This is a genomic window from Streptomyces sp. NBC_00691, from assembly GCF_036226665.1.
Lineage (GTDB): Bacteria > Actinomycetota > Actinomycetes > Streptomycetales > Streptomycetaceae > Streptomyces.
Window position 1 is genome coordinate 3,614,483 of sequence record NZ_CP109007.1, and the last position, 57,671, is coordinate 3,672,153.

A 57,671-nucleotide genomic window follows, 5' to 3' on the forward strand; every position below is an offset into this window, starting at 1 on the left:
CTGCATGGCACCGCCCTCCACCGTGGCGGGATCGGCCCACATCCGGATCGGAACTTTCGCCCCCGGTACCTCTACGTACGACATACTCCCTCGATTCCCCCGAAAAGTCTGATAACGCAAAAACCGGCGCCAAAGCCCGTACAGGTGACAGCGGACCGGCATCAACAGCTGCGTGTGCGATAGACATTGTGTCCATCGGCCGGGTTCGCGCGGCAAACAGTTTTCGGGAAAGACCTCGGGAGAAGGGAGCCTGGGAGCGTGCAGCGAAAGAGGTACACCCCCGGCCGCACCGGGTCCACGGCTCGTACCGCCGTCGTCCTCACACTCGGCCTCGGCCTCGGAATCGGCCTCACGGGCTGCTCGTCCGGCACCCCGGCCGACGACATCGCCGTCGACGCCAAGGCCGGCCCCGCCGCGCCCGTCGCACCCCCGGGCCGCTACCGCACGCTCTTCGAGCCCTGCGGCGCCGTCCCCCAGGCGACGCTCAAGGACCTGCTCCCGGGCGCCGCCGCCCTCGCCGACGCCGAGCGCGACAAGGCGTACCGCGGCGTCGCCTCCGTGACGTACGACACCGACCGGCGGGTGGGCTGCACCTGGAAGGCCGACACCCCGGACATCTCGCACCGGCTGATGCTCGACATCGAGCGGGTGGTCTCGTACGACACCGCCGTCAGCGACGACGACAGGGCGCAGGAGGTGTACGTCCGCAAGCAGCTCGCGGCGGGCATCCCGCTGCCCCCGACCGCCCCGCCGACCACCACCCCGCCCACGACGACGCCCTCGGCCCCGGCGTCACCGGGCAGCCCCACGGCGAGCGGCCCGCCCCCGGGCACGCCCCAGAGCCCGACCCGGGCGGCGACCGGGACGGCGGGTGCGGCGACCAAGCCCGGCGACGCCGCCGACGCCCCCTCGGGCAAGACCCCCACCGGGGCCACCGCGCCCTCCTCCGGAGCCACGCCCTCGGGCCCCTCCCCGACCGGGCTCGAACCCCGCGTCCTCGAAGGCCTCGGGAACGTCGCGTACCTCGACGACGCCCTGACCACGGTCGGCGCGAACGGCCATCAGCGGGCCGTCAGCGTGGTGTTCCGCACATCCAACGTCATCGTGACCGTCTCCTACCGGGAGCAGACGACCGGTTCCGCCGAGGCCCCCGACAGCATGGAGCTGCAGGAAAAGGCCCGGAACCTGGCCCGGCTGCTCGCCGAACGGCTGGAGGAGTAGCGGTTCGCATCCGCTCCGTGAGCGGACGGACACCACGTAACGTGTCGGCGTACCGGCCGGACCGTACGACAAGCGACTGAAGGAACCATGCAGCGAACTGCCCCGCGACTCACCCGCATACTCGCCTGCGCCGCCGTCCCGGTGATGCTCGTTGTCGCAGGCTGCTCCTCGGACTCCGGCGGCAGTGGCTCCGGGGCGTCGGGTTCGAAGGACAAGGGGGCCTCGTCTGCCTCCGCGACTCCCTCGCCGAAGCAGACGACGAAGACGGTCGAGCCGGCGAAGTTCGCGAAGCTGCCGGAGGCCTGCAAGGCGATCTCCGCGAGGACGACGGGCGCGCTCGTTCCCAAGGCGAAGACCAAGAACGGCACTCCGGCGGTCTCCAGCGACCTCGGCAGCCGGACCGGCTGCTCGTGGAACGGTCTGGACGACAAGGGCGTGAAGGGCTCGCAGTACCGCTGGCTCGACGTGTCCTTCTACCGGTACGAGTCGGACCCCGCCCTCGGCAGCGGCCAGGAGCGCGCGCAGGAGAACCTGGCGAAGGAGCTCGCCAAGATCGAGCAGACCCCGGGCGCGACGAAGCTCACCACCACCCCGGCCACGGGTATCGGTGACGAGGCCAAGTCCGTCGCCTACCGGCTGCGCAAGACGAACGAGGACTTCGTCTACGACTCCATCGTGGCGCGTACGGGCAACGTGCTGGTGCTGCTCTCGTACAACGGCGCCGGGTACGCGGGCGCGGACACCCCGTCGGACAAGACGGTCATGACCGGTGCGGTGGCGGCGGCCAAGGAAGCCGTCGCCGCGGTCGCCGCCGCCAACAAGTAGCGGCGAGTGAAGGTCGACACGTAGCGGCGAGTGAAGGCCGACAAGTAGTCGTAAACCGGCGCAGAGCGGCGCGTCGATACGGAGCCCGTCCCTCCCCCGGGGGCCGGGCTTCGTGCACATGTGCCAGTCTGTGCGCGCGAGATGTCGATTGACGGGGAGGGGATCGCGGGTGGCCGCGATGCAGCTGACACGCACACACCGGATACTCATCGGCCTCGTCATCGCCGGTGCGCTGATCATCGCGGGGATCGGTTTCGCGGGTTCGTACGCCGCCGTGCGCGAACTCGCCGTGCAGAAGGGCTTCGGCACCTTCTCGTACTTCTTCCCGATCGGCATCGACGCGGGCATCTGTGTGCTGCTCGCCCTGGACCTGCTCCTGACGTGGCTTCGGATCCCGTTCCCGCTGCTGCGGCAGACCGCGTGGGTGCTGACGGCGGCGACGATCGCGTTCAACGGCGCGGCCGCCTGGCCCGACCCGCTGGGCGTCGGGATGCACGCCGTGATCCCGATCCTGTTCGTCGTGGCCGTCGAGGCCGCGCGGCACGCGGTGGGCCGGATCGCGGACATCACCGCGGACAAGCACATGGAGGGCGTCCGGCTGACCCGCTGGCTGCTGTCCCCGGTGCCGACGTTCCGGCTGTGGCGCCGCATGAAGCTCTGGGAACTCCGCTCGTACGAGCAGGTGATCAAGCTGGAGCAGGAGCGGCTGATCTACCAGGCGCGTCTCCAGGCCCGTTTCGGCCGGAGCTGGCGCCGCAAGGCGCCGGTGGAGGCGCTGATGCCGCTGCGTCTGGCGCGGTACGGGGTGCCGCTCGCGGAGACGGCGGCCGCGGGTCTCGCGGCGGCCGGCATCGAGCCGGCCGTGCTGCCCGCCCAGCCGCAGGGCACCTCGCCTCTGCTGCCCCAGCAGCCCCAGCCGCCTCAGCAGCTCCAGCCGGCCGCCCCGCAGTCCCAGCCGGTGCAGCTCGCGCCCGCGCCGCAGCCGATTCCCGACGCACCCGAGGATGCCGAGGGCAGCCCCTGGTTCGCGGGCCAGGCACGGCCGGACGGCTACCAGGGCTCGTACAACCCCCAGATCGTCGACGGACTGGAGCCGATCCCGGTGCCGGTGCCGCTCGGGCCGGAGGACGTGCCCCCGCCGGGTCCGGAGGAGTTCGTCGAGTACCCCGAGTACGTGGAGGAGCGCCCGGAGCCGCAACCGCAGGAGGTCGAGGAGTTCCGCGAGGTCGTCTACAAGCAGACCTGGGCGTACGCCGTGGAGAACGACCGCTTCCCGGAGACCCGGGAACTCGAACGGCTGGTGGCCGATCACTACGGCGTCGAGCAGCTCCGCAACCCCGAGCTGCTCCACCGGATGATCCCCGAGGTCCAGCAGCGGATCCAGCAGGACATGCAGGACATGCGCACTCCCTGATCCGTTCGGAACCGCGCACGGGAGTACGTGGAAGGGCCGCCGCCCGGTATCCGGGTGGCGGCCCTTCCACGTGCTGTCAGGTGCTCAGCTCATCCGCGCGCTCACGCGCCGAGGAGCTTCCTCACCCGGTCCGCGCCCACGGCGAGCAGCAGCGTGGGCAGTCGCGGCCCGGTCTCGCGACTGACGAGGAGCTTGTAGAGGAGGGCGAAGAACGCGCGCTGCGCGAGCTTCAGCTCGGGGGTCGGCTTGGCCTCCGCGTCGAGACCGGCCATGACCTTCGGCACGCCGTAGACGAGGGTGGTGAGCCCGTCGAGCGACCAGTGGCTGTCGAGGCCCTCCAGGAGCAGGCGGAGCGACTCGCGGCCCTCGTCGTCCAGGGAGCCGAGGAGCTCGGTGTCGGGCTCCTCGCGGACGATGGTGCGCTGGTCGGCCGGGACCTGGTTGGTGATCCAGTTCTCGGCGCGGTCGAGGCGCGGCCGGACCTCGTCGAGGGACGCGACCGGGTTCTCGGGGTCGAGTTCGGTCAGGATCCGCAGGGTCTGCTCGTCGTGGCCGGCCGTGATGTCCATGACCGAGGCGAGCGTGCGGTACGGGAGCGGGCGCGGGGTGCGCGGAAGCTCACCGGCGGCCGTGCGTGCGGCGCGGGTGTGGGCGGCGGCGTCGGCGGGCAGCACGCTGCCGTCGGCGACCTTGGCCTCCAGCTTGTCCCACTCGTCGTAGAGCCGCTGGATCTCCTGGTCGAAGGCGATCTTGAACGACTGGTTGGGGCGGCGGCGCGCGTACAGCCAGCGCAGCAGCGGCGCTTCCATGATCTTCAGCGCGTCGGCGGCGGTCGGGACGCCACCGCGCGAGGAGGACATCTTGGCCATGCCGCTGATGCCGACGAAGGCGTACATCGGGCCGATCGGCTGGACGCCGTCGAAGATCTCGCGGACGATCTGGCCGCCGACGACGAAGGACGAGCCGGGCGAGGAGTGGTCGACGCCGGAGGGCTCGAAGATGACGCCCTCGTACGCCCAGCGCATCGGCCAGTCGACCTTCCAGACCAGCTTGCCGCGGTTGAACTCGCTCAGCTTCACGGTCTCGGAGAAGCCGCAGTCGGCGCAGGTGTACGCCAGCTCGGTGGTGTCGTCGTCGTACGAGGTGACCGTGGTCAGGTCCTTCTCGCACCGACCGCAGTACGGCTTGTACGGGAAGTAGCCCGAGGAGCCGCCGGAGCCGTCGTCCTCGCTCGCCGCACCGGAGCCCTCCTCGGCCTCCAGCTCGGCCTCGTCGAGGGGCTTCTGCGACTGCTTCTTCGCCGTCTTCTTCGTCCGGTACTGGTCGAGGATGGCGTCGATGTCGCCGCGGTGCCTCATCGCGTGCAGGACCTGCGCGCGGTAGGTGCCCGCGGTGTACTGCTCGGTCTGGCTGATCGGGTCGTACTCGACGCCGAGCTCGGCCAGCGACTCGACCATGGCGGCCTTGAAGTGCTCGGCCCAGTTGGGGTGGGGCGAGCCGACGGGCGCCGGAACCGAGGTCAGCGGCTTGCCGATGTGCTCGGCCCAGGACTCGTCGATGCCCTCGATGCCGTTCGGCACCTTGCGGAAGCGGTCGTAGTCGTCCCAGGAGATCAGGTGCCTGACCTCGTGCCCGCGGCGGCGGATCTCGTCGGCGACCAGGTGCGGGGTCATGACCTCGCGGAGGTTGCCCAGGTGGATCGGGCCGGACGGGGAGAGGCCGGAGGCGACGACGACCGGTTTGCCAGGCGCACGTCGCTCCGACTCGGCGATGACCTCGTCCGCGAAACGGGAGACCCAGTCGGTCTCGGTGCTGCTCTGAGCCACGGTCGGTACGTCCTTCTTCCGGGGGTGTGTTCTGCCTGAGGGCCCTACGTGAGCCATTCTCCCAGACGGAAGAGGGCACCCCGAGGTTGTCCACAGCCGGACATTCCCCGCGTCCCCCGGTTGTCCACAGGCGGGGAAATCACGTTGCGCTCCCGTGGGACACTTGACAAGCGATTTGGACGCACAGAACTCCCCGAACTCAACAGGAACGGAAGCTCATGGCCTCGGTCCCTTCCCTCGCTTCGACCGTGCAGCAGCGCCTCGCGGACGGCCTCTCGGCAGCTCTGCCGGACGCCGGGTCCGCCGACCCGCTGCTGCGACGAAGCGACCGGGCCGACTTCCAGGCCAACGGCATCCTGGCCCTCGCCAAGCGGCTCAAGGGCAACCCGCGTGAGCTGGCCGCCCAGGTCGTCGCCGCGATCCCGGAGAACGACGTCCTGCAGGAGATCGAGGTCTCGGGCCCCGGCTTCCTGAACATCACGGTGACGGACGCGGCGATCGTGCGGACCCTCGCGGCCCGCGCCGCCGACGCCCGGCTCGGCGTCCCGTTCAACGAGTCGGCCGGCACGACGGTCATCGACTACGCCCAGCCGAACGTGGCGAAGGAGATGCACGTCGGGCACCTGCGCTCCGCCGTGATCGGCGCCGCGATGGTCGAGATCCTGGAGTTCACGGGCGAGACCGTGGTCCGCCGTCACCACATCGGCGACTGGGGCACCCAGTTCGGCATGCTCATCCAGTACCTGATCGAGCACCCGCACGAGCTGGACCACCAGGCCGAGGACGGCGCCGAGGTCTCCGGTGAGGAGGCCATGTCGAACCTGAACCGGCTCTACAAGGCCTCGCGCGCGCTCTTCGACTCCGACGAGGAGTTCAAGACGAGGGCCCGCGCCCGCGTCGTCGACCTCCAGGCCGGCGACGAGGAGACTCTCGCCCTGTGGCAGCGGTTCGTCGACGAGTCGAAGATCTACTTCTACTCGGTCTTCGACAAGCTCGACATGGACATCCGGGACGGCGACGTCGTCGGCGAGTCCGGCTACAACGACATGCTGGTGGAGACCTGCCGCATCCTCGAGGAGTCGGGCGTCGCCGTCCGCTCCGAGGGCGCGCTGTGCGTCTTCTTCGACGATGTGAAGGGCCCGGACGGCAACCCGACCCCGCTGATCGTCCAGAAGTCCGACGGCGGCTTCGGGTACGCGGCGACGGACCTGTCCGCGATCCGCGACCGCGTCCAGAACCTGAAGGCGACGAACCTGGTGTACGTGGTGGACGCCCGCCAGTCGCTGCACTTCAAGATGGTCTTCGAGACGGCCCGCCGGGCCGGCTGGCTGAACGAGGACGTGAAGGCCGTCCAGCTGGCCTTCGGCACGGTCCTCGGCAAGGACGGCAAGCCGTTCAAGACCCGTGAGGGCGAGACGGTCAGGCTGGTGGACCTGCTGGACGAGGCGATCGACCGTGCCTCGGCCGTCGTCCGCGAGAAGGCCCTGGACCTCACGGAGGAGGAGATCTCCGAGCGGGGTACCCAGGTGGGCATCGGCGCGGTGAAGTACGCGGACCTGTCGACCTCGGCGGCCCGTGACTACAAGTTCGACCTGGACCAGATGGTCTCGCTGACCGGCGACACCTCGGTGTACCTGCAGTACGCGTACGCACGGATCCAGTCGATCCTCCGCAAGGCGGGCGACGCCAGGCCGGCCGCCCACCCCGAGCTGGCCCTGGCCACCTCGGAGCGCGCGCTCGGTCTGCACCTGGACCAGTTCGGCGAGCTGATCGCCGAGACGGCCGCGGAGTACGCTCCGCACAAGCTGGCCGCGTACCTGTACCAGCTGGCCTCGCACTACACGACGTTCTACTCGGAGTGCCCCGTCCTCAAGGCGGACACCCCGGAGCAGGTGGAGAACCGCCTCTTCCTCTGCGAGCTGACCGCCCGCACCCTGCACCAGGGCATGGCGCTGCTCGGCATCAGGACGCCCGAGCGCCTCTGACCTCCAGAAACGAAGCCCCCGTCGCGGAACACCGTGCCGGGGGCTTCGTCGTCAACGGATGGTGCGCGAGGTCCGGCCCGAGACCTCGTCGATCTCCGTATGGGCCTTCTGGAGCAGCTGGGAGGCGAGATCCATCAGCGCGCGTGCGCCGGCGATCTCCTCGCCCACCCTGAGCTGGTCCGGGTCGGAGGGGTGGCGGTTGGCCGTGCCGTGCGCCCGGAACTCGGTGCCGTCGGAGAGCCGCACCATGGCGGCGGCCCGCGTCCGGTCGCCCTCCTCCTGGAACTCCATCTCCACATGCCATCCGACAAGCGTGTGCATCATGAGGACCACCTCCGCGAGGTACCTGTCGGCTACCTCTCCAGGGTGCGCCGACGTGTGCCGCATCACCACTCGCTCCGTTGTCAGTGGCGCCCCGTACGTTCTCCGCATGGCGATGATCCCGAACCAGCTGCCCCGGCTCGCAGCCGATCCGACCGGTCGTTCCCTCGGCCTCGACCTGCCGCCCGGCGCCCTCACCGGCCCGGCGGACGCCCCGTACATCTGGTCGGGACATGGAGCGGCGGGTCCGGCCGCCTGGAGCGCGCTGCGCCCGGCGGCCCGCACGGCCGGGCTGCTGCCGGTGCTGCTCGGCGGCAGGTGGAGCCTGGACGAGTGGGAGCTGGCTCCGGAGGCGATGAGCGACCCGGCCGACCACGAGGCCGAGGAGGTCCTCGCCGGGTTCTGGGAGGCGAACGCCTCCGACGAGATACCCGGAAGCGCCGGCTGGCCCGGCCTGGCCCCGGCGCAGCCGTGCGACGCGGACCCCGACAGCGCGGCGGCCGCCGTCGCCGAGATGCTGACGGAGCCGGGGTTCTGGCTGGAGGACGCCCGCCCGGCCCTCGTTCCGGCACGGCGGAGTGCGGACATCCCGGCGGTGATGGGCTGGACCGGACCGCTGAACCACGAGAACGACGTGGCCCGGCTGTGTGTGGTGCTGCGGTCCTGGGAGGACCGGTTCGGGGCCCGTGTCGTCGCGCTCACCTTCGACCAGCTGGTGGTCTCGGTCGCGGCCCCGCCCATGACGCCGGAGGAGGCGGAGGCGCTGGCGGCGGAGCACTTCGCGTTCTGCCCGGACACCATCGGCCAGGGCCCCCACGGCGGACTGCGCGAGTACGCCAGGACGGGGCTGCTGGACAGCCCCGTCTGGACGTTCTGGTGGGACTGAGTCCCGGCTACCGGCGCACGTCGGACAGCTTCTGGGCGACCTCGGTGGCCCAGTAGGTGAGGATCATCTGCGCCCCGGCCCGCCGGATGCCCGTCAGGGTCTCGAAGATCGCCCGGTCCCGGTCGATCCAGCCCTTCTCGGCGGCGGCCTCGACCATCGCGTACTCACCACTGATCTGGTAGGCGGCGACGGGCACGTCGACGGCCTCGGCGACCTTGGCGACCACATCGAGGTACGGGCCCGCCGGCTTGACCATCACCATGTCGGCGCCCTCCTCCAGGTCGAGGGCGAGTTCGCGCAGGGACTCGCGGAGGTTGGCGGGGTCCTGCTGGTAGGTCTTGCGGTCGCCCTTGAGGGAGGAGCCGACGGCCTCGCGGAAGGGGCCGTAGAAGGCGGAGGAGTACTTGGCGGTGTACGCGAGGATCGCCACGTCCTCCTTGCCGATGGTGTCCAGGGCGTCCCGGACGACGCCGACCTGGCCGTCCATCATCCCGGAGGGGCCGACGACGTGGACGCCGGCGTCCGCCTGGACCTGCGCCATCTCGGCGTAGCGCTCCAGCGTGGCGTCGTTGTCGACGCGGCCTTCGGCGTCGAGGACGCCGCAGTGGCCGTGGTCGGTGTACTCGTCGAGACAGAGGTCGGACATGATCACGAGTTCGTCGCCGACCTCGGCGCGGACGTCGCGGACGGCGACCTGGAGGATCCCGTCGGGGTCGGTCCCGGCCGTCCCCGCCGCGTCCTTCTTCTCGTCCTCGGGCACGCCGAAGAGCATGATCCCGGAGACCCCGGCCTCCACCGCCTCGGCGGCGGCCTTCCGCAGGGTGTCACGGGTGTGCTGGACGACGCCGGGCATGGCCTGGATCGGCACGGGCTCGGTGATCCCCTCGCGCACGAACGCGGGAAGGATCAGATCGGCGGGATGCAGCCGCGTCTCGGCCACCATCCGCCGCATGGCGGGCGTCGTCCGCAGCCGCCGCGGCCGCGCCCCGGGAAAGGATCCGTACGAGTTCATAGCCCCGAGGCTACGCCCGCCCAAAGAGTGCTTTTACCGACACGATGTTGCCGCGATGTCACAGCCCGGACCCCTGCCTCCGCCGTCCCCGGGCGGGCGACCGTCCCGTGCGGTGCGGAACCACGGCCCCCGACGAAGCGGGGTGCGAGCCCCGGAAGGACCCGCACCCCGAACGACCACTACGTCGTACGACGCCTCCGCGCCCCCGGGCGCCTCTCACTGGGCCGGGTGACCGGATCCCCCGCCTCCAGCGCGGCCTCCCGACGCCGGAGGCCGAAGTCGGCCAGCGCCTCCGCCAGCTTGTGCACCGACGGCTCGGGCGACAGCACGTCGACCCGCAGCCCGTGCTCCTCGGCGGTCTTCGCCGTGGCGGGGCCGATGCAGGCGATGACGGTCACGTTGTGCGGCTTGCCGGCGATGCCGACCAGGTTCCGCACGGTCGACGAGGAGGTGAAGAGCACGGCGTCGAAGCCGCCGCCCTTGATCGCCTCACGCGTGTCCGCCGGCGGCGGCGACGCGCGCACGGTCCGGTAGGCGGTGACGTCGTCGACCTCCCACCCGAGCTCGATCAGGCCCGCGACCAGCGTCTCCGTCGCGATGTCGGCCCGCGGCAGGAAGACGCGGTCGATCGGGTCGAAGACCGGGTCGTACGGCGGCCAGTCCTCCAGGAGTCCGGCGGCGGACTGCTCCCCGCTGGGCACCAGGTCCGGCTTCACACCGAAGTCGACCAGCGCCGCGGCCGTCTGCTCGCCCACCGCCGCGACCTTGATCCCGGCGAAGGCACGGGCGTCGAGCCCGTACTCCTCGAACTTCTCGCGGACGGCCTTCACCGCGTTGACCGACGTGAAGGCGATCCACTCGTAGCGACCGGTCACGAGCCCCTTGACCGCACGCTCCATCTGCTGGGGCGTGCGCGGCGGCTCGACGGCGATGGTCGGCACCTCGTGCGGCACCGCGCCGTACGAACGCAGCTGGTCGGAGAGCGACGCGGACTGCTCCTTGGTGCGCGGCACGAGCACCCGCCAGCCGAAGAGCGGCTTCGACTCGAACCACGACAGCTGGTCCCGCTGCGCCGGGGCGCTGCGCTCGCCGACCACGGCTATGACCGGCCGGTGGCCCTCGGGCGAGGGCAGGACCTTGCCCTGCTTGAAGACCTGGGCGATGGTGCCGAGCGTGGCGTTCCAGGTCCGCTGCCGGGTGGTGGTGCCGGCGACGGTGACGGTGAGCGGGGTGTCCGGCTTACGGCCTGCCGCCACCAGTTCACCGGCGGCCGCGGCCACCGAGTCGAGCGAGGTGGACACGACGACGGTGCCGTCGGAGGCGCCGACCTCGGTCCAGCACCGCTCGTCGGCGGTGCGGGCGTCGACGAATCGCACGTCGGTGCCCTGGGCGTCACGGAGCGGGACACCCGCGTACGCGGGTACGCCGACGGCCGTGGCGACGCCGGGGACGACCTCGAAGGGGATGCCCTCGGCGGCGCAGACGAGCATCTCGGCTCCGGCGTTCCCGTCGAGGCCGGGGTCGCCGGTCACCGCTCGGACGACCCGCCTGCCGCCCCTCGCGGCCTCCATGACAAGATTGGCCGCGTCCCTCAACACGGGGACTCCGGCGGTTGTTGACGCCTCGTCAACAACCGTCAGCTCCGGCGTGCTCACCCCCGCGCGCGCGTGGCCGCGAACGACCTCGAGCACCTCCGGCTCGGCGATCAGGACATCCGCTCCGGCGAGGGCCTCCACGGCCCTGAGGGTCAGGAGTCCGGGGTCACCGGGGCCTGCGCCGAGGAATGTGACGTGTCCATGGCCCGGGAGGGCCGGGGACAGCGGGCTGGTGGTCGGGCTGACGGGGTTCAAAGTGCTCGCTCCCCCATAAGACCGGCCGCACCCTTGGCGAGCATCTCGTCCGCGAGTTCGCGTCCGAGCGCCATGGCCTCGTCGTGCGAGGTGGGTACGGGTCCGGTGGTGGACAGCTGCACCAGCGTCGAGCCGTCGGTGGTGCCGACGACGCCACGCAGGCGCATCTCGGTGACAACCTGCCCGTGACCGGGGTCGTCGGCCAGCAGGTCGGCCAGCGCACCCACAGGTGCGGAGCAGCCGGCCTCCAGGGCGGCGAGCAGGGATCGCTCGGCGGTCACGGCGGCCCGGGTGAGCGGGTCGTCGAGCTCGGCGAGCGCGGTGACGAGTTCGGCGTTCGACGCCGGACACTCGATCGCCAGTGCCCCCTGACCGGGGGCGGGCAGGACGGAGTCGACCGACAGGTGGTCGAGCGACAGCGAGCCGGTGAGCTCCGCCGTCCCGCCGATGCGGTTGAGGCCCGCGGCGGCGAGAACCACCGCGTCCAGTTCCCCGCCGCGTACGTAACCGACCCGGGTGTCGATGTTGCCCCGGATCGGGACACAGGTGAGTTCCAGGCCGTGATTGCGCGCGTACGCGTGGAGCTGGGCCATGCGCCGCGGCGAGCCGGTGCCGACCCGGGCGCCCTTGGGCAGCCGGTCCAGCGTCAGTCCGTCGCGGGCGATCAGCACGTCGCGCGGGTCCTCGCGCTCCGGGATCGCGGCCAGCACCAGGTCCGGGTGCTGCGCGGTCGGCAGGTCCTTCAGGGAGTGGACGGCGAAGTCCACCTCGTCCGCGAGCAGCGCGTCACGCAGGGCGGCGACGAAGACGCCGGTGCCGCCGATCTGCGCGAGGTGCTCCCGGGAGGTGTCCCCGTACGTCGTGATCTCCACGAGCTCGACGGGCCGGCCGGTCAGCCGCCGGACGGCGTCGGCCACGTGCCCGGACTGGGCCATGGCGAGCTTGCTGCGCCTGGTCCCGAGCCTCAGTGCCCTCTCGGTCATACTCGCCCTCGGTTCTTGACGTCGGCGTCATTCAGGTCGGCCCGGCTGACAGAAGCCACCGTCTCCGGGTCGAGGTCGAAGAGTGTCCGCAGCGCGTCCGCGTACCCGGCGCCGCCGGGCTCGCTCGCCAGCTGCTTGACCCGCACGGTCGGCGCGTGCAGGAGCTTGTCGACCACGCGGCGCACGGTCTGGGTGATCTCGGCGCGCTGCTTGTCGTCGAGGCCGGGCAGCCGGCCCTCGAGCCGGGCGACCTCGCCGGCCACCACGTCGGCGGCCATGGTGCGCAGGGCGACGACGGTGGGGGTGATGTGGGCGGCGCGCTGGGCGGCGCCGAAGGCGGCGACCTCGTCGGAGACGATGCCGCGCACCTGGTCGACGTCGGCGGCCATGGGCGCGTCGGCGGAGGCCTCGGCGAGCGACTCGATGTCGACGAGCCGGACACCGGGGATGCGGTGGGCGGCGGCGTCGATGTCGCGGGGCATGGCGAGGTCGAGCAGGGCGAGCGGGGTGCGGCGGCCCTGGACGGCGGCCTCGACGTCGTCCCCGGTGAGGACGAGTCCGGTGGCGCCGGTGCAGGAGACGACGACGTCGGCACGTGTCAGTTCGTCGCCGACGGCAACCATCTCGACCGCGTGCGCGGTCACCCCCGTGCCCCCGGGCTCGTTCAGGATCTGCGCGAGCCGCTCGGCGCGGGCCAGGGTGCGGTTGGCGATGACGATCTCGGAGACGCCGGAACGCGCGAGCGTGGCGGCGGCGAGCGAGGACATCGACCCGGCGCCGATGACGAGCGCCTTCTTGCCCTTGGCCCAGGTGTCGACGTCGCTGCCGTCCGTGCTGTCGACGAGTCGCTCGAGCCCGAAGGTGACGAGCGACTGCCCGGCCCGGTCGATCCCGGTCTCGCTGTGGGCGCGCTTGCCGACCCTCAGGGCCTGCTGGAACAGGTCGTTGAGGAGGCGGCCGGCGGTGTGCAGTTCCTGACCGAGGGCGAGGGCGTCCTTGATCTGGCCGAGGATCTGACCCTCGCCGACGACCATGGAGTCGAGCCCGCAGGCCACCGAGAAGAGGTGGTGGACGGCCCGGTCCTCGTAGTGCACATAGAGGTAGGGGGTGAGCTCGTCCAGGCCGACGCCGCTGTGCTGCGCGAGCAGCGTGGACAGCTCGGCGACCCCGGCGTGGAACTTGTCCACGTCGGCGTAGAGCTCGATGCGGTTGCACGTGGCCAGGACGGTGCCCTCGGCGGCCGGTTCGGCGGCGAGGGTGTCCTGGAGGAGCTTGGCCTGGGTGTCCGCCGCGAGTGCCGCCCGCTCCAGGATGGAGACGGGTGCGCTGCGGTGGCTGAGGCCGACGACGAGGAGACTCATGCCGGCATCACGGCGGGGACGTCCCCGTCGGGTCCCTTGCGGCCGGCGCCCGTGGTCCCACGGGGGGCGGGCGGCGCGACGGCCGCGGCGTTCTCCGCCGCGTCGGCGGCGTCGGCCTCGGCGTTCGACTCCTCGCCGGCCTTGCGCTGCTCGTGGAAGGCGAGGATCTGCAGCTCGATGGAGAGGTCGACCTTGCGTACGTCCACGCCGTCGGGCACGGAGAGCACGGTCGGGGCGAAGTTCAGGATGGAGGTGACTCCGGCGGCCACGAGCCGGTCGCAGACCTGCTGGGCGACGCCGGCCGGGGTCGCGATGACGCCGATGGAGACGCCGTCCTCCTCGATGATCTTCTCGAGGTCGTCGCTGTGCTGGACGGGGATCCCGGCGACCGGCTTGCCGGTCATGGCGGGGTCGGCGTCGATCAGTGCGGCGACGCGGAAGCCGCGGGAGGCGAAACCGCCGTACCCGGCGAGCGCGGCACCGAGGTTACCGATGCCGACGATGACGACCGGCCAGTCCTGGGTGAGCCCCAGCTCACGCGAGATCTGGTAGACGAGGTACTCGACGTCGTAGCCGACCCCGCGGGTGCCGTAGGACCCCAGGTAGCTGAAGTCCTTGCGCAGCTTCGCGGAGTTGACCCCCGCCGCGGCGGCGAGCTCTTCGGAGGAGACCGTGGGTACGGAGCGCTCCGAGAGCGCGGTGAGTGCGCGCAGATACAGCGGAAGCCGGGCGACGGTGGCCTCGGGAATTCCTCGGCTACGGGTCGCCGGTCGGTGAGTTCGGCCAGTTGCCACGGTGCTCCTGCGGGATGAGCGGGGCTGCAGGCGGCCATATGTCCCAAGACCGCCCCGTCGAATGCAGGCTATGTCTTTGTGAACGCGTGCACAAAGATGGTGTCCGTTTTGTCCGGCCAAAGTGACCGGGGTCACGCGGCTGGTTCGTATCGTCACGGAACCGCACGGCGTGTCAGCGCGTTGAGAACCCGAAGGGGGCAAAACCGCACACACTCCTCACGACCCCGCCCCCGAAGCCCAACAAAACGTCCACGATGGTAGCCGCCTTTCGGTCACGCACCCAGTTCGCGGCGGAGCCTCCCGGCGTCCACACGCCAGAAGGTGTGCTGCTCCCCGTCGACCAGGACGACGGGAATCTGCTCCCAATATGCCCGGTGGAGCTCCTCGTCCCGGGTGATGTCCTTCTCCTCCCAGCGCGCGCCCGTCTCCGCGCACACGGCCTCGATCACCGCACGGGCGTCGTCGCAGAGATGACAGCCCGGCTTGCCGATCAGCGTCACGGTGCGCGACCCGGCGTCCGCCTTCTTCTTCGTCCGTCCGAACATGACGGCCATTCTGTCCCTGATTAACAGGGGAGCCCCACAGTGTTCACGCCGCGGCATCGTCACAAGTCGGGAAGTACCGAACAGACTGGCTATGCTCACGGCATGGCCGCTCTGGGATGGCTCACCCCTCGTAGGCGCTCCGCCACCGCGCGCAGCGTTCTCGCAGGCGAGGCCGCTGCCGAGGCAGCGCGCAAGTCCTCGCTCCAGCTGGAAAGGGAGCGGGAGGAGGCGGCCCACGAACCCGCGGAGGCCGAGTCCCCGCCCGAGCCCGAGTTCCCGGTCGTCGGCGACGTGCGGGCGGCCGCGTTCTTCGACCTCGACAACACCGTGATGCAGGGCGCGTCGATCTTCCACTTCGGCCGCGGCCTGTACAAGCGGAAGTTCTTCCAGCGCCGCGAACTCGCCCGCTTCGCCTGGGCACAGGCCTGGTTCCGGATCGCCGGCGTCGAGGACCCCGAGCACATCCAGGAAGCCCGCGACAGCGCCCTGTCCATCGTCAAGGGTCACCGCGTCTCCGAACTGATGTCGATCGGTGAGGAGATCTACGACGAGTACATGGCCGACCGCATCTGGCCCGGCACCCGCGACCTCGCCCAGGCGCACCTGGACGCGGGACAGAAGGTCTGGCTGGTCACGGCCGCCCCGGTCGAGACGGCCACGATCATCGCCCGCAGGCTCGGCCTGACGGGCGCGCTGGGCACGGTCGCCGAGTCCGTCGACGGCGTCTACACGGGCAGGCTGGTCGGCGAGCCCCTGCACGGCCCGGCGAAGGCCGAGGCGGTACGGGCCCTCGCCTCCGCCGAGGGCCTCGACCTGAGCCGCTGCGCCGCCTACAGCGACTCGCACAACGACATCCCGATGCTGTCGCTCGTCGGCCACCCGTACGCGATCAACCCGGACACGAAGCTCCGCAAGCACGCGAAGGCCCGGGACTGGCGACTGCGCGACTACCGCACCGGCCGCAAGGCCGCCAAGGTCGGCATCCCCGCCGCCGCGGGCCTGGGCGCCCTGGCCGGCGGCACGGCGGCCGCGGTCGCCCTCCACCGCCGCCGCCACTGAGCCCAGGGCGGCCACCGGGGCCGAGGCCGTCGCCCTCCGGGCCCGGCCCCGCCCTCCTCCCGCGGTGCGCCGGAACGATCTGCCGATACGTTTCGGCTGCGATCATCTGCGACAACCCCGGACCAAGCGCCCTCACCCGTCCGTGCTCGAACACCACCGCACAGGTCGACCCCCAGGCATTCCGGGCTCCTTACCCCGCAGCGGCCCCGATCACTCACCGGTCCTGCACTTGAGCACAACGCAACGCCCGCACAGTCACACTCGGAAGCAAATCGATCAACAATCGGTCACCAATAGCACTCGGATCCGACTGCAAGCAGTAACAGATCCGTCGTAACCGGTGATTTGAGCAACTGGGTGTAGCGCTGCCTGTACGAAGCGTTATTCTCCTGGGACGCAGAAAGGACCCCTCCCGTCGCCACGACGAGTGAACGGTCCCGCACTGCACGTGATGGAAGCTCTGCCTCTGGGAGTCCCGTGTACCCACACGTCGGGGTTGACACCTCGGGCCTGGCTACGCTGCGCGCAACGGTCCTCGACCGTTTGCGCGGCTTCGTCCCCACCGCGTACGCCGGCCCTGTCCCCGCCTTCGCCTTCGCCGCACCGGCACCCGCCGGCCCTTGCTATGCCCTGGCCGATGGTGGTGCCGCCGTGGGCAGACGCGGAGCCCGGTCCGGAACCTCGACCACCCCCCGCCGCCCCACCGCCGACAGCGACAGCGCCCGCATGATGGACCTGGTCGAGCGGGCCCAGGCGGGCGAGGCCGAGGCCTTCGGCCGGCTGTACGACCAGTACAGCGACACCGTCTACCGCTACATCTACTACCGCGTCGGCGGGAAGGCGACGGCGGAGGACCTCACAAGTGAGACGTTCCTGCGCGCCCTGCGCCGGATCTCCACCTTCACCTGGCAGGGCCGCGACTTCGGCGCCTGGCTCGTCACCATCGCCAGGAACCTGGTCGCCGACCACTTCAAGTCGAGCCGCTTCCGCCTGGAAGTGACCACCGGCGAGATGCTCGACGCCAACGAGGTCGAGCGCAGCCCCGAGGACTCCGTCCTGGAGTCCCTCTCGAACGCCGCACTGCTCGACGCGGTCCGCCGCCTCAATCCCCAGCAGCAGGAGTGCGTCACCCTGCGCTTCCTCCAGGGCCTCTCGGTCGCCGAGACCGCCCGGGTCATGGGGAAGAACGAGGGGGCGATCAAGACCCTCCAGTACCGGGCCGTCCGCACCCTGGCCCGCCTGCTCCCGGACGACGCCCGCTGACCGGTTCGCGCCCCCCACACACGCCCCCGCGGACCGGACCGCGCCCCCACCCCCGCAGTTCCCCCCACACCCCGACGACCCCCGTCCAACTCACAGTCGGTGACGCCTCGATGACGCACTGGTCCGATCATCTTTCGCGCGTAACCCAAGTGCCGCGCCGCTCGTTGTGCGGGATGCAGGCTCCCTGTGGACACGCCATGTCCGCAGCCACTCACTCTTTCGTGTGGATGCGCTCAAGGTGTGCAACCTTCCGGACACCCCGGGGAGTCGACCGTCATGACGAGAGGAGGTGCCGCCAGTGATCGCGAACGTATCGGCGCACCGGCGGGCGAACGCCTTCGCCCAGGCCCTGGAGGACCGGGAGTCCGAGGGCGCGGTGGCCGAACAGCCGGAGACTCCGGCGGAACCGGCTGAACCAGGGCGGCTGTTGGCCGTGGCAAACGGCCTCGGCGAACTGCCGAAGCCACAGCTGGATCCCGAGGTCAAGGTGGTGCAGCGAGCCCAGCTCGTCGCCGCCATGGAAGCGATGCTCATGGAAGGGAGCGCGGCCGGGGCCCCCACGGTGCCCGAGCAGCGCACCGTCGGCGGCAAGGGCGCCCACCGGGCGTCCCCCCTGCGGAAGCTACGGCCCCGCTCCCGCTGGTCCAAGGGCCTCGCCGCCGGAGGCCTCACGGTAGGTGTCGCGGCCGGCGCCTTCGGCGGCGTCGCCGCCGCCAGCTCCGACGCGCTCCCCGGCGACTCGCTCTACGGGCTCAAGCGAGGCATGGAGGACATCAAACTGGGCATGGCGGACGACGACGCGGACCGCGGCGGCATCTACCTCGACCAGGCGTCCACCCGGCTCAGCGAGGCCCGCAGACTCATGGAGCGCGGCCGCGTCGGCGACCTCGACCACGAGTCGCTCACCGAGATCCGCAGGGTCCTGGGCGGAATGAAGCACGACGCCACCGAGGGCCACCGGCTGCTGCGCCAGGCGTACGAACGGGACGGCGAGATCGCCCCGATGGCCCGGCTCAACTCCTTCGCCCAGGCCCACCGGGACACCTGGAACGGCCTCCGCGACCGACTCCCCGTCCAGTTGTCGGACGTGGGCAGCGAGGTCACGCACGTCTTCGACGCCATGGACGAAGAGGTCGAACCCCTCCAGTCGATGCTCCCCCGCACTCCCGAGAGGGGTGCGATCGGCACCGGGAGCCCCAGCGGCCGACCGAGCACCTCGCAGAGCTCCCAGGGCACGGACGCCGAGCGTCCGCCGTCCACCCACGAGGCCCCGCCCTCGGGCAGCCACTCCGCGCAGCCCCGCCCGTCGGGTCCCAGCACGGGCACCAGCCCGAGCGCGGACGGCGGCACCGAATCGCCGGAGGACGACGGTCTCCTCGGCGGCAGCACCGGCGGACTGCTCAAGCCCCCCGCCACCCCGAGCGGTGTCCCGACCGCCCCCACGGACGGCCAGCAGACGCCCGAGATGCCGGACGTCACCATTCCGCCCATCCTGCCGGGCCTGCTACCAGGCCTCGGCATCGACAGCGAGGACGCTCGCTAGCAAGGAGAAGGGGCGCCCCCACGGACGGGGGGCGCCCCTTCTTCCATGCTCCCGGGGTCAGAAGAAGACCGACCGCCGCTGCACCAGCAGCTTGTAGAGCGTGTGCTGGATCTGCTCCCGCACCTGATCCGTCAGGTTGAACATCAGCATCGGGTCCTCCGCCGCCTCCGGCGCGTAGGAATCCGTCGGGATCGGCTCACCGAACTGGATCGTCCACTTCGTCGGCAGCGGCAGCGCCCCGAGCGGCCCCAGCCAGGGGAAGGTCGGGGTGAGCGGGAAGTACGGGAAGCCGAGCACCCGCGCCAGCGTCTTGGCGTTCCCGATCATCGGGTATATCTCCTCGGCCCCGACGATCGAGCAGGGCACGATCGGCACCCCGGCCCGCAGCGCCGTCGACACGAAGCCGCCCCGACCGAAGCGCTGGAGCTTGTACCGCTCCCCGAAGGGCTTCCCGATCCCCTTGAAGCCCTCCGGCATCACGCCGACGATCTCCCCGGAGCGCAGCAGCCGCTCCGCGTCCTCCGCACAGGCCAGGGTGTGCCCGGCCTTGCGGGCCAGCTCGTTGACGACCGGCAGCACGAAGACCAGATCGGCTGCGAGGAGCCGCAGATGCCGCCCTGCCGGATGGTGGTCGTGGACGGCGACCTGCATCATCAGCCCGTCCAGCGGCAGGGTCCCCGAATGGTTGGCGACGATGAGCGCCCCGCCCTCGGCCGGGATGTTCTCGACGCCCTTCACCTCGACCCGGAAGTACTTCTCGTACAACGGGCGGAGCATCGACATCAGGACCTGGTCGGTGAGCTCCTCGTCGTAGCCGAACTCGTCGACCTCGTAGTCGCCGGTGATCCGGCGCCGCAGGAACGCGAGCCCGCCCGCGATCCGCCGATCCCAGCCACCGGCTCCCGCCGAGGCCCCCACGTCGGCACCAGGCGCCTCCCCGGCCTCGCCGGGAGCCGGGCCCTCCAGGACCTCCTCCGGCTCCTGGGGGCCCTGCTGGGGCCCCGGGAGGGCCCGTACGGCCGCCGCCTCGCCGTCGGCACGGCCGCCGTGCCGTCGCCGGGCCCGCGACCGGTCGTCGTCGAACGGAATGACCTTGGCGTCCGCCATCGCTGTCCGGTCTCCTCAGGCGCCGTCGTGAACAGGGTGAACAGGGCGTACATCGTGTGCGGGGGGCCCGGCGGGCACGGGGTCGGCCGGCCGCGCGACCGGTGGGCCCAGCCGCACCGCGATCCGGTCCACCGCCCCGGCCAGCATCTCCGGCGGCAGCAGTCCCGGCCCCCGGCCGCGGGCGAAGTCCGCCAGGGCCTCTGCCGTGGTGAAGCGCGGCGAGAAGCCGAGGACCTCACGCGTCTGCACCGTCGACACGACCCGGCCGTGGGTGAGCAGCCGGATCTGCTCGGGAGCGAAGTCGGTGATCCCGACGGTCCGCAGCGCCGTCCCCACCCAGGTGACGGCCGGCAGCAGCACCGGCACGGTGGGCCGCCCGAGTCTCCGCGCGCACTGGGAGAGCAGCAGCACCCCGTCACCGGCGACGTTGAAGGTGCCGCTGTTCTGGGTGGCCCTGCGGGGCTCGTGCGCCGCCAGGCGCAGCACGTCGATGACGTCGTCCTCGTGGACGAACTGCAGCCGCGGGTCGTAGCCGAGGACGGTCGGCAGCACCGGCAGCGCGAGGTACTCGGCGAGCGGCGAATCGATCCGGGGGCCGAGGATGTTCGCGAACCGCAGCACGCACACGGCCACGTCCGGGCGGCGCCGGGCGAACCCTCGCACGTACCCCTCGACCTCGACGGCGTCCTTCGCGAAGCCCCCGCTGGGCAGCGACTTCGCGGCCGTCGTCTCGGTGAAGACCGCCGGGTCGCGGGGTGCGGAGCCGTAGACGCTGGTACTGGACTTGATCACGAGCCGGTTGATCCGCGGCGACTTCTGGCACGCGCCGAGGAGCTGCAGCGTGCCGATGACGTTGGTCTCCTTGACCGACGTACGCCCTCCGCCGCCGAGCGCCGTACCGGTGACGTCCAGATGGACCACCGTGTCGACGTCGTGCTCGGCGAGAACCTTCGCGATCTCCGGCCGGCGGATGTCCGCCCGTACGAACTCGGCGGCGCCGAGCTGGTGCGCCGGGTCGACCGCGTCCACCGCGATCACCCGGTCCACCTCCGGATCCCGCTGGATCCGCCGCACGAAGCGGCCCCCGAGATGCCGGGCGGCACCGGTGACGAGCACGACCTTGCCCAAGATCAGCGCCTTCCGTCCGTCTTCCGTTGGTCGCCACCGTAGCGCCTGAAGATTTCCGCGCAAATAAACGTGGCCCTCCACCGCGAACGGTGAAGGGCCACGTCTGACGCACTGAACGCTGCGAAGCAGCTGTCGCCTTACTTCTTGTTGCGACGCTGAACGCGCGTGCGCTTGAGCAGCTTGCGGTGCTTCTTCTTGGCCATCCGCTTACGCCGCTTCTTGATAACAGAGCCCACGACTACCCTCGCTCACTTCTCGGAACATCCCCGCCTCCCGGCGGGGATCGGTGCGGGGCGTCTGGGCCCACACGACCTACGTCGGCCTAGCCTACCGTCCCGAGCACCGCGCTTGTAATCCGAGGGACATACGGAGCTTTCCCGGCGTTGTCGCCGCGCTCGCGCTACGCGGTCCCCACCCCCACGAAGGACTCCCGCAGGTACTCGTGAACCGCCTGTTCCGGCACCCGGAAGGACCTGCCCACCCGGATCGCCGGCAGATGACCACTGTGCACCAAGCGGTACACGGTCATCTTGGACACGCGCATCACCGAGGCGACTTCCGCCACGGTCAGAAACTTGACCTCGTTGAGAGGTCGTTCGCCAGCAGCCATGACCCACCTGTACCTTCCGCCGCGACGCCCACCGGCTTCCCCTCCGGTGACTCTTCGTCGCCGAGCGCTCACGCTCCAGACTAGGGGCGGGTGGTACGAGTGGGGAAGAGGAGCTACCACCTGCCGTTTACCGTGACAGACACGCTCGATTGAGTACATAGCGCGTCAGCGGACGATAGGAGGCGGAGCGCACGCCGTCATCAAGCGGAACGGCCACCGACACCTGCCCCTCCGCCTCCCCGACGAACAGCGCCGGATCATCCGTATCGGCGAGACCGATGGCCTCGATACCCAGCTGACCAGCACCGCAGACCCAGCCGTGGTCCCCGACGACCAGCTCCGGCAGCGGCCCGCCGGCCTCGGCCGCACTCTCCAGAGCCGCCCTAACCGGCAGCGGAGAGTGGGAGTGCGCCCCCGGCTCGCGCCCACCCCCCGACGTCCCCGGCTCTCGCACCAGTGCGACCCCCCGTACGTAGTCGAGGACGTAGGTGCGTACGCCGAACCGGGTCGTTATGTCGACACATCGCCCCTGCGCCGGTGTGAGAACAAGGCATCCCGCCGCCGACAAGGCGTCTGCGAGAGCGACGTAGAAACCGAGCAGCCGGTGCGGATGACCCGTCCCGAGGAGCACCGGAACCCGCCGCGCGGCCGCCGCGCCCAACCGCGCCGCGAAGGCGTCGAGCCCCCTCAACGTCCGCTCGGGATCGATGACGTCGGGGCCCGACCGATGCCCCGGATCGTCCGACACCCCGCACTTGTCGGCCATCAGCCGCAGCAGATCGGCCTCACCCCACCCCCAGGCGGGATCGAGCCCCAGCAACACCCGCGGATCCCGCGCCGCGAAGAGCCGATAGCTCCGCAGGCTCGCCTCCCGCGACGTCGCCACCGTTCCCGCCAACCCCGCCGCCAACAGATGCGCCCGCAGCGCCCCGGTACTCAACACCCTCCCGATGCTGCCGGAACACCCCTGCCACGGAGCCCGAACCCCCGGGACACCCCACCGTCGGCGTAACGTCCGCCAGAACGTTCCTGCCGGGCCCTACGCGAGCATCCCCCGCAGCGGAAAAGCCGCCTTCCGGGTCGCGAGCACCGCCTGGTCCAGCCGGTCCGCCGGGTCGTATCCCTCGGACCAGTCCCGGAAGCCCACCGGCCACAGCCCGTCCGTCATCCGCCCGGGCCCCGGCTGCCGCGTCCGCGCGTACACCTCGTCCCGCCAGGAGGACGGGATCACCGACTCCGGATCCACCGGGGCGTGCGCGGCGATCCCCACCAGATGCGTCCACGACCGCGGTACGACGTCGACCACGGCGTACCCGCCACCGCCCAGGGCCAGCCACCGCCCCTCGGCATACTCGTGCGCCAGCTCGTGACAGGCCTCCTGCACAGCCCGCTGCGCGTCGAGCGACACCGCGAGATGGGCCAGCGGATCCTCGAAGTGCGTGTCCGCCCCGTGCTGGGTCACGAGCACCTGCGGCCGGAAGTCCGCGAGCAGCTCCGGCACGACCGCGTGGAACGCCCGCAGCCACCCCGCGTCCCCCGTCCCGGCCGGCAGCGCCACGTTCACGGCCCCACCCTCACCGGGCCCGGCCGCACCGGTCTCCTCCGGCCAGCCCGTCTGCGGGAACAGCGTCCGGGGATGCTCGTGCAGCGACACGGTCAGCACCCGTGGGTCCTCCCAGAACGCCGCCTGCACCCCGTCCCCGTGATGGACGTCCACATCCACGTACGCGACCCGCTCCGCGCCCAGCTCGAGCAGCCGCGCGATCGCCAGGGACGCGTCGTTGTAGATGCAGAACCCCGACGCCGCACCCGGCATCGCGTGATGCAGACCGCCCGCGAAGTTCACCGCGTGCTCGGCCTCCCCACGCCACACCGCCTCCGCCGCGCCCACCGACTGCCCGGCGATCAGCGCCGACGCCTCGTGCATCCCGGCGAACGCCGGATCGTCGACCGTGCCCAGCCCGTACGACTGGTCGGCGTGCCGCGGGTCGGCCGAAGCCGCCCGCACCGCCGCCACATAGTCCTCACGGTGGACCAGACGCAGCGTCGAGTCCCCCGCCGGCTTCGCCGCGACCACGTCCGCGGCCCGGTCGAGCCCGTAGGCCCGCACCAACGACATCGTCAGCGCGAGCCGTACCGGATCCATCGGATGCTCGGACCCGAAGTCGTACTGCGTGACAGCTTCATCCCACATCAACAGTGCGCGGCCGCTCATGCCCGCCACCGTATCGGGCCGGTCGCGGCCCGAACGACGTGGCATACACCACCGTCACCAGGACAAGCACCATCGGCACCAGCATGGCCCCCCGGTAGCTCCACGCGTCACCCAGCGCCCCCACCAACGGCGAGCCGATCAGGAACCCGACGTAGTTGAAGACGTTGAGCCGCGCCACCGCCGCGTCGCTCGCCCCGGGGAACAGCCTCCCGGCCGCCGCGAAGGTCTGCGGCACGATCACGCTCAGCCCGAGCCCCAGCAGCGTGAACCCGGCGATCCCCGCCCAGGCCCCCGGCGACACCGCCACCGCCGCGAACCCCAGAGCCGCCAGCACGGCGCCGGCCCGCACGACCGTCGCGGCCCCGAACCGCCGCACCCCGAAGTCCCCGACGGCCCGCCCGAGCAGCGTCGTCACCATGTACGCGTTGTACGGCACGGTCGCCAGCTCCTCCGAGCTGCCCAGCACGTCCTGGAGGTACTTGGCACTCCAGTTGGAGACGGTCGAGTCCCCGATGTACGCGAAGGTCATCACCAGACAGAGCGGCAGCAGCAGCTTGAAGGCGACACCACTCCCCTTGCCGTCCCCCGCCTCCGCCACGGGCTCGGCCCCGTCGGCCCCGGCGACGTACCACCTGCTCCCCACGAAGGCGAGCGGCAGCAGCACCGCCACCACCGGCAGGTAGGACACGAACAGCGACAGATGCCAGTGCGCCCCCACCCAGGCGAGCGAGGCTCCCGCGATCCCCCCGAGGCTGTACGAGGCGTGGAAACCGAGCATGATGCTCCGGCCGTACGCCCGCTGGAGGCTGACCCCCAGCATGTTCATGGAGGCGTCCAGCGCACCGACCGCGAGCCCGAAGAGCCCCAGGGCCAGGGCCGCGTGCCACAGCTGGTCCCCCACGCCCACGGCAAGCAGCGCCAGGAGCACGAACGGCTGGGCCCACCGCAGCACCACCGCGGGCCCCACCCGCGCGACGACCTTCTCGGTCATCACACTCGCGACACCCGCCAGGATCGGCACCGCGGCCAGGAACGCCGGCAGCAGGGCGTCCGAGATCCCGTACCGGTCCTGGATCGCCGGTATTCGGGTCACGAGCAGGGCGAACGTCACGCCCTGCACGAAAAAGCTGACCGCCAGGGATCCCCGCCCACGCCGCAACCGCGCATCCGTCATGGCGGCACAGCGTACGGCCGGAACCTACCCGGGGGTAGATGGATCACAGTCCCAATATCGCCGGCAGCTCGTCCATGACACCGAAGAAGCCCTTGGCGCCCGCGAGCTTCTCCTCCGGAGTCATCGCGGTGAACCCGTACACGTCCATCCCGGCCGCCACGGCCGCCTGCACCCCGAGCCGGCTGTCCTCCACCACCACGCACCGCTCGGGCGCCACCCCCATCCGGGAGGCGGCGTGGAGGAACAGATCGGGCGCCGGCTTCCCCCGGCCGACGTCCTCGGCGCTGAAGACGAGCTCGTCGGGGAACCAGGCGTCGAGCCCGGTCTTACGGTGCCCCACCCTGATCCGCTCATGACTCCCCGACGACGCCACACAGTACGGAACCCCCGCGACGGCCAGCTGCTTGAGCACCTCCCCGGCCCCGGGCACGGGCTCCAGCTCCGCCTGGAAGGCAGCGAAGACCCGCGCGTGGAACGTCTCGTCGAACCCCTCCGGCAACCGCTGCCCGCTCCGCTCCTCGACGAGATCGTGAATCCGGTGCATGGCGGACCCCATGTAGTCGCGTACGGATTCCTCGTACGTGGTGGGATGCCCGAGCTCCGTCAGATAGCCGGCCAACAGCGTGTTGGAAATGGGCTCGCTGTCCACGAGCACACCGTCGTTGTCGAAGATCACCAGGTCGTAGCGCATACGCCCAGCTTAGAACGCAAAAATGCCTCAACCCCCGGACATGGTCCGGGGGTTGAGGCTAAAAATTGTTCGGCGGCGTCCTACTCTCCCACAGGGTCCCCCCTGCAGTACCATCGGCGCTGAAAGGCTTAGCTTCCGGGTTCGGAATGTAACCGGGCGTTTCCCTAACGCTATGACCACCGAAACTCTATGAAGTTAACCAACCGGATATCGGCACAGTTCGTTACTTCAGAACTAACACAGTGGACGCGAGCAACTGAGGACAAGCCCTCGGCCTATTAGTACCGGTCAGCTCCACCCATTACTGGGCTTCCACATCCGGCCTATCAACCCAGTCGTCTACTGGGAGCCTTACCCTCTCAAGGAGGTGGGAATACTCATCTCGAAGCAGGCTTCCCGCTTAGATGCTTTCAGCGGTTATCCCTCCCGAACGTAGCCAACCAGCCATGCCCTTGGCAGGACAACTGGCACACCAGAGGTTCGTCCGTCCCGGTCCTCTCGTACTAGGGACAGCCCTTCTCAATATTCCTGCGCGCGCAGCGGATAGGGACCGAACTGTCTCACGACGTTCTAAACCCAGCTCGCGTACCGCTTTAATGGGCGAACAGCCCAACCCTTGGGACCGACTCCAGCCCCAGGATGCGACGAGCCGACATCGAGGTGCCAAACCATCCCGTCGATATGGACTCTTGGGGAAGATCAGCCTGTTATCCCCGGGGTACCTTTTATCCGTTGAGCGACGGCGCTTCCACAAGCCACCGCCGGATCACTAGTCCCGACTTTCGTCCCTGCTCGACCCGTCGGTCTCACAGTCAAGCTCCCTTGTGCACTTACACTCAACACCTGATTGCCAACCAGGCTGAGGGAACCTTTGGGCGCCTCCGTTACCCTTTGGGAGGCAACCGCCCCAGTTAAACTACCCATCAGACACTGTCCCTGATCCGGATCACGGACCGAGGTTAGACATCCAGCACGACCAGAGTGGTATTTCAACGGCGACTCCACCATGACTGGCGTCACGGCTTCAAAGTCTCCCACCTATCCTACACAAGCCGAACCGAACACCAATATCAAACTGTAGTAAAGGTCCCGGGGTCTTTCCGTCCTGCTGCGCGAAACGAGCATCTTTACTCGTAGTGCAATTTCACCGGGCCTATGGTTGAGACAGTCGAGAAGTCGTTACGCCATTCGTGCAGGTCGGAACTTACCCGACAAGGAATTTCGCTACCTTAGGATGGTTATAGTTACCACCGCCGTTTACTGGCGCTTAAGTTCTCAGCTTCGCCCTGTCGAAACAGAGCTAACCGGTCCCCTTAACGTTCCAGCACCGGGCAGGCGTCAGTCCGTATACATCGCCTTACGGCTTCGCACGGACCTGTGTTTTTAGTAAACAGTCGCTTCTCGCTGGTCTCTGCGGCCACCCCCAGCTCACGGAGTAAATCCGATCACCAGACGTGGCCCCCTTCTCCCGAAGTTACGGGGGCATTTTGCCGAGTTCCTTAACCATAGTTCACCCGAACGCCTCGGTATTCTCTACCTGACCACCTGAGTCGGTTTAGGGTACGGGCCGCCATGAAACTCGCTAGAGGCTTTTCTCGACAGCATAGGATCATCCACTTCACCACAATCGGCTCGGCATCAGGTCTCAGCCTTAATGTGTGACGGATTTGCCTATCACACGGCCTACACCCTTACCCCGGGACTACCACCGCCCGGGTTGGACTACCTTCCTGCGTCACCCCATCGCTTACCTACTACAAGTCTGGTTCGTCGGCTCCACCACTTTCCTTTCCCCGAAGGGTCCGGAACGGCTTCACGGACTTAGCATCGCCTGATTCGATATTGGGCGTTTCAAAGCGGGTACCGGAATATCAACCGGTTGTCCATCGACTACGCCTGTCGGCCTCGCCTTAGGTCCCGACTTACCCTGGGCAGATCAGCTTGACCCAGGAACCCTTAGTCAATCGGCGCACACGTTTCTCACGTGTGTATCGCTACTCATGCCTGCATTCTCACTCGTGAACCGTCCACAACTCGCTTCCGCGGCTGCTTCACCCGGCACACGACGCTCCCCTACCCATCACAGCGGGCGTTGGCCCTCATGCTGCAATGACACGACTTCGGCGGTACGCTTGAGCCCCGCTACATTGTCGGCGCGGAATCACTTGACCAGTGAGCTATTACGCACTCTTTCAAGGGTGGCTGCTTCTAAGCCAACCTCCTGGTTGTCTCTGCGACTCCACATCCTTTCCCACTTAGCGTACGCTTAGGGGCCTTAGTCGATGCTCTGGGCTGTTTCCCTCTCGACCATGGAGCTTATCCCCCACAGTCTCACTGCCGTGCTCTCACTTACCGGCATTCGGAGTTTGGCTAAGGTCAGTAACCCGGTAGGGCCCATCGCCTATCCAGTGCTCTACCTCCGGCAAGAAACACACGACGCTGCACCTAAATGCATTTCGGGGAGAACCAGCTATCACGGAGTTTGATTGGCCTTTCACCCCTAACCACAGGTCATCCCCCAGGTTTTCAACCCTGGTGGGTTCGGTCCTCCACGAAGTCTTACCTCCGCTTCAACCTGCCCATGGCTAGATCACTCCGCTTCGGGTCTTGAGCGCGCTACTGAATCGCCCTGTTCGGACTCGCTTTCGCTACGGCTTCCCCACACGGGTTAACCTCGCAACGCACCGCAAACTCGCAGGCTCATTCTTCAAAAGGCACGCAGTCACGACCCATTGAGTAAACTCAATGAGCGACGCTCCCACGGCTTGTAGGCACACGGTTTCAGGTACTATTTCACTCCGCTCCCGCGGTACTTTTCACCATTCCCTCACGGTACTATCCGCTATCGGTCACCAGGGAATATTTAGGCTTAGCGGGTGGTCCCGCCAGATTCACACGGGATTTCTCGGGCCCCGTGCTACTTGGGTGTCTCTCAAACGAGCCGTCAATGTTTCAGCTACGGGGGTCTTACCCTCTACGCCGGACCTTTCGCATGTCCTTCGCCTACATCAACGGTTTCTGACTCGTCTCACAGCCGGCAGACTGTGAAAGAGAGATCCCACAACCCCGCATGCGCAACCCCTGCCGGGTATCACACGCATACGGTTTGGCCTCATCCGGTTTCGCTCGCCACTACTCCCGGAATCACGGTTGTTTTCTCTTCCTGAGGGTACTGAGATGTTTCACTTCCCCTCGTTCCCTCCACATGCCCTATGTGTTCAGGCATGGGTGACAGCCCATGACGACTGCCGGGTTTCCCCATTCGGAAACCCCCGGATCAAAGCCTGGTTGACGGCTCCCCGGGGACTATCGTGGCCTCCCACGTCCTTCATCGGTTCCTGGTGCCAAGGCATCCACCGTGCGCCCTTAAAAACTTGGCCACAGATGCTCGCGTCCACTGTGTAGTTCTCAAGCAACGACCAGCCACCCATCACCCCACCCGACAAGCAGATGAGTTCACTGGGGCCGGCATCGCGAAGATACAAACCTTACGGCCGTACCCTCAGATACCCAACAACGTGCCAAGCACGACCCGTCGGTCCATCATCACGTTCCACGCCGAAGCAGTACTTGTGAAGTGATCCTCGAGATCGTGCCAAATAATCAACGTTCCACCCATGAGCTGACCGTGCAGAACATTTGTCTGCAATCGGTACTGTGCTCCTTAGAAAGGAGGTGATCCAGCCGCACCTTCCGGTACGGCTACCTTGTTACGACTTCGTCCCAATCGCCAGTCCCACCTTCGACAGCTCCCTCCCACAAGGGGTTGGGCCACCGGCTTCGGGTGTTACCGACTTTCGTGACGTGACGGGCGGTGTGTACAAGGCCCGGGAACGTATTCACCGCAGCAATGCTGATCTGCGATTACTAGCAACTCCGACTTCATGGGGTCGAGTTGCAGACCCCAATCCGAACTGAGACCGGCTTTTTGAGATTCGCTCCGCCTCGCGGCATCGCAGCTCTTTGTACCGGCCATTGTAGCACGTGTGCAGCCCAAGACATAAGGGGCATGATGACTTGACGTCGTCCCCACCTTCCTCCGAGTTGACCCCGGCGGTCTCCTGTGAGTCCCCATCACCCCGAAGGGCATGCTGGCAACACAGGACAAGGGTTGCGCTCGTTGCGGGACTTAACCCAACATCTCACGACACGAGCTGACGACAGCCATGCACCACCTGTATACCGACCACAAGGGGGGCACTATCTCTAATGCTTTCCGGTATATGTCAAGCCTTGGTAAGGTTCTTCGCGTTGCGTCGAATTAAGCCACATGCTCCGCTGCTTGTGCGGGCCCCCGTCAATTCCTTTGAGTTTTAGCCTTGCGGCCGTACTCCCCAGGCGGGGAACTTAATGCGTTAGCTGCGGCACCGACGACGTGGAATGTCGCCAACACCTAGTTCCCAACGTTTACGGCGTGGACTACCAGGGTATCTAATCCTGTTCGCTCCCCACGCTTTCGCTCCTCAGCGTCAGTAATGGCCCAGAGATCCGCCTTCGCCACCGGTGTTCCTCCTGATATCTGCGCATTTCACCGCTACACCAGGAATTCCGATCTCCCCTACCACACTCTAGCCTGCCCGTATCGGATGCAGACCCGGGGTTAAGCCCCGGGCTTTCACACCCGACGTGACAAGCCGCCTACGAGCTCTTTACGCCCAATAATTCCGGACAACGCTTGCGCCCTACGTATTACCGCGGCTGCTGGCACGTAGTTAGCCGGCGCTTCTTCTGCAGGTACCGTCACTTTCGCTTCTTCCCTGCTGAAAGAGGTTTACAACCCGAAGGCCGTCATCCCTCACGCGGCGTCGCTGCATCAGGCTTTCGCCCATTGTGCAATATTCCCCACTGCTGCCTCCCGTAGGAGTCTGGGCCGTGTCTCAGTCCCAGTGTGGCCGGTCGCCCTCTCAGGCCGGCTACCCGTCGTCGCCTTGGTAGGCCATTACCCCACCAACAAGCTGATAGGCCGCGGGCTCATCCTTCACCGCCGGAGCTTTCAACCAGCTCCCATGCGGAAGCCGGTGTTATCCGGTATTAGACCCCGTTTCCAGGGCTTGTCCCAGAGTGAAGGGCAGATTGCCCACGTGTTACTCACCCGTTCGCCACTAATCCACCCCGAAGGGCTTCATCGTTCGACTTGCATGTGTTAAGCACGCCGCCAGCGTTCGTCCTGAGCCAGGATCAAACTCTCCGTGAATGTTTACCCGTAATCGGGTGACACTCGCGTTGAGCGGGACAGTCATGCCGGAATAAGGCCGACTGTCCACAGCGTCCTCGCTGTGTATGTTGCCTGCCGACCACAAGGGCCCGCAGGACTTTCAAAGGAACCTCGCCATCCGAAGATGGACGGGGTATCAACTAATCTGGCGTTGATTTTTGGCACGCTGTTGAGTTCTCAAGGAACGGACGCTTCCTTTGTACTCACCCTCTCGGGCTTTCCTCCGGGCTTCCCTTCGTTCTTGCGTTTCCGACTCTATCAGATCTTTCCGATCCGATTTCCTCGGTGCTTTCCGGTCCCTTTTGCTTTCGCTCCGGGCCCTTCCGGCGGTTCCGACTCTATCAGATCTTTTCGGTCTGACTTCCTCGGTGCTTTCCGGTCCCTTCGCTTTCGCGTCGGTCCCTTCCTGCGTCTCCGACTCTATCAGATGTCTGGGGGTCGGATTGCCACCGCGGGCGGCGTCCAGGAGGTCTCGCCGGCCGGCGCCGGAGCGGCTGCCGGCCCTAGTGGTCCTGAACGCAGAAAAGCCCCGCACCATAAGGTGCGGGGCTTTCCCACAATGATTGTTCGGCGGCGTCCTACTCTCCCACAGGGTCCCCCCTGCAGTACCATCGGCGCTGAAAGGCTTAGCTTCCGGGTTCGGAATGTAACCGGGCGTTTCCCTAACGCTATGACCACCGAAACTCTATGAAGTTAACCAACCGGATATCGGCACAGTTCGTTACTTCAGAACTAACACAGTGGACGCGAGCAACTGAGGACAAGCCCTCGGCCTATTAGTACCGGTCAGCTCCACCCATTACTGGGCTTCCACATCCGGCCTATCAACCCAGTCGTCTACTGGGAGCCTTACCCTCTCAAGGAGGTGGGAATACTCATCTCGAAGCAGGCTTCCCGCTTAGATGCTTTCAGCGGTTATCCCTCCCGAACGTAGCCAACCAGCCATGCCCTTGGCAGGACAACTGGCACACCAGAGGTTCGTCCGTCCCGGTCCTCTCGTACTAGGGACAGCCCTTCTCAATATTCCTGCGCGCGCAGCGGATAGGGACCGAACTGTCTCACGACGTTCTAAACCCAGCTCGCGTACCGCTTTAATGGGCGAACAGCCCAACCCTTGGGACCGACTCCAGCCCCAGGATGCGACGAGCCGACATCGAGGTGCCAAACCATCCCGTCGATATGGACTCTTGGGGAAGATCAGCCTGTTATCCCCGGGGTACCTTTTATCCGTTGAGCGACGGCGCTTCCACAAGCCACCGCCGGATCACTAGTCCCGACTTTCGTCCCTGCTCGACCCGTCGGTCTCACAGTCAAGCTCCCTTGTGCACTTACACTCAACACCTGATTGCCAACCAGGCTGAGGGAACCTTTGGGCGCCTCCGTTACCCTTTGGGAGGCAACCGCCCCAGTTAAACTACCCATCAGACACTGTCCCTGATCCGGATCACGGACCGAGGTTAGACATCCAGCACGACCAGAGTGGTATTTCAACGGCGACTCCACCATGACTGGCGTCACGGCTTCAAAGTCTCCCACCTATCCTACACAAGCCGAACCGAACACCAATATCAAACTGTAGTAAAGGTCCCGGGGTCTTTCCGTCCTGCTGCGCGAAACGAGCATCTTTACTCGTAGTGCAATTTCACCGGGCCTATGGTTGAGACAGTCGAGAAGTCGTTACGCCATTCGTGCAGGTCGGAACTTACCCGACAAGGAATTTCGCTACCTTAGGATGGTTATAGTTACCACCGCCGTTTACTGGCGCTTAAGTTCTCAGCTTCGCCCTGTCGAAACAGAGCTAACCGGTCCCCTTAACGTTCCAGCACCGGGCAGGCGTCAGTCCGTATACATCGCCTTACGGCTTCGCACGGACCTGTGTTTTTAGTAAACAGTCGCTTCTCGCTGGTCTCTGCGGCCACCCCCAGCTCACGGAGTAAATCCGATCACCAGACGTGGCCCCCTTCTCCCGAAGTTACGGGGGCATTTTGCCGAGTTCCTTAACCATAGTTCACCCGAACGCCTCGGTATTCTCTACCTGACCACCTGAGTCGGTTTAGGGTACGGGCCGCCATGAAACTCGCTAGAGGCTTTTCTCGACAGCATAGGATCATCCACTTCACCACAATCGGCTCGGCATCAGGTCTCAGCCTTAATGTGTGACGGATTTGCCTATCACACGGCCTACACCCTTACCCCGGGACTACCACCGCCCGGGTTGGACTACCTTCCTGCGTCACCCCATCGCTTACCTACTACAAGTCTGGTTCGTCGGCTCCACCACTTTCCTTTCCCCGAAGGGTCCGGAACGGCTTCACGGACTTAGCATCGCCTGATTCGATATTGGGCGTTTCAAAGCGGGTACCGGAATATCAACCGGTTGTCCATCGACTACGCCTGTCGGCCTCGCCTTAGGTCCCGACTTACCCTGGGCAGATCAGCTTGACCCAGGAACCCTTAGTCAATCGGCGCACACGTTTCTCACGTGTGTATCGCTACTCATGCCTGCATTCTCACTCGTGAACCGTCCACAACTCGCTTCCGCGGCTGCTTCACCCGGCACACGACGCTCCCCTACCCATCACAGCGGGCGTTGGCCCTCATGCTGCAATGACACGACTTCGGCGGTACGCTTGAGCCCCGCTACATTGTCGGCGCGGAATCACTTGACCAGTGAGCTATTACGCACTCTTTCAAGGGTGGCTGCTTCTAAGCCAACCTCCTGGTTGTCTCTGCGACTCCACATCCTTTCCCACTTAGCGTACGCTTAGGGGCCTTAGTCGATGCTCTGGGCTGTTTCCCTCTCGACCATGGAGCTTATCCCCCACAGTCTCACTGCCGTGCTCTCACTTACCGGCATTCGGAGTTTGGCTAAGGTCAGTAACCCGGTAGGGCCCATCGCCTATCCAGTGCTCTACCTCCGGCAAGAAACACACGACGCTGCACCTAAATGCATTTCGGGGAGAACCAGCTATCACGGAGTTTGATTGGCCTTTCACCCCTAACCACAGGTCATCCCCCAGGTTTTCAACCCTGGTGGGTTCGGTCCTCCACGAAGTCTTACCTCCGCTTCAACCTGCCCATGGCTAGATCACTCCGCTTCGGGTCTTGAGCGCGCTACTGAATCGCCCTGTTCGGACTCGCTTTCGCTACGGCTTCCCCACACGGGTTAACCTCGCAACGCACCGCAAACTCGCAGGCTCATTCTTCAAAAGGCACGCAGTCACGACCCATTGAGTAAACTCAATGAGCGACGCTCCCACGGCTTGTAGGCACACGGTTTCAGGTACTATTTCACTCCGCTCCCGCGGTACTTTTCACCATTCCCTCACGGTACTATCCGCTATCGGTCACCAGGGAATATTTAGGCTTAGCGGGTGGTCCCGCCAGATTCACACGGGATTTCTCGGGCCCCGTGCTACTTGGGTGTCTCTCAAACGAGCCGTCAATGTTTCAGCTACGGGGGTCTTACCCTCTACGCCGGACCTTTCGCATGTCCTTCGCCTACATCAACGGTTTCTGACTCGTCTCACAGCCGGCAGACTGTGAAAGAGAGATCCCACAACCCCGCATGCGCAACCCCTGCCGGGTATCACACGCATACGGTTTGGCCTCATCCGGTTTCGCTCGCCACTACTCCCGGAATCACGGTTGTTTTCTCTTCCTGAGGGTACTGAGATGTTTCACTTCCCCTCGTTCCCTCCACATGCCCTATGTGTTCAGGCATGGGTGACAGCCCATGACGACTGCCGGGTTTCCCCATTCGGAAACCCCCGGATCAAAGCCTGGTTGACGGCTCCCCGGGGACTATCGTGGCCTCCCACGTCCTTCATCGGTTCCTGGTGCCAAGGCATCCACCGTGCGCCCTTAAAAACTTGGCCACAGATGCTCGCGTCCACTGTGTAGTTCTCAAGCAACGACCAGCCACCCATCACCCCACCCGACAAGCAGATGAGTTCACTGGGGCCGGCATCGCGAAGATACAAACCTTACGGCCGTACCCTCAGATACCCAACAACGTGCCAAGCACGACCCGTCGGTCCATCATCACGTTCCACGCCGAAGCAGTACTTGTGAAGTGATCCTCGAGATCGTGCCAAATAATCAACGTTCCACCCATGAGCTGACCGTGCAGAACATTTGTCTGCAATCGGTACTGTGCTCCTTAGAAAGGAGGTGATCCAGCCGCACCTTCCGGTACGGCTACCTTGTTACGACTTCGTCCCAATCGCCAGTCCCACCTTCGACAGCTCCCTCCCACAAGGGGTTGGGCCACCGGCTTCGGGTGTTACCGACTTTCGTGACGTGACGGGCGGTGTGTACAAGGCCCGGGAACGTATTCACCGCAGCAATGCTGATCTGCGATTACTAGCAACTCCGACTTCATGGGGTCGAGTTGCAGACCCCAATCCGAACTGAGACCGGCTTTTTGAGATTCGCTCCGCCTCGCGGCATCGCAGCTCTTTGTACCGGCCATTGTAGCACGTGTGCAGCCCAAGACATAAGGGGCATGATGACTTGACGTCGTCCCCACCTTCCTCCGAGTTGACCCCGGCGGTCTCCTGTGAGTCCCCATCACCCCGAAGGGCATGCTGGCAACACAGGACAAGGGTTGCGCTCGTTGCGGGACTTAACCCAACATCTCACGACACGAGCTGACGACAGCCATGCACCACCTGTATACCGACCACAAGGGGGGCACTATCTCTAATGCTTTCCGGTATATGTCAAGCCTTGGTAAGGTTCTTCGCGTTGCGTCGAATTAAGCCACATGCTCCGCTGCTTGTGCGGGCCCCCGTCAATTCCTTTGAGTTTTAGCCTTGCGGCCGTACTCCCCAGGCGGGGAACTTAATGCGTTAGCTGCGGCACCGACGACGTGGAATGTCGCCAACACCTAGTTCCCAACGTTTACGGCGTGGACTACCAGGGTATCTAATCCTGTTCGCTCCCCACGCTTTCGCTCCTCAGCGTCAGTAATGGCCCAGAGATCCGCCTTCGCCACCGGTGTTCCTCCTGATATCTGCGCATTTCACCGCTACACCAGGAATTCCGATCTCCCCTACCACACTCTAGCCTGCCCGTATCGGATGCAGACCCGGGGTTAAGCCCCGGGCTTTCACACCCGACGTGACAAGCCGCCTACGAGCTCTTTACGCCCAATAATTCCGGACAACGCTTGCGCCCTACGTATTACCGCGGCTGCTGGCACGTAGTTAGCCGGCGCTTCTTCTGCAGGTACCGTCACTTTCGCTTCTTCCCTGCTGAAAGAGGTTTACAACCCGAAGGCCGTCATCCCTCACGCGGCGTCGCTGCATCAGGCTTTCGCCCATTGTGCAATATTCCCCACTGCTGCCTCCCGTAGGAGTCTGGGCCGTGTCTCAGTCCCAGTGTGGCCGGTCGCCCTCTCAGGCCGGCTACCCGTCGTCGCCTTGGTAGGCCATTACCCCACCAACAAGCTGATAGGCCGCGGGCTCATCCTTCACCGCCGGAGCTTTCAACCAGCTCCCATGCGGAAGCCGGTGTTATCCGGTATTAGACCCCGTTTCCAGGGCTTGTCCCAGAGTGAAGGGCAGATTGCCCACGTGTTACTCACCCGTTCGCCACTAATCCACCCCGAAGGGCTTCATCGTTCGACTTGCATGTGTTAAGCACGCCGCCAGCGTTCGTCCTGAGCCAGGATCAAACTCTCCGTGAATGTTTACCCGTAATCGGGTGACACTCGCGTTGAGCGGGACAGTCATGCCGGAATAAGGCCGACTGTCCACAGCGTCCTCGCTGTGTATGTTGCCTGCAGAACCACAAGGGCCCGCAGGACTTTCAAAGGAACCTCGCCATCCGAAGATGGACGGGGTATCAACTAATCTGGCGTTGATTTTTGGCACGCTGTTGAGTTCTCAAGGAACGGACGCTTCCTTTGTACTCACCCTCTCGGGCTTTCCTCCGGGCTTCCCTTCGTTCTTGCGTTTCCGACTCTATCAGATCCTTTCGGCGTCTGATTCCCAGTCAGCGGGAGTTGTCTTTCCGGCTGTTGGGCCGTTCCGACGAGTGAGACTTTAGCGGATTCCCTGCCTCCGACGCTAATCGGGCGGCTGCGTCCGGACTTCGAACGCGGATTCCTCATTTCGCAAAAACGCACGGAAAGCAGAATGGCGCGGCAAAGCACCGTCAGCTTCTGTGGATCTTGCGGGATGGCTGTCCGGGGCCGACCGGGGTCGGTGCTCACGTCGGACAACTCGGAGAACCTTACGGATCCGTCAATCCCGTGTCAACCTCGCTCCTCGGGCGTACTCTCGGCCCATGACTACGCGTGCGCTCACCACCCAGTGGTGGGCCGCCTGACGGCGGCCCACCACTCGCGCATGCAGCAAGCGGCCGCCGACTCGGCGGCCGTTCGCGTATCCCCCTCCGGGAGCCGGGCCTTCGGGTCGGCGCTCAGGAGAAGAGGGAGAACGAACGCGATGACGAGGATCTTCAGCGGGGTCAAGCCGACCGGGCATCTGACGCTGGGCAACTACCTCGGGGCCGTACGGCAGTGGGTCGAGGTCGACCAGCACAAGGCGGAGGCGCTGTTCAGCGTCGTCGATCTGCACGCGCTGACCGTGGAGCACGATCCGGCCCGGGTGCGGCGGCTCAGTCGGCAGGCGGCCACGCTCCTGCTGGCCGCGGGGCTGGATCCGAAGCGGTGCACCTTGTTCGTCCAGAGCCACGTGGACGAACACGCACGGCTCTCGTACCTGCTCGAGTGCACCGCCACGGACGGCGAGCTGCGGCGGATGATCCAGTACAAGGAGAAGAGCGTCCGGGCGCAGGCGGCCGGGCAGGGTGTGCGGCTGTCGCTGCTGACGTATCCGGTGCTGATGGCGGCCGACATCCTCGCCCATGGGGCCGATGAGGTGCCGGTCGGTGAGGACCAGACGCAGCATGTGGAGCTGACGCGGGATCTGGCGGTGCGGTTCAACCAGCGGTACGGGCACACGTTCACGGTGCCGCGGGCGACGCGGCCCGAGGTGGCGGCGCGGGTCATGGACCTGCAGGACCCCCTGTCGAAGATGGGGAAGTCGCACGCGAACGGGGCCGGGATCGTCTATCTGCTCGACGACGCGGAGACCGTGCGGCGGAAGATCATGCGGGCCGTGACCGACAGCGGGCGGGACGTGGAGTACGACCGGGAGGGCCGGCCGGGCGTCGCGAACCTTCTCGATCTGCTGGCCGCCGCGACAGGTGGGAACCCCGAGGCGCTGGCCGGTGTATATGACACGTACGGATCGTTGAAGAGGGACACGGCGGACGCGGTCGTCGAGCTGCTGAGGCCCCTGCGGGAGCGGCATGCCGAGCTCGCGGCGGACCCCGGACATGTGGATCAGGTGCTACGGGACGGGGCCCTGCGGGCCCGGGAGACGGCGCGGCCCTTGGTGGACCGGGCCTATCGGGCGATCGGGCTGTTGCCCGCAGGGTGACGGAAGGCGGTGCGGTAGTCGCGTGGGCTGGTGGCGAGGTGCGAGGCGAAGTGCTGGCGCATCGTGACCTCGCTGCCGAAGCCCGCGCGGCGGGCCACCTCGGGGAGGGGGTGGTCGGTGAGTTCGAGGAGTTTCTGGGCGGCGGCGACGCGCTGGGCGATGAGCCAGTGCAGGGGGGTGGTTCCGGTGGTGGCCTGGAAGTGGCGGGCGAAGGATCGGGGTGACATGCCGGCGCGGGCGGCCAGGGTCGCGACGGTGTGGGGCTCGTCGAGGTGGGCGAGGGCGTGGGCGCGGGTGTCGGCGAGAGCGTCGGCGTCGCGGTCGGCGCGGGGCGTGGGGCGCTCGATGAACTGGGCCTGGGTGCCGGTGCGGAAGGGGGCGGTGACCATCGCGCGGGCGATGGCGGCGGCGGCCTCGGCTCCGTGGGCGGTGCGGACGAGGTGGAGGCAGAGGTCGATGCCTGCGGCGGTGCCGGCCGAGGTCCAGACGCCGGTGTCCTCGACGAAGAGGGCGTCGGGTTCGACCTGGATCGCGGGGTGGCGGTCGGCGAGCGTGCCGGCCAGGTGCCAGTGGGTGACGGCGCGGCGGCCGTCGAGGAGTCCGGCACGGGCGAGCACGAACGCTCCGGCGCAGAGCGAGGCGACCGGGGTGCCCGCGGTGTGGGCGCGGCGGAGGGCTTCGAGCACCGGGGCCGGGATGTCGGCGTCGGGGTCCTCGATGCCGGGGACGAGGACCAGGTCGGCGGGGGTGAGGTCGTCGAGCCAGCTGAGCGGGCGGTCGGGGGTGAGGGAGAGACCGCCGCGCAGGGGGATGGGGGTGTCCGGGTCGGTGGCCGCCCGGCGGAGTTCGAAGGGGGGGACGCCCCGGAGGGTGCGGTCGCTGCCCCAGACCTCGGTGATGACGGAGATGTCGAAGGCGCGGATGCCGGGGAAGGCGAGGAGGGCGATGCGCTGGGGGCGGGGCTGCGACGGCGAGGACGGCATGGATGGCAGTAAACCATCGATCGCTGTCATTCATCCCTCTGGGAGAGGGGTGCGGTCGGCGGCAGGATCGTGGCCATGGAGATCACGGAGAACGCGGCACTGGTTGTCATCGACGTACAGAAGGGCTTCGAGGAGGAGTTCTGGGGGAAGCGGAACAACCCGGCCGCCGAGGAGAACATCGCGGCTCTGATCGACCTGTGGCAGGAGACGGGCCGGCCGGTGGCGTTCGTGCGGCACGACTCGGTGGAGGGGTCGCGCTCGCCGCTGCGGGTGGGGTACGAGGGGAACGGGTTCAAGGACTTCGTCGAGGAGCGGCGCGGGAAGGGCCGTGGCCCTGAGCTGCTGGTGACGAAGAGCGTGAACTCCGCCTTCTACGGGGCGCCGTCGCTGGACGGCTGGCTGACCGGGCTCGACGTGGCGCAGATCGTGATCGTCGGGATCCAGACGAACATGTGCAACGAGACCACGGCGCGGATGGGCGGGAACCTCGGGTACGAGGTGGTGTTCCCGTTGGACGCGATGCACACGTTCGATCTGGAGGGGCCGTTCGGCTGGTCGATGAGCGGGGATGAGCTCTCGCGGGCGACGGCCGTGTCCCTGCACGGGGGACGGTTCGCGAAGGTCGTGACGACGGAGGAGGTCGTGCGGGGGGCGTCCGTCGGGGTCGGGTGACCCCGGGGGGTCAGCTGTTGCCGGAAGCGAGTTCGCGGCTGCGGTCGCGGGCGGCTTCGAGGGCGGCGATGAGGGCGGCGCGGACGCCGTGGTTCTCCAGCTCGCGGATGGCGCTGATGGTGGTGCCGGCCGGGGAGGTGACGGCCTCGCGGAGCTTGACGGGGTGCTCGCCGCTGTCGCGGAGCATCACGGCGGCGCCGATGGCGGCCTGGACGATCAGGTCGTGGGCCTGGGCGCGGGGCAGGCCGAGGAGGATGCCGGCGTCGGTCATGGCCTCGACGAGGAAGTAGAAGTACGCCGGGCCGGAGCCGGAGAGGGCGGTGGCCGCGTCCTGCTGGGACTCGGGGACGCGGAGGGTCTTGCCGACCCCGCCGAAGATCTCCTCGGTGTGGGCGAGGTGCGCGGGGGTCGCGTGGCTGCCGGCCGAGATGACGGACATGCCTTCGTCGACCAGGACGGGGGTGTTGGGCATGACGCGGACGACGGGGGTGCCGGTGGTGAGGCGGTCCTCGATGAAGGAGGTGGGGATGCCGGCGGCGGCGCTGATGATCAGGCGGTCGGCGGCGACGTGGGGGGCGAGCTCGTCGAGGAGCCGGCCCATGTCCTGGGGCTTGACGGCCAGGATGAGGGTGTCGGCGCGCTTGGCGGCCTCGGCGTTGGTGACGGTCTCGACGCCGTAGCGGGCGTTGAGCTCCTCGGCGCGTTCGGAGCGGCGGGCGGTGACCAGGAGGTTCGCGGGGCGCCAGCCGGCACGGATCATGCCGCTGAGGAGCGCTTCACCGATCTTGCCGGTGCCGAGGACTGCGACGGTCTGGGTCATGGCTCTGTTCACCTCGCCGGAGGGGGGTACGTGTCGTCATCCTCGCACCGGCGGGCCGGGTGGTGTGCGGGTGTCCGAGGGGCGGTCACGCGGTACGGCGGCGGAGGGTGGCCGCGCCGAGGCCGAGGACGAGGAGCGCGCAGCCCGCGACGACGAGGGAGTCGCGGACGAAGTCGCCCGTGACGTCGGGGTGTCGGAGGACCTGGTTCATGCCGTCGACGGCGTAGGACATGGGCAGGACGTCGGAGATCGCTTCGAGGGCGGGGGCCATGCGGTCGCGTGGGGTGAAGAGTCCGCAGAGGAGCAGCTGGGGGAAGATCACGGCCGGCATGAACTGGACGGCCTGGAACTCGGAGGCGGCGAAGGCGGAGACGAAGAGGCCGAGGGCGGTGCCGAGGAGGGCGTCGAGGAGAGCGACCAGGAGGAGGAGGCAGGGGGAGCCGATGACGTCGAGGCCGAGGAACCAGACGGCGAGGCCGGTGGCGAGGGCGGACTGGACGACGGCGAGGAGTCCGAAGGCGAGGGCGTAGCCGGCGATGAGGTCGGCCTTGCCGAGGGGCATGGCGAGGAGGCGTTCGAGGGTGCCTGAGGTGCGTTCGCGGAGGGTCGCGATGGAGGTCACCAGGAACATCGTGATGAGCGGGAAGATGCCGAGCAGTGAGGCGCCGATGTTGTCGAAGGTGCCCGGGCTGCCGTCGAAGACGAATCGCAGCAGGAAGAGCATCACGCAGGGCACGAGGAGCATCAGGGCGATCGAGCGCGGGTCGTGGCACAGCTGACGCAGGACGCGGGCGGCGGTGGCGAGGGTGCGGGCGGGGCTCATGACCGGGGCTCCTCGTGGGTGGCTCGGGCGGCGGCGTCGACGAGGCGGAGGAAGGCCTCTTCGACGGTGGCGGTGTCGTTGCGTCGGCGGAGGGCTTCGGGGGTGTCGTCGGCGAGGATCTCGCCCTCGCGCATGAGAAGGAGCCGGTGGCAGCGCTCGGCCTCGTCCATGACGTGGGAGGAGACGAGGAGGGTCGTGCCCCGGTCGGCGGCGATCTGGTGGAAGAGGGTCCACAGGTCGCGGCGGAGGACGGGGTCGAGGCCGACGGTGGGTTCGTCGAGGACGAGGAGTTCCGGGGTGCCGAGGAGGGCGACGGCGAGGGAGACGCGGCTGCGCTGACCGCCGGAGAGGCGGCCGGCGAGGGAGTCGGCGTGCGGGGCGAGGTCGACGTCGTCGATGGCGCGGTCGACGGTGGCGCGGCGGTCCTTGCGGTGGGCGCGGCCGGGGAACAGGACGGCGGCGAAGTAGTCGAGGTTCTGGCGGACGGTGAGGTCGTCGTAGACGGAGGGGGCCTGGGTGACGTAGCCGATGCGGGAGCGGAGGGCGGGGTCTCCGGCGGGGTGGCCGAGGACGCGGAGGGTGCCGTCGACCTTGGCCTGGGTGCCGACGATCGCGCGCATCAGGGTGGTCTTTCCGCAGCCCGAGGGGCCGAGGAGGCCGGTGATGCGGCCGGCCTGGACGGTGAAGTCGAGGCCGCGCAGGACGGTGCGTTCGCCCCGGACGGTGGTGAGTCCGTGGGCGGCGATCGCCGCGGCGGGCGCGTCGGCCGGGTGGGCCAGGGGTGACCCGGGGGTGGTGCTGTCGGTGTCGGGCCTGGCTGTGGCCTGGTCGGCGGCCTCACCCGCCGAGTAATTCATCATGTGATGAATAGTGCTCCCGGCGGTTCCGGCCGTCAAGCACCCGGAAGGGCGCCGGCGTTCGGTCGTGCTGGGCCCGGGCGGGAACGACGAAGCCCCCGCGAGAACGGATCTCGCGGGGGCTGTCGGGGCCGACGGGGCATGCCCCCGTGCGTCGCCGCCTACGTGCGCTTGGGCTTCCTGCGGGCGGCCGGGTTGCCCGTACGGGTGCCGCGGCGCTTCTCGTACTGGGCGCGGGCCGTCTCGTACTCGGCACGGCGGAGCTTCTCGCCCGGGGCCTCGACGAAGCAGCGGGCGCAGTAGGCGAGGAGCGAGCCGATGAAGCCGATCGCCTTCAGGCTGCGCAGGGACTCCTCGCGGGCCGGGTCCGCGGGCCTGCGTACGAAGCCCTCCCAGGTCTTGCGGAAGGCGATGGCGCTGCAGACCGCGAACATGAGGACGACCAGCATGTTGACGATGCCGCCGACGGCCGCGATCTCCAGGCCCTGGTACGCGAAGCGCAGCACGAAGCAGGCCGCGACGGCGGCGGCCAGCGAGCCGACGGCCAGGCCGGCCCGGCGCAGCGTGTAGTTGCCGCTGCGGTCGACCCAGGTCGTGCCGAAGAAACGGATCTCTTCGGGCTGAGGTCCGGCAGGAGTCCCGCCGGTCGGGCCTCCGGCCGTGCCGCCGGTGGTGCTGGGGGTCTGCTCGTCGTCGCTCACGATGTCGATTATCCCCGGGGCGACGGAGGAGGGCCTCAGCCGCAGCGCGGTGCGACGAAGCCGTCGCTGCCCGTGCGGACGTAGGCGTCGGAGATGTACTCGCCCGGCGCGATGCTGTCCCAGATCTTCGTGGTGCCGTACGGGCCGCTGATCCACTCGCCGTACTTCTGGCAGGAGATCGACACCGTGGCGCCGAGCGGCAGCGCCCGGACGATCGGGTACTGGGTGCTCGGGCCCGAGCGCACATTGACCCGGTAGCCGGGCGCGACCGTGTAGAGGGCGGCCGTGGCCGCCATCGTCGTCGTCTTGTTCTCGTCCGTGTCCATGGTGTTCTCCCCCTTGGCGCAAAAGCGCTCCGCCGAGTTTCACTCTCCGCGACGCGCAGGCTAGCAAGCCCCACCGACTTCGTGGGGGCCATGGACTAGGCTCCGTCGGGTTCGCGCGGGTGCGCGCGAGTGACGGGGAACCACACGGGGGTGGGCGATGCCGCCGTTGCGCGATACCGGTGCCGACCGGAATGCGGAGCAGCCCGAGTACGCGGGCGACTACCGCCTCCAGGCATGTCTGGGCGCGGGCGGCATGGGCGTCGTGCACCTCGCGTCCTCCGCCTCCGGGCTGCGGCTCGCGGTCAAGGTCGTGCACGCACGGTACGCGGAGGACCCCGAGTTCAGGGCACGTTTCCGCCAGGAGGTCGCGGCCGCCCGCCGGGTCAGCGGCGCCTTCACCGCGCCGGTCGTCGACGCCGACCCCGACGCCGTACGGCCCTGGATGGCCACCCTCTACGTCCCCGGTCCCACCCTCGCCGACCAGGTGAAGCGGAACGGCCCGCTGTCCCCGGCCGAACTGCGCCGGCTCACCGCCGGGCTCGCCGAGGCGCTGCGCGACATCCACCGCGCCGGTGTCGTCCACCGCGACCTCAAGCCCAGCAACGTCCTGCTCACCGACACCGGCCCGAAGGTCATCGACTTCGGCATCTCGCGGCCCGTCGACAGCGATCTGCGCACCGAGACGGGCAAACTCATCGGCTCGCCGCCGTTCATGGCGCCCGAGCAGTTCCAGCGGCCGCGCGAGGTCGGTCCCGCCGCGGACGTCTTCGCGCTCGGCTCGGTCCTCGTCCACGCGGCCACCGGGCACGGTCCGTTCGACTCCGACAGCCCGTACATCGTGGCGTACCAGGTCGTCCACGACGAGCCCGATCTGACGGGTGTCCCGGCGGAGCTGGCGCCGCTCGTCGCGCGCTGCCTCGCCAAGGAGCCCGCCGAGCGCCCGACCCCGGCCCAGATCATGTCGGCGCTGCTGCCCCCCTCGTACGCGGCGGAGGCCTTCATACCGGCGCAGCGGCGCCGGCCCTCGCTGCCGTACGGCGGGGAACAGGCCTATGGGGAGCCCGGCCCCACGCCCGCGTGGGACGCGGACACCCCCGTACGGGTCACCGCGCCGGCCCCGCCCCGCCGCGGCCCGCGCCTCGGCCGGGTGCGCCTCAGGCCGCGCCTCACGCTCGCCGTCGTCGCCGCGCTCGCGCTCACCGGGGCCGGTGTGTACGCGGCGACGAGTCCGCCGGGCCGCGGCGGAACCGAGCCTCCCGCCCGCCCCGACGAGGTGGCCACCGCCTTCACCGGCTGGCACACCACCCTCCAGATGCACGGCCCCACCGCCGCGCCCGCGTGCGCCCACGGCGGCGGCGCGCTGTACTGCGCGGCCCGCGGCGTCGGCCTCGCCCGGCTCGACCCCGTCACCGGGAAGGCCGTCTGGTCGCGCACCGGGCCCGTCGAGGCGGAGTCCCCGGTCGCGCCCTTCCTCCTCGCGGACGACCTGGTCGGCGCGGCCGCCCCGGCGGACCCGCTGGGGGCGTACGCCGCCGCCGACGGCGCCCCCGGCTGGACCGCGGGACCTGCGAAGCCCCCCGAGCTGTACGTACCGGCCGGCTCCGCCGTCGTCCTGACCGACGGAAGGGGCGGGGTACGGGCCGTCGGCGTCCGCGACGGCAGGGAACTCTGGCGGCACGGCCTGACCGGCTTCACGGTCCCGCGCCCGGGGCCGTACGACGCCCCGTCGGGTCTCCTCACCGTCTCCGAGACCTCGGCCGACGGGACGCACACACGCGTGGCCGAGATCCAGCCACGGACCGGCGAGCAGACCTGGCAGCGGAACCTGCCCGGCGACCTCGACCCGCTGGGCCGCACCGGAGACGGCGCGCTGCTCCTCGCCTCCCGCTACCAGGCCTCGCTCTTCGACCACCTGGTCGTGCTCGACCCCGGCAGCGGCTCCGTGCGCGAGCTGCCCCTGCCCCACCGGATCGACATCCGGGGCGTCGCCGTGCGCGGCACGGTCGTCCACATCCTCGACGCCGACGGGCACCTCACCGCCTTCGACACCGCGGCGCCGAAGGGGCGGGTGCTGTGGGAGCTGGAGACGGGCGCGGGGAACGTGTCCACGCCGGTCATGGGCCCCGGCGACCGGCTCTACTTCTCCGTCCAGGACGGGCGGCTGCTCGCCGTCGACACCGTACGCGGGGCGCTGATCGGCCAGACCCGGCCGCGGCTGCTGAACGGCCGGCTCGAGTACGCGCCCCTGGTGCCGCCGCCGGTGGTCGCCGGAGACCGGGTCTTCGGCACGGCCCCGGACGGATCGGTGTTCGCGGTGGACGCGCGCGACCCCGCCTCGTGGTGAACCGCGCCTGAGACGAGCGGAGGGGGAGCGGGCGTCTCCGCCCGCTCCCCCTCCGCTCACATCCCGCGCGCCGGACTCAGGTCCCGCGCTCCGGGCTCAGCCCAGCTTCGACACGTCCCGGACCGCGCCCTTGTCGGCGCTCGTCGCCATCGCCGCGTACGCGCGGAGGGCCGCCGACACCTTGCGCTGGCGGTTCCTCGGCTCGTACACGCCGTTCAGCGCCTCGCGGCGGGCGGCCAGGGTGGCCTCGTCGACGAGGAGCTCGATGGAGCGGTTCGGGATGTCGATACGGATCCGGTCGCCGTCCTCGACGAGGGCGATCGTGCCGCCCGAGGCCGCCTCGGGCGACGCGTGGCCGATGGACAGGCCCGACGTGCCGCCCGAGAAGCGTCCGTCGGTGACCAGCGCGCAGGTCTTGCCCAGGCCCCGGCCCTTGAGGAAGGAGGTCGGGTAGAGCATCTCCTGCATGCCGGGGCCGCCGCGCGGGCCCTCGTAGCGGATGACGACCACGTCGCCGTCCTTGACCTGCTTGTTGAGGATCTTCTCGACTGCCTCGTCCTGCGACTCGCAGACCACGGCCGGGCCCTCGAAGGTCCAGATCGACTCGTCGACGCCCGCCGTCTTCACGACACAGCCGTCGGCGGCGAGGTTGCCGTGCAGCACGGCGAGGCCGCCGTCCTTGGAGTACGCGTGGGCGGCGTCGCGGATGCAGCCGCCCGCCGCGTCCACGTCCAGCGCCTCCCAGCGCTCGGACTGGGAGAAGGCGGTCGCCGAGCGCACGCAGCCGGGGGCCGCGTGGAACAGCTCGACGGCCTCGTCGGTCGGGGAGCCGCCGCGGACGTCCCAGGCGTCCAGCCACTCCTTGATGGAGCGGGAGTGGACGGAGTGGACGTCCTCGTCGAGGAGGCCGGCGCGGTAGAGCTCGCCGAGGAGGGCGGGGATGCCGCCCGCCCGGTGCACGTCCTCCATGTAGTACGTGCGGTCCTTGGCGACGTTCGGGGCGACCTTGGCCAGGCAGGGCACCCGGCGCGAGACCTCGTCCATGTCCGGCAGACCGTAGTCGAGCTCGGCCTCCTGTGCGGCGGCCAGCAGGTGCAGGATCGTGTTGGTCGAGCCGCCCATGGCGATGTCGAGGGCCATGGCGTTCTCGAAGGCCCCGCGGGTCGCGATCGAGCGCGGGAGGACGGAGGCGTCGTCCTCGTCGTAGTACCGGCGGGTGATGTCGACGACCGTGCGGGCCGCGTTCTCGTACAGCGCCCTGCGGCCGGTGTGGGTGGCGAGCAGCGAGCCGTTGCCCGGGAGGGAGAGGCCGATCGCCTCGGTCAGGCAGTTCATCGAGTTGGCGGTGAACATGCCGGAACAGGACCCGCAGGTGGGGCAGGCGTTCTCCTCGATCCGGAGAATGTCCTCGTCCGAGATCTTGGGGTTCACGGCGTCCGACATCGCGTCGACCAGGTCGAGGGTGCGGACGGTGCCGTCGACGAGCGTCGCGCGGCCGGCCTCCATCGGACCGCCGGAGACGAAGACCGTCGGGATGTTGAGGCGCAGGGCGGCCATCAGCATGCCGGGGGTGATCTTGTCGCAGTTGGAGATGCAGATCAGGGCGTCGGCGCAGTGCGCCTCGACCATGTACTCCACGCTGTCCGCGATCAGGTCGCGGGAGGGCAGCGAGTACAGCATGCCGCCGTGGCCCATGGCGATGCCGTCGTCGACGGCGATCGTGTTGAACTCGCGCGGGATGGCTCCGGCGGCCGTGATGGCCTCGGAGACGATCCGGCCGACGGGCTGCAGATGGGTGTGGCCCGGGACGAACTCCGTGAAGGAGTTGGCGACCGCGATGATCGGCTTCCTGCCGATGTCCGCGCCGGGTACACCAGAGGCGCGCATAAGGGCGCGTGCGCCCGCCATGTTGCGGCCGTGGGTGACTGTGCGGGACCTCAGCTCGGGCATCGTCGCTCGCTCCTCGTGATGGGGGTGCTTGCTTTCGAGCGTACGCCGACGGACCAAGATCTGGACAGCGCGTCCGCATGGCGGACGGGCTGTTCAGCTTTCGGTCAACCGGCCGCCCGGCGGGGGCTCAGGCCTCGGTCAGGTAGCGCTGGAGGGTCGGGGCCACCATGGCCACGATCTCCTCCGGGTCCGCCGAGGCCATCGGCTCGACCTGGATCACGTACCGCAGGATCGCGATCCCGATCATGTGGGAGGCGGCCAGCTCCGCGCGGAACTGGGGGTCCGGTACGTCGAGCTCGGCCGCGATCCGCTCCAGGAGCCGCCGCAGTACGAAGGTCCTGAGCACCTTGGCGGCCGCCTCGTGGGTGAGCGCGGAGCGGACGATCGCGAGGAGCGGGGCGCGGCTGACCGGATTCTCCCAGACGCCGATGAAGAAGCGGGCGAGCCGTTCGCCGATGGTTTCGCGCGGGCCGGCGACGATCGCCGGGACGACCGCCGCGGGCTCGAAGGAGACCTCGACCGCCGCCGCGAAGACCTCGTCCTTGGTCCCGAAGTAGTGGTGGACGAGGGCCGCGTCGACACCGGCCGCCTTGGCGATGCCGCGCACCGAGGTCTTGTCGTAGCCGCGCTCCGCGAACTGGGCGCGGGCCGCCTCCAGGATCCGCTCCCGCGCGCCCGGTCCGCTCTCCTCCTCGGTACGGGACGGGCGGCCGCGCCTGCGGGGGGCCGGTTCGGTCACGGGCGGGGCACCCGGGACGTGCGGGTGGCCGCGGAGGCGAGGTGGAGCCGGGTGAAGGCCAGGGCCTCGGCGAGGTCGGCCTCACGTTCGGCGGCTGACATCGCGCGGCGGGTGTTGACCTCGATGACGACGTGGCCGTCGAATCCGGTGCGGGCGAGGCGCTCCAGGAGCTCGGCGCAGGGCTGCGTGCCGCGCCCCGGGACCAGGTGCTCGTCCTTGGCGGAGCCCTTGCCGTCGGCGAGGTGGACGTGGCCGAGCCGGTCGCCCATGCGGTCGATCATCGCGAGGGCGTCGGTACGGGCGGTCGCCGTGTGGGAGAGGTCGACGGTGAAGTGCCGGTAGTCGTCCTTGGTGACGTCCCACTCGGGGGCGTACGCGAGCATCTCGCGGTCCTTGTACCGCCACGGGTACATGTTCTCGACGGCGAACCGGACGTCGGTCTCGTCCGCCATCCGCCAGATGCCGGTGACGAAGTCCTTGGCGTACTGGCGCTGCCAGCGGAACGGCGGGTGGACGACGACCGTCGAGGCGCCGAGCCGCTCGGCCGCGGCCTGGGCGCGCTGGAGCTTGACCCACGGGTCGGTGGACCAGACGCGCTGGGTGATGAGGAGGCAGGGGGCGTGCACGGCCAGGATCGGCACCTGGTGGTAGTCGGAGAGCCGGCGCAGTGCCTCGATGTCCTGGCTGACCGGGTCGGTCCACACCATGACCTCGACACCGTCGTAGCCGAGGCGCGCGGCGATCTCGAAGGCCGTCGCCGTCGACTCCGGATAGACCGAGGCCGTCGACAGGGCGACCTTCGCATCCGGGATGCGCACCACTGGTTCTGCCACGGGGACAGGGTACGGGGCCCGTCGGGGGGCCGGGGGGTGGTTCCGGTCACGCCGGGGCGGACGCGCCGGAGCGGGAACCCGCGCGCGGAGCGGTCTCGCGCGATCCGCCGTGCGCGGGGGTCCGGCAGACGGTCGGGGCGCGCGTGGGCCGGGCAGCCTCGCGCGTGGGGGCCCGCTCATGGAGGGGGCCTCGCGCGTGTGGGCGGGGGCGGTCGTTGCCTCCGACGCGCGCGTGGACCGGTTCCTCAGGTGCGGGAGGGCAGTGCGGTGGGTCGTACGGACTCGGCCGGGGCCGCCCCCGTCCGTCCTACTCCACCGGCAGGTGGTCCAGGCGGCGCAGGATGACTCCCTCGCGCAGCGCCCAGGGGCAGATCTCCAGCTCCTCCACGCCGAGGAGGTCCATCGCGCCCTCCGCGACCATCGCGCCCGCGAGGAGCTGTCCGGCGCGGCCCTCCGAGACGCCCGGCAGCGCGGCGCGCTCGGGAACGGTCATGCCGGCGAGGCGCGGGACCCACTCCTCCAGGGACGCGCGGGTGAGGATCCGCTCGACGTAGAGGCCCTCCCCCGAGCCGGGCGCGCCGGCGATCCTCGCCAGCTGCTTGAAGGTCTTGGAGGTGGCCACGACGTGGTCGGGCCGGCCGGAGCGGCTGAACTCGCCGACCGTACGGGCGATCTGCGCGCGCACATGGCGGCGGAGCGCCTTCACGTCGGCGGCGTCGGCCGGATCGCCGGGCAGCCAGCCGGCGGTCAGCCGCCCCGCGCCGAGCGGCAGGGAGACGGCCGTGTCGGGGTCCTCGTCGATGCCGTACGCGACTTCGAGGGAGCCGCCCCCGATGTCGAGGAGGAGCAGCTTGCCCGCGGACCAGCCGAACCAGCGCCGGGCCGCGAGGAAGGTCAGCCGGGCCTCCTCCCCACCGGTGAGGACCTGGAGGTCGACGCCCGTCTCGTCCTTCACGCGCGCGAGGACGGCGTCCGCGTTGGTCGCCTCGCGGACCGCGGAGGTCGCGAACGGGAGCACCTCCTCGCAGCCCTTGTCCTCGGCGGCCAGCAGCGCGTCCCGGACGGTCGCGATGAGCCGCTCGATGCCGAAGGGCGCGATCGCGCCCTTCTCGTCGAGCAGCTCGGCGAGCCGGAGCTCCGCCTTGTGGGAATGGGCGGGCAGCGGCCGGGCGCCGGGGTGGGCGTCCACCACCAGGAAGTGCACCGTGTTCGAACCGACGTCGAGGACTCCGAGTCTCATGGGCGGAACGCTACTGCGCCGACCCGCATACGCTTGGACTTGTGCCAAAGACGAAAAAGGCGAAACCGGGCAAAGACAGTGCGGTCAAAAGCGCCAAGAAGCAGGGCAAGAGCGTGGAGCCGGACGAGAAGGGCCTGGACTTCGCGCGCGCGTGGGTCGAGTTCCCCGACCCGGCCGACGAGGAGCAGATCTTCCGCTGCGACCTGACCTGGCTGACCTCGCGCTGGTCGTGCGTCTTCGGCAGCGGCTGCCAGGGGATCCAGGCGGGCCGGGCCGACGACGGCTGCTGCACGCTGGGCGCGCACTTCTCCGACGAGGACGACGAGAAGCGGGTCGCGACGCACGTGGCACGCCTCACGCCGGAGCTGTGGCAGTTCCACGACGTCGGTACGGACTCGGGGTGGACCCAGCTCGACGAGGACGGCGACCGGCAGACCCGCCGCTGGGAGGGCTCCTGCATCTTCCAGAACCGTCCGGGGTTCGCGGGCGGCGCGGGCTGCTCGCTGCACATCCTGGCCCTGAAGGAGGGCAGGGAGCCGCTGGAGACGAAGCCGGACGTCTGCTGGCAGCTGCCGGTGCGGCGGACGTACGACTGGATCGAGCGGCCCGACGACACGAAGGTCCTCCAGGTGTCGATCGGTGAGTACGACCGGCGCGGCTGGGGTCCGGGCGGGCACGACCTGCACTGGTGGTGCACCTCGGCGACATCGGCCCACGGGGCCGGGGAGCCGGTCTACGTCACGTACCGGCCCGAGCTCACCGAGATGATGGGCGAGGAGGCGTACGAGGTCCTGGCCGGGCTGTGCGAGGCACGGCTCTCCTCGCAGCTGCCGCTGGTGGCCCCGCACCCGGCCGACCCGAAGCGCTAGCTGTATTGATCACGAGCGTTGTTGACACTGGTGTGGTCTTGAACATGGCGAAGACCTCCGGTGTGGTGGGAGCTGTCTAGGAACTCACCGCACGGAGGTCTTCGTGGCCCACCGTAATGCCCGGCTGACCGTCTTCGGTAGGAGACTGCTGGTCGAACGTGTCTGCTCAGGCCGTCCGGTCGCTCATGTGGCCGCCGAGATGGGCATCTCCCGGGCCACGGCCCACAAGTGGATCCGCCGGTGGCGGGCCGAGAGCGACGCCGGTCTGCACGACCGGGCGAGCCGGCCTCGCACGACGCCGCACCGAACCCCGGCCGCGGTGGAGGACCGCGTCTGCGACCTGCGGCGCAGCCGCAAACTCGGCCCCGCCAGGATCGGCCCGATCGTGGGCCTGCCCGCCTCCACCGTCCACCGGATCCTGACCCGCCACCGGCTCAACCGGCTGGCCTGGCTCGACCGCCCGACCGGCACCATCATCCGCCGCTACGAACGCGAACGTCCGGGCGAACTCATCCACGTCGACGTGAAGAAGCTCGGCCGGATCCCCACCGGCGGCGGTCACAAGGTTCTGGGCCGCCAGGCCGGCCGGGCCACCCGTTCCGCCATGGGCTTCGACTACGTCCACTCCGCCGTCGACGACCACTCCCGACTCGCCTACAGCGAGATCCACCCCGACGAGAAAGCCGCAACCTGCGCGGCCTTCCTGACCCGCGCGGCCGCGTTCTTCCACTCCCATGGCATCGACCGCATCGAGCGGGTGCTGACGGACAACGCCTGGGCCTACCGCAAGGGCCTGGCATGGAAGGCAGTCCTGGCCGAGCTCGGTGCGACCGGCAAGCTGACCCGTGCCTACCGGCCACAGACCAACGGCAAGGTCGAACGCTTCAACCGCACCCTGCTCGACGAATGGGCCTACCTGCGGCCCTACACCTCAAACGCCGAGCGGACCGAGGCCCTGGCAGGACTTCCTCCACACCTACAACCACCACCGCTGCCACACCGCACTGGGCGGACACCCGCCGATCAGCCGTGTCAACAACGCTGCGGGTCAATACAGCTAGCGCCGCACCCGGCCGACCCGAGACGCCGACGCCGGGCCGGGCGCCGACCCGAGACGCCGGGCGCCGGACGGGCTGCCCGTCCGGCGCCCGGATCGGTTCGCTGCCGACGCGGGGCCGGGACTCAGGACGACGACGGCGGGGGTTCCTCCGTCGTCGGCGGCGGGGTCGTCGGCTCCGCCGGGCCCGGGTCCGTCGTGGTCGGCGGGGGTTCCTCCGTCGTCGGCGGCGGCGTGGTCGGCTCCGTGGTCGGCGGATTCGTCGGCGGATCGGTCGGCTCGGTCGTCGGCGGTTCCTCCGTCGTCGGCGGCGGCGTGGTCGGCTCCGTCGTGGGCGGGCTCGTCGGGGGCGTGGTGGGCTCGGTCGTCGTCGGCGGGGGTGTCACCGGGTCGACGACCGGCGGCGGCGCGCTCTGGCCGCGTCCGCCGATCCTGACCACCGCACCGGAGGGGTTCACCCCGATCCGGGCGCTCCACGCGCCCCGCGGTTCACGGTCGTGGTCGACGCGGACGGTGATGGTGATCGTCTCGCCCGGGCGGAGGGTGCCGGAGGCCCGGCTCACGTACAGCCAGGGCGCGTCCGTCCACAGCGACCAGTCGACGGCAGAGCCGCCGGAGGCGGTGAGCGTGAGCAGCGTCAGATCGCCGTGCCCGCGCGCGGAGACGGTGATCCAGCCGGCGGCGGGCTCGCCCGGGGCGCTGGGGCCCGTGGGGGCGGGGGGACCGCCGGGGCTGAGCACCTCCACGGAGACGTCGGGAGCACGGCTGCCCCGGGTGAAGCGGGGCTCGGGGGTGGTGCGGGCGTTGCCCGCGTTCTCGTAGCGGTCGTACGGGCGGGCGTCGGGGCCGTCCGGTTCGTCCGCCTCGCGCGCGCTGATCCGGGATCCGTCGCGGGCGCTCGTGTCGGCGACCGGGGTTCCCCGGTAGGAGGTCCACAGGGCGAGGACGGGCGCGGCGACCACGGCCGCGACGACGGTGGTGGTCACCGCGCGGGCCCGCAGCCGGTCGCGACGGGCCACATGGTCCTTCGGGTCCATCGGGAAGCCGGTCGGCGAGAAGCGCGGGGCGCCGGCACGCGCGCGGGGGACGTGCAGCATCGCCATGTACGCGGCGGCCCGGGGGGCCTCGACGAGCGGCAGCCGGGCCTGCGGCAGTGATCCGGCGCCGGGCCAGGGGCCCGCGGCGCCGACGCGCTCGGCGGCCTTCCGGCAGCGGGGGCAGTCGTCGACGTGCCGGACGAGTTCCGCGCGCAGGGCGGCCGAGAGCAGCACCTGCTGGTCGCCGGTGAGCCGGGCCACGGTGGGGCAGCTGCCGGTCTCGACGACGGCGAGGGCGGCGCGGGTGCGCTCGACCTCGCAGCCGGCGGTGGCGAGGAGCTCGCGGGCGGCGGGCGGATCGAGCGAGAGCACGGCGGCGACCTGACGGTGGCTGAGACCGTGCCGTACGGCCAGTTCCAGGGCCTCGCGCTGCTCGGGCGTGGTGCCGGCGGCCTCGGGCCAGGCGAGCCGGGCGAGTTCGGCGCGGCGCCGCTCGGCGGTCTCCTCGGGCACCCGGGGCGGCTCGGGGGCGGTGACGGCGGGGCGTCCCGTGTGGGCGCCCTGGCGGCGTCGTCGCTGCTCGCCGAGGCTCCGCAGGCACGCCCAGCGGGCGAGGGCGTACAGCCAGGCCGTACGGCCGTCCTCGTCCGAGGGGCAGCGGCCGTGGTGGCGCTCGGCGACGGCGAGGACGTCACCGAGGACGGCGGTGGCCGTGTCGTGGTCGCAGAGCACGGAGAGGCAGTACGTGAAGAGTCCGTCGAGGGCGGCCTCGTAACGGGCGGGGGGCCTCCGGCCGAGCGTGCGCGGTCCCTGGTCCGTGGCGCGGTGCGCCCGGTGTGCGCCGGTGGTGCGTGCGGGGGAGTCCAGCCTGCTGCTCGTCACCGGTCGACCGTAGGCAGCACGGGGGGCGCTTTTCGTACCGGTCGCGTTCTTCTCATTCTTACGGGTGAAGGTATCGCTCGAAAGGGGACAGGAATCAAACATTCCGGGGCCCTGGGGAGACGCGGCGTCCGCTGTCGGTGGGGGCCGCTACGGTGGCGACATGGCTGCCCGTACGAAATCGACCAAGGACCGGCCGTCCTACCGCTGCACCGAGTGCGGCTGGCAGACGGCCAAGTGGCTCGGCCGCTGCCCCGAGTGCCAGGCCTGGGGGACGGTCGAGGAGTACGGCGCGCCCGCCGTCCGGACGACCGCGGCCGGCCGGGTCTCCACCGCCGCGCTCCCCATCGGGCAGATCGACGGCCGGCAGGCGACCGCCCGCTCGACCGGCGTCGACGAGCTGGACCGCGTCCTCGGCGGCGGTCTCGTGCCCGGCGCCGTCGTGCTGCTCGCGGGCGAGCCGGGCGTGGGCAAGTCCACCCTCCTGCTCGACGTGGCGGCCAAGGCGGCCAGCGACGAGCACCGCACGCTCTACGTCACCGGCGAGGAGTCCGCGAGCCAGGTCCGGCTGCGCGCCGACCGGATCAACGCCCTCAGCGACCATCTGTACCTCGCCGCCGAGACCGACCTGTCGGCCGTCCTCGGGCACCTCGACGCCGTGAAGCCCTCGCTGCTGATCATGGACTCGGTGCAGACCGTGGCCTCCCCCGAGATCGACGGCGCGCCCGGCGGCATGGCGCAGGTCCGCGAGGTCGCCGGCGCGCTCATCCGGGCCTCCAAGGACCGCGGCATGTCCACGCTCCTCGTCGGCCATGTCACCAAGGACGGGGCGATCGCCGGCCCCCGGCTCCTGGAGCACCTGGTCGACGTCGTGCTGAGCTTCGAGGGCGACCGGCACGCGCGCCTGCGGCTGGTCCGGGGTGTGAAGAACCGGTACGGGGCGACCGACGAGGTCGGCTGCTTCGAGCTCCACGACGAGGGCATCACGGGCCTGGCCGACCCCTCCGGCCTCTTTCTGACCCGGCGTGACGTGGCCGTGCCGGGCACCTGTCTGACCGTCACCCTGGAGGGGCGGCGTCCGCTCGTCGCCGAGGTCCAGTCGCTGACCGTGGACAGCCAGATCCCGTCCCCGCGCCGGACCGTCTCCGGTCTGGAGACCTCCCGGGTCTCGATGATGCTGGCGGTCCTGGAGCAGCGCGGCCGGATCAGCGCGCTGGGCAAGCGGGACATCTACAGCGCGACCGTGGGCGGTGTGAAGCTGACCGAGCCGGCCGCCGACCTGGCGATCGCGCTCGCGCTCGCCTCAGCGGCGAGCGACACCCCGCTGCCGAAGAACCTGGTGGCGATCGGCGAGGTCGGCCTCGCCGGTGAGGTCCGGCGGGTGACCGGCGTCCAGCGCCGGCTCGCCGAGGCGCACCGGCTGGGCTTCACGCACGCGCTGGTCCCCACGGACCCGGGCAAGGTGCCGCCGGGCATGAAGGTGACGGAGGTCGCGGACATGGGCGACGCGCTGCGGGTGCTGCCGCGCAGCCGGCGCGCGAAGGCGCCGGAGGGGGCGGAGAAGTAGCGGAGGGTCCCGCGTTCCCCGCGCCGGGCCCGCGGTCCCGGGAGGCGTCGGCGGGAGGGGTCCGGACGGGGCCGAGGTGCTCGACGCCTAAAGTTCACACCGTGCGAACGGTTCGCTCCGTACGCTTCGCAAAGACGCGGAGGGTTAGGTCCGTGTCGGGGCGGGGACCCCTTTCGGACCACCCTGATCGGTCGGGGGCGGGGGGCGACAGGGTGGTGTCGCTAGACTTTGCCCTGGTCTCGCCCATCCGTACGAGCCGGAGGAGTGCAGTGGCAGCCAAGGACGGGGCATCGGCTCCTGGAAAGTCCGGCGCGGGCTCCGGCAACGAAGCGCTGATGCGCGCCGCCCTGAGCGCCGTCGCGCCGGGCACCGCGCTCCGTGACGGCCTGGAGCGGATCCTCCGCGGCAACACGGGCGGTCTCATCGTGCTCGGCCTCGACAAGACGGTCGACTCGATGTGCACCGGCGGTTTCGTGCTGGACGTCGAGTTCGCCGCCACGCGCCTGCGGGAGCTGTGCAAGCTCGACGGCGCGCTCGTCCTCGACAAGGACATCACCAAGATCCACCGCGCGGGCGTGCAGCTGGTCCCGGACGCCTCCATCCCCACCGAGGAGACCGGCACCCGGCACCGCACCGCCGACCGGGTCTCCAAGCAGTGCAACTACCCGGTCGTCTCCGTCTCCCAGTCGATGCGGCTGATCGCGCTGTACGTGGACGGGGAGCGCCGGGTCCTGGAGGAGTCGGGCACGATCCTGTCCCGTGCCAACCAGGCGCTCGCGACCCTGGAGCGGTACAAGCTCCGGCTCGACGAGGTGGCCGGCACGCTCTCCGCCCTGGAGATCGAGGACCTGGTCACGGTCCGGGACGTCACCGCGGTCGCGCAGCGGCTCGAGATGGTCCGCCGGATCGCCACCGAGATCGCCGAGTACGTGGTCGAGCTCGGTACGGACGGGCGGCTCCTGTCGCTGCAGCTGGACGAGCTGATCGCGGGAGTCGAGCCGGAGCGCGAGCTGGTCATCAGGGACTACGTGCCGGAGCCGACGGCCAAGCGCTCGCGGACGGTCGCGGAGGCGCTCACCGAGCTGGACGCGCTGACCCACACCGAGCTGCTCGAACTTCCGGTCGTGGCGAGGGCTCTGGGTTACAGCGGTTCGCCCGAGACCCTCGACTCGGCCGTCTCGCCGCGCGGCTACCGGCTCCTCGCCAAGGTGCCGCGGCTGCCGGGCGCGATCATCGAGCGGCTCGTGGAGCACTTCGGCGGGCTGCAGAAGCTGCTCGCGGCCAGTGTGGACGACCTCCAGACCGTGGACGGCGTCGGCGAGGCCCGCGCCCGGAGCGTGCGCGAGGGCCTGTCCCGACTGGCGGAGTCCTCGATCCTGGAGCGGTACGTCTAGGACGTACCGCTCGCGTCCGCGGAGGGTTCGGCCGATCGTTTCTTCGGCGAGCAGGCGATCGGTCCTCGACGGTCGGATGGCCGGCCCCCGCCGAGCGT

At 69.1% G+C, this 57,671-nt stretch carries 42 protein-coding genes, 6 rRNA genes and 1 pseudogene (1 of these 49 cut by a window edge); 15 read left to right on the forward strand and 34 right to left on the reverse strand.

What is annotated here, in order from left to right:
• A protein-coding gene (locus OG392_RS16175; protein WP_231073793.1) for an RtcB family protein crosses the window boundary here: on the reverse strand, positions 1–84 show its 5' portion. It extends 1,110 nt beyond the left edge of the window; the window shows 84 of its 1,194 coding nt (coding positions 1–84); its start codon is at positions 82–84; its stop codon lies off the left edge, out of view.
• 174 nt (positions 85–258) lie between these two features.
• Here OG392_RS16175 and OG392_RS16180 point away from each other — a divergent pair, with 174 nt between their 5' ends.
• The 3 genes from OG392_RS16180 (at position 259) to OG392_RS16190 (ending at position 3,460) form a co-directional block, all read left to right on the forward strand.
• Complete coding sequence (locus OG392_RS16180) at positions 259–1,221, forward strand: DUF3558 domain-containing protein (protein ID WP_329279948.1); 963 nt, start codon at positions 259–261, stop codon at positions 1,219–1,221.
• An 87-nt stretch (positions 1,222–1,308) separates the two neighbouring features.
• Positions 1,309–2,046: a DUF3558 domain-containing protein gene (locus tag OG392_RS16185; protein ID WP_329279950.1), complete on the forward strand. Its 738-nt coding sequence runs from the start codon at positions 1,309–1,311 to the stop codon at positions 2,044–2,046.
• 169 nt (positions 2,047–2,215) lie between these two features.
• Positions 2,216–3,460, forward strand: a complete 1,245-nt coding sequence (locus OG392_RS16190; RefSeq protein WP_329279953.1) for a DUF2637 domain-containing protein — start codon at positions 2,216–2,218, stop codon at positions 3,458–3,460.
• Positions 3,461–3,561: 101 nt separating this feature from the next.
• Here OG392_RS16190 and lysS read toward each other — a convergent pair whose 3' ends face one another.
• Positions 3,562–5,343, reverse strand: coding sequence for a lysine--tRNA ligase (lysS, locus tag OG392_RS16195; RefSeq protein ID WP_329279955.1), 1,782 nt, complete (start codon positions 5,341–5,343; stop codon positions 3,562–3,564).
• Positions 5,344–5,504: 161 nt separating this feature from the next.
• On the opposite strand from lysS, the gene argS reads away from it, so the two are divergent.
• The gene (gene argS / locus OG392_RS16200) at positions 5,505–7,271 is read left to right on the forward strand and encodes an arginine--tRNA ligase (protein ID WP_329279957.1); all 1,767 of its coding nucleotides are present in this window, start codon (positions 5,505–5,507) and stop codon (positions 7,269–7,271) included.
• Positions 7,272–7,322: 51 nt separating this feature from the next.
• Here the strand turns inward: argS and OG392_RS16205 are convergent, their stop codons facing one another.
• Complete coding sequence (locus OG392_RS16205; RefSeq protein ID WP_327166503.1) at positions 7,323–7,592, reverse strand: DUF1876 domain-containing protein; 270 nt, start codon at positions 7,590–7,592, stop codon at positions 7,323–7,325.
• 109 nt (positions 7,593–7,701) lie between these two features.
• On the opposite strand from OG392_RS16205, the gene OG392_RS16210 reads away from it, so the two are divergent.
• Complete coding sequence (locus OG392_RS16210) at positions 7,702–8,478, forward strand: DUF4253 domain-containing protein (protein ID WP_329279959.1); 777 nt, start codon at positions 7,702–7,704, stop codon at positions 8,476–8,478.
• A 7-nt stretch (positions 8,479–8,485) separates the two neighbouring features.
• On the opposite strand, the gene hemB is transcribed toward OG392_RS16210, so the two are convergent.
• The 6 genes from hemB to OG392_RS16240 form a co-directional block, all read right to left on the reverse strand.
• Positions 8,486–9,490: a porphobilinogen synthase gene (gene hemB, locus OG392_RS16215; protein ID WP_329279960.1), complete on the reverse strand. Its 1,005-nt coding sequence runs from the start codon at positions 9,488–9,490 to the stop codon at positions 8,486–8,488.
• A gap of 179 nt (positions 9,491–9,669) precedes the next feature.
• A complete protein-coding gene (locus OG392_RS16220) occupies positions 9,670–11,340 on the reverse strand; it encodes a uroporphyrinogen-III synthase (RefSeq protein ID WP_329279962.1) in 1,671 nt (556 codons plus the stop codon).
• Entirely contained in the window at positions 11,337–12,323 is a 987-nt protein-coding gene (gene hemC, locus OG392_RS16225; protein WP_329279965.1) for a hydroxymethylbilane synthase, read from the reverse strand. The genes OG392_RS16220 and hemC overlap by 4 nt, the downstream gene beginning before the upstream one ends.
• Positions 12,320–13,684, reverse strand: coding sequence for a glutamyl-tRNA reductase (locus tag OG392_RS16230; RefSeq protein WP_329279968.1), 1,365 nt, complete (start codon positions 13,682–13,684; stop codon positions 12,320–12,322). The genes hemC and OG392_RS16230 overlap by 4 nt, the downstream gene beginning before the upstream one ends.
• Positions 13,681–14,478, reverse strand: a complete 798-nt coding sequence (locus OG392_RS16235) for a redox-sensing transcriptional repressor Rex (protein WP_329279970.1) — start codon at positions 14,476–14,478, stop codon at positions 13,681–13,683. Before OG392_RS16235 ends, OG392_RS16230 begins: the two co-directional genes overlap by 4 nt.
• 272 nt (positions 14,479–14,750) lie before the next feature.
• Entirely contained in the window at positions 14,751–15,032 is a 282-nt protein-coding gene (locus OG392_RS16240; protein WP_329279972.1) for a glutaredoxin family protein, read from the reverse strand.
• A gap of 93 nt (positions 15,033–15,125) precedes the next feature.
• Between OG392_RS16240 and OG392_RS16245 the strand changes: the two genes are divergently transcribed.
• The 3 genes from OG392_RS16245 to OG392_RS16255 all read left to right on the forward strand — a co-directional run bounded on the left by OG392_RS16245 (position 15,126) and on the right by OG392_RS16255 (position 18,888).
• Positions 15,126–16,082 (forward strand): HAD family hydrolase, encoded by a 957-nt coding sequence (locus OG392_RS16245; protein WP_329279974.1) that lies wholly within the window; start codon positions 15,126–15,128, stop codon positions 16,080–16,082.
• A 477-nt stretch (positions 16,083–16,559) separates the two neighbouring features.
• Positions 16,560–17,345, forward strand: a complete 786-nt coding sequence (locus OG392_RS16250) for an ECF subfamily RNA polymerase sigma factor, BldN family (protein WP_073916477.1) — start codon at positions 16,560–16,562, stop codon at positions 17,343–17,345.
• Between the two features lie 298 nt (positions 17,346–17,643).
• Positions 17,644–18,888, forward strand: coding sequence for a DUF5667 domain-containing protein (locus tag OG392_RS16255; protein ID WP_329279977.1), 1,245 nt, complete (start codon positions 17,644–17,646; stop codon positions 18,886–18,888).
• Positions 18,889–18,945: 57 nt separating this feature from the next.
• On the opposite strand, the gene OG392_RS16260 is transcribed toward OG392_RS16255, so the two are convergent.
• The 14 genes from OG392_RS16260 to OG392_RS16325 form a co-directional block, all read right to left on the reverse strand.
• Positions 18,946–19,995, reverse strand: coding sequence for a lysophospholipid acyltransferase family protein (locus tag OG392_RS16260; RefSeq protein WP_329279979.1), 1,050 nt, complete (start codon positions 19,993–19,995; stop codon positions 18,946–18,948).
• Positions 19,996–20,010: 15 nt separating this feature from the next.
• On the reverse strand, positions 20,011–21,123 hold the full coding sequence (locus OG392_RS16265) for an NAD-dependent epimerase/dehydratase family protein (protein ID WP_329279980.1): 1,113 nt from the start codon (positions 21,121–21,123) through the stop codon (positions 20,011–20,013).
• A gap of 137 nt (positions 21,124–21,260) precedes the next feature.
• Positions 21,261–21,359, reverse strand: a complete 99-nt coding sequence (locus OG392_RS16270) for a 30S ribosomal protein bS22 (protein WP_003948845.1) — start codon at positions 21,357–21,359, stop codon at positions 21,261–21,263.
• 164 nt (positions 21,360–21,523) lie between these two features.
• Positions 21,524–21,733 carry a helix-turn-helix domain-containing protein gene (locus OG392_RS16275; RefSeq protein ID WP_015034391.1) on the reverse strand — a complete coding sequence of 70 codons (210 nt, stop codon included), beginning with the start codon at positions 21,731–21,733 and terminating at the stop codon, positions 21,524–21,526.
• A gap of 127 nt (positions 21,734–21,860) precedes the next feature.
• On the reverse strand, positions 21,861–22,676 hold the full coding sequence (locus OG392_RS16280) for a phosphatase (protein ID WP_329279983.1): 816 nt from the start codon (positions 22,674–22,676) through the stop codon (positions 21,861–21,863).
• A gap of 96 nt (positions 22,677–22,772) precedes the next feature.
• Positions 22,773–23,948: an acetoin utilization protein AcuC gene (locus OG392_RS16285; RefSeq protein ID WP_329279984.1), complete on the reverse strand. Its 1,176-nt coding sequence runs from the start codon at positions 23,946–23,948 to the stop codon at positions 22,773–22,775.
• On the reverse strand, positions 23,917–25,122 hold the full coding sequence (locus tag OG392_RS16290) for an MFS transporter (RefSeq protein ID WP_329279985.1): 1,206 nt from the start codon (positions 25,120–25,122) through the stop codon (positions 23,917–23,919). The genes OG392_RS16285 and OG392_RS16290 overlap by 32 nt, the downstream gene beginning before the upstream one ends.
• Positions 25,123–25,165: 43 nt before the next feature.
• A complete protein-coding gene (locus OG392_RS16295; protein WP_329279987.1) occupies positions 25,166–25,813 on the reverse strand; it encodes an HAD family hydrolase in 648 nt (215 codons plus the stop codon).
• Positions 25,814–25,880: 67 nt separating this feature from the next.
• Positions 25,881–25,997, reverse strand: a 5S ribosomal RNA gene (gene rrf / locus OG392_RS16300).
• Between the two features lie 74 nt (positions 25,998–26,071).
• Positions 26,072–29,193, reverse strand: a 23S ribosomal RNA gene (locus OG392_RS16305).
• 288 nt (positions 29,194–29,481) lie between these two features.
• A 16S ribosomal RNA gene (locus OG392_RS16310) occupies positions 29,482–31,007 on the reverse strand.
• A 586-nt stretch (positions 31,008–31,593) separates the two neighbouring features.
• Positions 31,594–31,710: ribosomal RNA gene (gene rrf / locus OG392_RS16315) — 5S ribosomal RNA — on the reverse strand.
• A gap of 74 nt (positions 31,711–31,784) precedes the next feature.
• A 23S ribosomal RNA gene (locus OG392_RS16320) occupies positions 31,785–34,906 on the reverse strand.
• 288 nt (positions 34,907–35,194) lie between these two features.
• A 16S ribosomal RNA gene (locus OG392_RS16325) occupies positions 35,195–36,720 on the reverse strand.
• The 16S, 23S and 5S rRNA genes sit together here, the layout of an rRNA operon.
• Positions 36,721–37,483: 763 nt before the next feature.
• Here OG392_RS16325 and trpS point away from each other — a divergent pair.
• Positions 37,484–38,482 (forward strand): tryptophan--tRNA ligase, encoded by a 999-nt coding sequence (gene trpS, locus OG392_RS16330; protein WP_329279990.1) that lies wholly within the window; start codon positions 37,484–37,486, stop codon positions 38,480–38,482.
• On the opposite strand, the gene OG392_RS16335 is transcribed toward trpS, so the two are convergent.
• Positions 38,449–39,465: a GlxA family transcriptional regulator gene (locus tag OG392_RS16335; protein WP_329279992.1), complete on the reverse strand. Its 1,017-nt coding sequence runs from the start codon at positions 39,463–39,465 to the stop codon at positions 38,449–38,451. The two genes, trpS and OG392_RS16335, sit on opposite strands and share 34 nt — an antisense overlap.
• A gap of 75 nt (positions 39,466–39,540) precedes the next feature.
• On the opposite strand from OG392_RS16335, the gene OG392_RS16340 reads away from it, so the two are divergent.
• Entirely contained in the window at positions 39,541–40,137 is a 597-nt protein-coding gene (locus OG392_RS16340; protein WP_329279994.1) for a cysteine hydrolase family protein, read from the forward strand.
• A gap of 10 nt (positions 40,138–40,147) precedes the next feature.
• Here OG392_RS16340 and proC read toward each other — a convergent pair whose 3' ends face one another.
• The 5 genes from proC to OG392_RS16365 form a co-directional block, all read right to left on the reverse strand.
• A complete protein-coding gene (gene proC, locus OG392_RS16345) occupies positions 40,148–40,957 on the reverse strand; it encodes a pyrroline-5-carboxylate reductase (RefSeq protein ID WP_329279996.1) in 810 nt (269 codons plus the stop codon).
• Positions 40,958–41,042: 85 nt separating this feature from the next.
• Positions 41,043–41,780 (reverse strand): ABC transporter permease, encoded by a 738-nt coding sequence (locus OG392_RS16350; RefSeq protein ID WP_329279998.1) that lies wholly within the window; start codon positions 41,778–41,780, stop codon positions 41,043–41,045.
• Positions 41,777–42,640, reverse strand: coding sequence for an ABC transporter ATP-binding protein (locus OG392_RS16355; RefSeq protein WP_329280001.1), 864 nt, complete (start codon positions 42,638–42,640; stop codon positions 41,777–41,779). Before OG392_RS16355 ends, OG392_RS16350 begins: the two co-directional genes overlap by 4 nt.
• 158 nt (positions 42,641–42,798) lie before the next feature.
• Entirely contained in the window at positions 42,799–43,338 is a 540-nt protein-coding gene (locus OG392_RS16360; RefSeq protein WP_443054789.1) for a hypothetical protein, read from the reverse strand.
• A 35-nt stretch (positions 43,339–43,373) separates the two neighbouring features.
• Complete coding sequence (locus OG392_RS16365; RefSeq protein ID WP_329280002.1) at positions 43,374–43,664, reverse strand: SH3 domain-containing protein; 291 nt, start codon at positions 43,662–43,664, stop codon at positions 43,374–43,376.
• A 157-nt stretch (positions 43,665–43,821) separates the two neighbouring features.
• Between OG392_RS16365 and OG392_RS16370 the strand changes: the two genes are divergently transcribed.
• On the forward strand, positions 43,822–46,008 hold the full coding sequence (locus OG392_RS16370; protein ID WP_329280004.1) for a protein kinase domain-containing protein: 2,187 nt from the start codon (positions 43,822–43,824) through the stop codon (positions 46,006–46,008).
• Positions 46,009–46,104: 96 nt separating this feature from the next.
• Here OG392_RS16370 and ilvD read toward each other — a convergent pair whose 3' ends face one another.
• The 4 genes from ilvD to OG392_RS16390 form a co-directional block, all read right to left on the reverse strand.
• On the reverse strand, positions 46,105–47,958 hold the full coding sequence (ilvD, locus tag OG392_RS16375) for a dihydroxy-acid dehydratase (protein ID WP_329280006.1): 1,854 nt from the start codon (positions 47,956–47,958) through the stop codon (positions 46,105–46,107).
• A gap of 127 nt (positions 47,959–48,085) precedes the next feature.
• Complete coding sequence (locus OG392_RS16380) at positions 48,086–48,697, reverse strand: TetR/AcrR family transcriptional regulator (RefSeq protein ID WP_329280008.1); 612 nt, start codon at positions 48,695–48,697, stop codon at positions 48,086–48,088.
• On the reverse strand, positions 48,694–49,530 hold the full coding sequence (locus OG392_RS16385; RefSeq protein ID WP_329280010.1) for a sugar phosphate isomerase/epimerase family protein: 837 nt from the start codon (positions 49,528–49,530) through the stop codon (positions 48,694–48,696). The genes OG392_RS16380 and OG392_RS16385 overlap by 4 nt, the downstream gene beginning before the upstream one ends.
• Positions 49,531–49,837: 307 nt before the next feature.
• Positions 49,838–50,770, reverse strand: coding sequence for a Ppx/GppA phosphatase family protein (locus OG392_RS16390; protein ID WP_329280012.1), 933 nt, complete (start codon positions 50,768–50,770; stop codon positions 49,838–49,840).
• Positions 50,771–50,811: 41 nt separating this feature from the next.
• Between OG392_RS16390 and OG392_RS16395 the strand changes: the two genes are divergently transcribed.
• Together OG392_RS16395 and OG392_RS16400 are read left to right on the forward strand one after the other, a co-directional pair.
• Entirely contained in the window at positions 50,812–51,639 is an 828-nt protein-coding gene (locus OG392_RS16395) for a hypothetical protein (protein WP_329280014.1), read from the forward strand.
• Between the two features lie 103 nt (positions 51,640–51,742).
• Positions 51,743–52,700 (forward strand): annotated as a pseudogene (locus OG392_RS16400) (IS481 family transposase).
• A 121-nt stretch (positions 52,701–52,821) separates the two neighbouring features.
• Here OG392_RS16400 and OG392_RS16405 read toward each other — a convergent pair.
• The gene (locus OG392_RS16405) at positions 52,822–54,615 is read right to left on the reverse strand and encodes a BACON domain-containing protein (protein ID WP_329280016.1); all 1,794 of its coding nucleotides are present in this window, start codon (positions 54,613–54,615) and stop codon (positions 52,822–52,824) included.
• Positions 54,616–54,775: 160 nt separating this feature from the next.
• On the opposite strand from OG392_RS16405, the gene radA reads away from it, so the two are divergent.
• The gene (gene radA / locus OG392_RS16410) at positions 54,776–56,179 is read left to right on the forward strand and encodes a DNA repair protein RadA (RefSeq protein WP_329280018.1); all 1,404 of its coding nucleotides are present in this window, start codon (positions 54,776–54,778) and stop codon (positions 56,177–56,179) included.
• 269 nt (positions 56,180–56,448) lie between these two features.
• Positions 56,449–57,573 (forward strand): DNA integrity scanning diadenylate cyclase DisA, encoded by a 1,125-nt coding sequence (disA, locus tag OG392_RS16415; protein WP_329280020.1) that lies wholly within the window; start codon positions 56,449–56,451, stop codon positions 57,571–57,573.
• Positions 57,574–57,671 lie beyond the last annotated feature (98 nt).

Coding starts and splice junctions, on each gene's coding strand:
- OG392_RS16185 (WP_329279950.1), top strand. CDS start 1,309: ATGCAGCGAACTGCCCCGCGACTCACCCGCATACTCGCCTGCGCCGCC.
- lysS (WP_329279955.1), bottom strand. CDS start 5,343: ATGGCTCACGTAGGGCCCTCAGGCAGAACACACCCCCGGAAGAAGGAC.
- argS (WP_329279957.1), top strand. CDS start 5,505: ATGGCCTCGGTCCCTTCCCTCGCTTCGACCGTGCAGCAGCGCCTCGCG.
- OG392_RS16205 (WP_327166503.1), bottom strand. CDS start 7,592: ATGCACACGCTTGTCGGATGGCATGTGGAGATGGAGTTCCAGGAGGAG.
- OG392_RS16210 (WP_329279959.1), top strand. CDS start 7,702: ATGGCGATGATCCCGAACCAGCTGCCCCGGCTCGCAGCCGATCCGACC.
- hemB (WP_329279960.1), bottom strand. CDS start 9,490: ATGAACTCGTACGGATCCTTTCCCGGGGCGCGGCCGCGGCGGCTGCGG.
- hemC (WP_329279965.1), bottom strand. CDS start 12,323: ATGACCGAGAGGGCACTGAGGCTCGGGACCAGGCGCAGCAAGCTCGCC.
- OG392_RS16230 (WP_329279968.1), bottom strand. CDS start 13,684: ATGAGTCTCCTCGTCGTCGGCCTCAGCCACCGCAGCGCACCCGTCTCC.
- OG392_RS16240 (WP_329279972.1), bottom strand. CDS start 15,032: ATGGCCGTCATGTTCGGACGGACGAAGAAGAAGGCGGACGCCGGGTCG.
- OG392_RS16245 (WP_329279974.1), top strand. CDS start 15,126: ATGGCCGCTCTGGGATGGCTCACCCCTCGTAGGCGCTCCGCCACCGCG.
- OG392_RS16260 (WP_329279979.1), bottom strand. CDS start 19,995: ATGGCGGACGCCAAGGTCATTCCGTTCGACGACGACCGGTCGCGGGCC.
- OG392_RS16275 (WP_015034391.1), bottom strand. CDS start 21,733: ATGGCTGCTGGCGAACGACCTCTCAACGAGGTCAAGTTTCTGACCGTG.
- OG392_RS16285 (WP_329279984.1), bottom strand. CDS start 23,948: ATGAGCGGCCGCGCACTGTTGATGTGGGATGAAGCTGTCACGCAGTAC.
- OG392_RS16290 (WP_329279985.1), bottom strand. CDS start 25,122: ATGACGGATGCGCGGTTGCGGCGTGGGCGGGGATCCCTGGCGGTCAGC.
- OG392_RS16295 (WP_329279987.1), bottom strand. CDS start 25,813: ATGCGCTACGACCTGGTGATCTTCGACAACGACGGTGTGCTCGTGGAC.
- trpS (WP_329279990.1), top strand. CDS start 37,484: ATGACGAGGATCTTCAGCGGGGTCAAGCCGACCGGGCATCTGACGCTG.
- OG392_RS16335 (WP_329279992.1), bottom strand. CDS start 39,465: ATGCCGTCCTCGCCGTCGCAGCCCCGCCCCCAGCGCATCGCCCTCCTC.
- OG392_RS16340 (WP_329279994.1), top strand. CDS start 39,541: ATGGAGATCACGGAGAACGCGGCACTGGTTGTCATCGACGTACAGAAG.
- proC (WP_329279996.1), bottom strand. CDS start 40,957: ATGACCCAGACCGTCGCAGTCCTCGGCACCGGCAAGATCGGTGAAGCG.
- OG392_RS16350 (WP_329279998.1), bottom strand. CDS start 41,780: ATGAGCCCCGCCCGCACCCTCGCCACCGCCGCCCGCGTCCTGCGTCAG.
- OG392_RS16355 (WP_329280001.1), bottom strand. CDS start 42,640: ATGATGAATTACTCGGCGGGTGAGGCCGCCGACCAGGCCACAGCCAGG.
- OG392_RS16365 (WP_329280002.1), bottom strand. CDS start 43,664: ATGGACACGGACGAGAACAAGACGACGACGATGGCGGCCACGGCCGCC.
- OG392_RS16370 (WP_329280004.1), top strand. CDS start 43,822: ATGCCGCCGTTGCGCGATACCGGTGCCGACCGGAATGCGGAGCAGCCC.
- ilvD (WP_329280006.1), bottom strand. CDS start 47,958: ATGCCCGAGCTGAGGTCCCGCACAGTCACCCACGGCCGCAACATGGCG.
- OG392_RS16390 (WP_329280012.1), bottom strand. CDS start 50,770: ATGAGACTCGGAGTCCTCGACGTCGGTTCGAACACGGTGCACTTCCTG.
- radA (WP_329280018.1), top strand. CDS start 54,776: ATGGCTGCCCGTACGAAATCGACCAAGGACCGGCCGTCCTACCGCTGC.